Source organism: Lactobacillus crispatus (genome assembly GCF_018987235.1).
Lineage (GTDB): Bacteria > Bacillota > Bacilli > Lactobacillales > Lactobacillaceae > Lactobacillus > Lactobacillus crispatus.
On record NZ_CP072197.1, the window covers coordinates 2075167 to 2132837 of the forward strand.

60 protein-coding genes and 2 pseudogenes (2 of these 62 only partly in view) are annotated in these 57671 nt (G+C 37.3%); 18 read left to right on the top strand and 44 right to left on the bottom strand.

The window, feature by feature from the left end; all coding sequences use genetic code 11:
• From J6L97_RS10175 to J6L97_RS10190, 4 genes are all read right to left on the bottom strand, one after another.
• Window positions 1-474, bottom strand: the 5' portion of a protein-coding gene (locus J6L97_RS10175) for an ABC transporter ATP-binding protein (protein WP_005721793.1). It extends 201 nt beyond the left edge of the window; 474 of the gene's 675 nt are visible here — the first part of the coding sequence; the start codon lies at window positions 472-474; its stop codon lies beyond the left edge, outside the window.
• Between the two features lies 1 nt (window position 475).
• Window positions 476-1537, bottom strand: a complete 1062-nt coding sequence (locus tag J6L97_RS10180; protein ID WP_057726788.1) for an ABC transporter permease — start codon at window positions 1535-1537, stop codon at window positions 476-478.
• Between the two features lie 2 nt (window positions 1538-1539).
• Window positions 1540-2064 (bottom strand): TetR/AcrR family transcriptional regulator, encoded by a 525-nt coding sequence (locus tag J6L97_RS10185; protein ID WP_013086972.1) that lies wholly within the window; start codon window positions 2062-2064, stop codon window positions 1540-1542.
• Between the two features lie 119 nt (window positions 2065-2183).
• The gene (locus tag J6L97_RS10190; protein WP_013086973.1) at window positions 2184-2783 is read right to left on the bottom strand and encodes a histidine phosphatase family protein; all 600 of its coding nucleotides are present in this window, start codon (window positions 2781-2783) and stop codon (window positions 2184-2186) included.
• A gap of 129 nt (window positions 2784-2912) precedes the next feature.
• Here J6L97_RS10190 and J6L97_RS10195 point away from each other — a divergent pair, with 129 nt between their 5' ends.
• Window positions 2913-3668 (top strand): alpha/beta hydrolase, encoded by a 756-nt coding sequence (locus J6L97_RS10195; RefSeq protein WP_013086974.1) that lies wholly within the window; start codon window positions 2913-2915, stop codon window positions 3666-3668.
• On the opposite strand, the gene yaaA is transcribed toward J6L97_RS10195, so the two are convergent.
• Window positions 3665-4426 (bottom strand): peroxide stress protein YaaA, encoded by a 762-nt coding sequence (gene yaaA, locus J6L97_RS10200; protein ID WP_057726787.1) that lies wholly within the window; start codon window positions 4424-4426, stop codon window positions 3665-3667. The genes J6L97_RS10195 and yaaA overlap by 4 nt on opposite strands.
• Before the next feature lie 58 nt (window positions 4427-4484).
• On the opposite strand from yaaA, the gene J6L97_RS10205 reads away from it, so the two are divergent.
• Complete coding sequence (locus tag J6L97_RS10205; protein ID WP_005721800.1) at window positions 4485-5129, top strand: hypothetical protein; 645 nt, start codon at window positions 4485-4487, stop codon at window positions 5127-5129.
• An 83-nt stretch (window positions 5130-5212) separates the two neighbouring features.
• Here J6L97_RS10205 and J6L97_RS10210 read toward each other — a convergent pair whose 3' ends face one another.
• Window positions 5213-6010, bottom strand: a complete 798-nt coding sequence (locus tag J6L97_RS10210; protein ID WP_057726786.1) for a DUF4931 domain-containing protein — start codon at window positions 6008-6010, stop codon at window positions 5213-5215.
• Window positions 6011-6166: 156 nt separating this feature from the next.
• Between J6L97_RS10210 and J6L97_RS10215 the strand changes: the two genes are divergently transcribed.
• A complete protein-coding gene (locus J6L97_RS10215) occupies window positions 6167-7369 on the top strand; it encodes a L,D-transpeptidase family protein (protein WP_057726785.1) in 1203 nt (400 codons plus the stop codon).
• Window positions 7370-7461: 92 nt separating this feature from the next.
• Window positions 7462-7653, top strand: a complete 192-nt coding sequence (locus tag J6L97_RS10220; protein WP_005720094.1) for a hypothetical protein — start codon at window positions 7462-7464, stop codon at window positions 7651-7653.
• Between the two features lie 26 nt (window positions 7654-7679).
• Here J6L97_RS10220 and J6L97_RS10225 read toward each other — a convergent pair whose 3' ends face one another.
• From J6L97_RS10225 to J6L97_RS10245, 5 genes are all read right to left on the bottom strand, one after another.
• On the bottom strand, window positions 7680-8435 hold the full coding sequence (locus J6L97_RS10225; protein ID WP_005720093.1) for a LiaF transmembrane domain-containing protein: 756 nt from the start codon (window positions 8433-8435) through the stop codon (window positions 7680-7682).
• Window positions 8435-8887, bottom strand: coding sequence for a LytTR family DNA-binding domain-containing protein (locus J6L97_RS10230; protein WP_005720091.1), 453 nt, complete (start codon window positions 8885-8887; stop codon window positions 8435-8437). The genes J6L97_RS10225 and J6L97_RS10230 overlap by 1 nt, the downstream gene beginning before the upstream one ends.
• Window positions 8888-9027: 140 nt before the next feature.
• The gene (locus J6L97_RS10235) at window positions 9028-9270 is read right to left on the bottom strand and encodes a hypothetical protein (protein WP_143436824.1); all 243 of its coding nucleotides are present in this window, start codon (window positions 9268-9270) and stop codon (window positions 9028-9030) included.
• 95 nt (window positions 9271-9365) lie between these two features.
• Window positions 9366-10859 (bottom strand): peptide MFS transporter, encoded by a 1494-nt coding sequence (locus tag J6L97_RS10240; RefSeq protein WP_057726784.1) that lies wholly within the window; start codon window positions 10857-10859, stop codon window positions 9366-9368.
• 114 nt (window positions 10860-10973) lie between these two features.
• The gene (locus J6L97_RS10245; RefSeq protein ID WP_054832869.1) at window positions 10974-13511 is read right to left on the bottom strand and encodes a M1 family metallopeptidase; all 2538 of its coding nucleotides are present in this window, start codon (window positions 13509-13511) and stop codon (window positions 10974-10976) included.
• Window positions 13512-13724: 213 nt separating this feature from the next.
• Between J6L97_RS10245 and J6L97_RS10250 the strand changes: the two genes are divergently transcribed.
• Window positions 13725-14087, top strand: a complete 363-nt coding sequence (locus J6L97_RS10250) for an aggregation-promoting factor C-terminal-like domain-containing protein (RefSeq protein ID WP_005726721.1) — start codon at window positions 13725-13727, stop codon at window positions 14085-14087.
• Between the two features lie 71 nt (window positions 14088-14158).
• On the opposite strand, the gene J6L97_RS10255 is transcribed toward J6L97_RS10250, so the two are convergent.
• Window positions 14159-15142 (bottom strand): hypothetical protein, encoded by a 984-nt coding sequence (locus tag J6L97_RS10255; protein ID WP_013086986.1) that lies wholly within the window; start codon window positions 15140-15142, stop codon window positions 14159-14161.
• Between the two features lie 152 nt (window positions 15143-15294).
• Between J6L97_RS10255 and J6L97_RS10260 the strand changes: the two genes are divergently transcribed.
• Entirely contained in the window at window positions 15295-16542 is a 1248-nt protein-coding gene (locus J6L97_RS10260; protein WP_054832868.1) for an MFS transporter, read from the top strand.
• Between the two features lie 98 nt (window positions 16543-16640).
• Here J6L97_RS10260 and J6L97_RS10265 read toward each other — a convergent pair whose 3' ends face one another.
• Entirely contained in the window at window positions 16641-17144 is a 504-nt protein-coding gene (locus J6L97_RS10265) for an O-acetyl-ADP-ribose deacetylase (protein WP_035443773.1), read from the bottom strand.
• A 509-nt stretch (window positions 17145-17653) separates the two neighbouring features.
• Here J6L97_RS10265 and J6L97_RS10270 point away from each other — a divergent pair.
• The gene (locus J6L97_RS10270; RefSeq protein WP_057726782.1) at window positions 17654-18010 is read left to right on the top strand and encodes a hypothetical protein; all 357 of its coding nucleotides are present in this window, start codon (window positions 17654-17656) and stop codon (window positions 18008-18010) included.
• Window positions 18011-18233: 223 nt separating this feature from the next.
• On the opposite strand, the gene J6L97_RS10275 is transcribed toward J6L97_RS10270, so the two are convergent.
• The 14 genes from J6L97_RS10275 to glpK form a co-directional block, all read right to left on the bottom strand.
• Window positions 18234-19268, bottom strand: a complete 1035-nt coding sequence (locus J6L97_RS10275) for an IS30 family transposase (protein WP_123811765.1) — start codon at window positions 19266-19268, stop codon at window positions 18234-18236.
• 292 nt (window positions 19269-19560) lie between these two features.
• Window positions 19561-20418, bottom strand: coding sequence for a sugar ABC transporter permease (locus J6L97_RS10280; RefSeq protein ID WP_005720055.1), 858 nt, complete (start codon window positions 20416-20418; stop codon window positions 19561-19563).
• A gap of 2 nt (window positions 20419-20420) precedes the next feature.
• A complete protein-coding gene (locus J6L97_RS10285; RefSeq protein ID WP_023487722.1) occupies window positions 20421-21779 on the bottom strand; it encodes a carbohydrate ABC transporter permease in 1359 nt (452 codons plus the stop codon).
• Window positions 21780-21853: 74 nt separating this feature from the next.
• A complete protein-coding gene (locus J6L97_RS10290) occupies window positions 21854-23080 on the bottom strand; it encodes an extracellular solute-binding protein (protein ID WP_057726963.1) in 1227 nt (408 codons plus the stop codon).
• Window positions 23081-23194: 114 nt separating this feature from the next.
• The gene (locus J6L97_RS10295) at window positions 23195-24301 is read right to left on the bottom strand and encodes an ABC transporter ATP-binding protein (RefSeq protein ID WP_013086992.1); all 1107 of its coding nucleotides are present in this window, start codon (window positions 24299-24301) and stop codon (window positions 23195-23197) included.
• 21 nt (window positions 24302-24322) lie between these two features.
• Window positions 24323-24985 (bottom strand): beta-phosphoglucomutase, encoded by a 663-nt coding sequence (pgmB, locus tag J6L97_RS10300; protein WP_054832993.1) that lies wholly within the window; start codon window positions 24983-24985, stop codon window positions 24323-24325.
• Window positions 24978-27242, bottom strand: coding sequence for a glycoside hydrolase family 65 protein (locus J6L97_RS10305; RefSeq protein ID WP_057726964.1), 2265 nt, complete (start codon window positions 27240-27242; stop codon window positions 24978-24980). Before J6L97_RS10305 ends, pgmB begins: the two co-directional genes overlap by 8 nt.
• Before the next feature lie 171 nt (window positions 27243-27413).
• Window positions 27414-29135 carry a glycoside hydrolase family 13 protein gene (locus J6L97_RS10310; RefSeq protein ID WP_013086994.1) on the bottom strand — a complete coding sequence of 574 codons (1722 nt, stop codon included), beginning with the start codon at window positions 29133-29135 and terminating at the stop codon, window positions 27414-27416.
• 3 nt (window positions 29136-29138) lie between these two features.
• Complete coding sequence (locus J6L97_RS10315) at window positions 29139-30800, bottom strand: alpha-glucosidase (protein WP_150399411.1); 1662 nt, start codon at window positions 30798-30800, stop codon at window positions 29139-29141.
• Window positions 30801-30912: 112 nt separating this feature from the next.
• A complete protein-coding gene (locus tag J6L97_RS10320; protein WP_013086996.1) occupies window positions 30913-31341 on the bottom strand; it encodes a PAS domain-containing protein in 429 nt (142 codons plus the stop codon).
• Complete coding sequence (locus tag J6L97_RS10325; RefSeq protein WP_013086997.1) at window positions 31342-32520, bottom strand: acetate/propionate family kinase; 1179 nt, start codon at window positions 32518-32520, stop codon at window positions 31342-31344.
• 143 nt (window positions 32521-32663) lie between these two features.
• Entirely contained in the window at window positions 32664-33614 is a 951-nt protein-coding gene (locus tag J6L97_RS10330; RefSeq protein WP_005728205.1) for a LacI family DNA-binding transcriptional regulator, read from the bottom strand.
• A gap of 7 nt (window positions 33615-33621) precedes the next feature.
• Window positions 33622-34395 carry a tyrosine-protein phosphatase gene (locus J6L97_RS10335; protein ID WP_005723724.1) on the bottom strand — a complete coding sequence of 258 codons (774 nt, stop codon included), beginning with the start codon at window positions 34393-34395 and terminating at the stop codon, window positions 33622-33624.
• 55 nt (window positions 34396-34450) lie between these two features.
• Complete coding sequence (gene glpK, locus J6L97_RS10340; protein WP_057727002.1) at window positions 34451-35950, bottom strand: glycerol kinase GlpK; 1500 nt, start codon at window positions 35948-35950, stop codon at window positions 34451-34453.
• 124 nt (window positions 35951-36074) lie between these two features.
• Between glpK and thiD the strand changes: the two genes are divergently transcribed.
• Window positions 36075-36890, top strand: coding sequence for a bifunctional hydroxymethylpyrimidine kinase/phosphomethylpyrimidine kinase (thiD, locus tag J6L97_RS10345; RefSeq protein ID WP_057727003.1), 816 nt, complete (start codon window positions 36075-36077; stop codon window positions 36888-36890).
• A 328-nt stretch (window positions 36891-37218) separates the two neighbouring features.
• On the opposite strand, the gene J6L97_RS10350 is transcribed toward thiD, so the two are convergent.
• Both J6L97_RS10350 and J6L97_RS10355 read right to left on the bottom strand, forming a co-directional pair.
• A complete protein-coding gene (locus J6L97_RS10350; protein ID WP_057727004.1) occupies window positions 37219-37761 on the bottom strand; it encodes a hypothetical protein in 543 nt (180 codons plus the stop codon).
• Between the two features lie 363 nt (window positions 37762-38124).
• Window positions 38125-38958, bottom strand: a complete 834-nt coding sequence (locus J6L97_RS10355) for a helix-turn-helix domain-containing protein (RefSeq protein WP_057727006.1) — start codon at window positions 38956-38958, stop codon at window positions 38125-38127.
• A gap of 206 nt (window positions 38959-39164) precedes the next feature.
• Between J6L97_RS10355 and J6L97_RS10360 the strand changes: the two genes are divergently transcribed.
• Together J6L97_RS10360 and J6L97_RS10365 are read left to right on the top strand one after the other, a co-directional pair.
• Window positions 39165-40022, top strand: coding sequence for an IS982 family transposase (locus J6L97_RS10360; protein WP_118992340.1), 858 nt, complete (start codon window positions 39165-39167; stop codon window positions 40020-40022).
• Between the two features lie 42 nt (window positions 40023-40064).
• Window positions 40065-40684, top strand: a pseudogene (locus J6L97_RS10365) (transposase family protein).
• Here J6L97_RS10365 and J6L97_RS10370 read toward each other — a convergent pair.
• From J6L97_RS10370 to J6L97_RS10380, 3 genes are all read right to left on the bottom strand, one after another.
• A complete protein-coding gene (locus J6L97_RS10370) occupies window positions 40667-40927 on the bottom strand; it encodes a Txe/YoeB family addiction module toxin (RefSeq protein WP_057727062.1) in 261 nt (86 codons plus the stop codon). The pseudogene J6L97_RS10365 and the gene J6L97_RS10370 overlap by 18 nt on opposite strands.
• Complete coding sequence (locus J6L97_RS10375; protein WP_013087009.1) at window positions 40924-41199, bottom strand: type II toxin-antitoxin system Phd/YefM family antitoxin; 276 nt, start codon at window positions 41197-41199, stop codon at window positions 40924-40926. The genes J6L97_RS10370 and J6L97_RS10375 overlap by 4 nt, the downstream gene beginning before the upstream one ends.
• Before the next feature lie 195 nt (window positions 41200-41394).
• Complete coding sequence (locus tag J6L97_RS10380) at window positions 41395-41526, bottom strand: hypothetical protein (RefSeq protein ID WP_041811095.1); 132 nt, start codon at window positions 41524-41526, stop codon at window positions 41395-41397.
• Between the two features lie 111 nt (window positions 41527-41637).
• Here J6L97_RS10380 and J6L97_RS10385 point away from each other — a divergent pair, with 111 nt between their 5' ends.
• The 3 genes from J6L97_RS10385 to J6L97_RS10395 all read left to right on the top strand — a co-directional run bounded on the left by J6L97_RS10385 (window position 41638) and on the right by J6L97_RS10395 (window position 43104).
• Window positions 41638-42048: a type II toxin-antitoxin system RelB/DinJ family antitoxin gene (locus J6L97_RS10385; RefSeq protein ID WP_054833074.1), complete on the top strand. Its 411-nt coding sequence runs from the start codon at window positions 41638-41640 to the stop codon at window positions 42046-42048.
• 5 nt (window positions 42049-42053) lie between these two features.
• Complete coding sequence (locus J6L97_RS10390) at window positions 42054-42308, top strand: type II toxin-antitoxin system RelE/ParE family toxin (RefSeq protein ID WP_223876398.1); 255 nt, start codon at window positions 42054-42056, stop codon at window positions 42306-42308.
• 109 nt (window positions 42309-42417) lie between these two features.
• Complete coding sequence (locus tag J6L97_RS10395) at window positions 42418-43104, top strand: type 1 glutamine amidotransferase (RefSeq protein WP_054833073.1); 687 nt, start codon at window positions 42418-42420, stop codon at window positions 43102-43104.
• Window positions 43105-43148: 44 nt separating this feature from the next.
• On the opposite strand, the gene J6L97_RS10400 is transcribed toward J6L97_RS10395, so the two are convergent.
• Together J6L97_RS10400 and J6L97_RS10405 are read right to left on the bottom strand one after the other, a co-directional pair.
• Window positions 43149-43634 carry a C40 family peptidase gene (locus tag J6L97_RS10400; protein ID WP_013087013.1) on the bottom strand — a complete coding sequence of 162 codons (486 nt, stop codon included), beginning with the start codon at window positions 43632-43634 and terminating at the stop codon, window positions 43149-43151.
• 180 nt (window positions 43635-43814) lie between these two features.
• Window positions 43815-44672 carry an IS982 family transposase gene (locus tag J6L97_RS10405; RefSeq protein WP_118992340.1) on the bottom strand — a complete coding sequence of 286 codons (858 nt, stop codon included), beginning with the start codon at window positions 44670-44672 and terminating at the stop codon, window positions 43815-43817.
• A 130-nt stretch (window positions 44673-44802) separates the two neighbouring features.
• Between J6L97_RS10405 and J6L97_RS10410 the strand changes: the two genes are divergently transcribed.
• The 3 genes from J6L97_RS10410 to J6L97_RS10420 all read left to right on the top strand — a co-directional run bounded on the left by J6L97_RS10410 (window position 44803) and on the right by J6L97_RS10420 (window position 47047).
• A complete protein-coding gene (locus J6L97_RS10410; RefSeq protein ID WP_054832808.1) occupies window positions 44803-45153 on the top strand; it encodes a hypothetical protein in 351 nt (116 codons plus the stop codon).
• 120 nt (window positions 45154-45273) lie between these two features.
• On the top strand, window positions 45274-46152 hold the full coding sequence (locus J6L97_RS10415; RefSeq protein WP_013087015.1) for a helix-turn-helix domain-containing protein: 879 nt from the start codon (window positions 45274-45276) through the stop codon (window positions 46150-46152).
• Between the two features lie 613 nt (window positions 46153-46765).
• Window positions 46766-47047 carry a hypothetical protein gene (locus J6L97_RS10420; protein WP_057726668.1) on the top strand — a complete coding sequence of 94 codons (282 nt, stop codon included), beginning with the start codon at window positions 46766-46768 and terminating at the stop codon, window positions 47045-47047.
• 18 nt (window positions 47048-47065) lie between these two features.
• Here the strand turns inward: J6L97_RS10420 and J6L97_RS10425 are convergent, their stop codons facing one another.
• The 5 genes from J6L97_RS10425 to J6L97_RS10445 all read right to left on the bottom strand — a co-directional run bounded on the left by J6L97_RS10425 (window position 47066) and on the right by J6L97_RS10445 (window position 51098).
• Window positions 47066-47995, bottom strand: a complete 930-nt coding sequence (locus J6L97_RS10425; protein ID WP_057726669.1) for an EamA family transporter — start codon at window positions 47993-47995, stop codon at window positions 47066-47068.
• A 77-nt stretch (window positions 47996-48072) separates the two neighbouring features.
• Complete coding sequence (locus J6L97_RS10430) at window positions 48073-48993, bottom strand: EamA family transporter (protein WP_023487737.1); 921 nt, start codon at window positions 48991-48993, stop codon at window positions 48073-48075.
• 82 nt (window positions 48994-49075) lie between these two features.
• Window positions 49076-49582 (bottom strand): DMT family transporter, encoded by a 507-nt coding sequence (locus tag J6L97_RS10435; protein ID WP_223876356.1) that lies wholly within the window; start codon window positions 49580-49582, stop codon window positions 49076-49078.
• Between the two features lie 224 nt (window positions 49583-49806).
• Window positions 49807-50451: a hypothetical protein gene (locus tag J6L97_RS10440; RefSeq protein ID WP_023487739.1), complete on the bottom strand. Its 645-nt coding sequence runs from the start codon at window positions 50449-50451 to the stop codon at window positions 49807-49809.
• A gap of 14 nt (window positions 50452-50465) precedes the next feature.
• The gene (locus J6L97_RS10445) at window positions 50466-51098 is read right to left on the bottom strand and encodes a hypothetical protein (RefSeq protein ID WP_005721854.1); all 633 of its coding nucleotides are present in this window, start codon (window positions 51096-51098) and stop codon (window positions 50466-50468) included.
• A 111-nt stretch (window positions 51099-51209) separates the two neighbouring features.
• Between J6L97_RS10445 and J6L97_RS10450 the strand changes: the two are divergent.
• Together J6L97_RS10450 and J6L97_RS10455 are read left to right on the top strand one after the other, a co-directional pair.
• A pseudogene (locus tag J6L97_RS10450) lies at window positions 51210-52242 on the top strand (YdcF family protein).
• A gap of 179 nt (window positions 52243-52421) precedes the next feature.
• Complete coding sequence (locus J6L97_RS10455) at window positions 52422-53819, top strand: ATP-binding cassette domain-containing protein (RefSeq protein ID WP_057726670.1); 1398 nt, start codon at window positions 52422-52424, stop codon at window positions 53817-53819.
• 25 nt (window positions 53820-53844) lie between these two features.
• Here the strand turns inward: J6L97_RS10455 and J6L97_RS10460 are convergent, their stop codons facing one another.
• The 5 genes from J6L97_RS10460 to J6L97_RS10480 form a co-directional block, all read right to left on the bottom strand.
• On the bottom strand, window positions 53845-54339 hold the full coding sequence (locus tag J6L97_RS10460; protein WP_023487742.1) for a hypothetical protein: 495 nt from the start codon (window positions 54337-54339) through the stop codon (window positions 53845-53847).
• A 104-nt stretch (window positions 54340-54443) separates the two neighbouring features.
• The gene (locus J6L97_RS10465; RefSeq protein ID WP_005720016.1) at window positions 54444-54803 is read right to left on the bottom strand and encodes a hypothetical protein; all 360 of its coding nucleotides are present in this window, start codon (window positions 54801-54803) and stop codon (window positions 54444-54446) included.
• Window positions 54804-54892: 89 nt separating this feature from the next.
• Window positions 54893-55219: a YxeA family protein gene (locus J6L97_RS10470; protein ID WP_223875832.1), complete on the bottom strand. Its 327-nt coding sequence runs from the start codon at window positions 55217-55219 to the stop codon at window positions 54893-54895.
• Window positions 55220-55332: 113 nt separating this feature from the next.
• Complete coding sequence (gene purB / locus J6L97_RS10475) at window positions 55333-56631, bottom strand: adenylosuccinate lyase (protein WP_023487744.1); 1299 nt, start codon at window positions 56629-56631, stop codon at window positions 55333-55335.
• Between the two features lie 3 nt (window positions 56632-56634).
• Window positions 56635-57671, bottom strand: partial view of an adenylosuccinate synthase gene (locus J6L97_RS10480; protein ID WP_023487745.1) — the 3' portion only. Its footprint extends 253 nt past the window's final position; 1037 of the gene's 1290 nt are visible here — the last part of the coding sequence; its start codon lies off the right edge, out of view; its stop codon occupies window positions 56635-56637.

The following is a 57671-nucleotide window of genomic DNA, read 5'->3' on the forward strand; positions in this document are numbered from 1 at the left end:
ATATAAGGCCGTCGCGATTGCTACTCGCTGCTGTTGCCCACCAGATAATTCATTTGGATACTTATTAACCAGCTTTTCAATCCCTAGCTGCTTGAGTAAGCCTTGCAATTTATCTTGCGACAAATTATTTTGCTTTTTTACTTTATCAATCAAAGTAAATTGCTCTTTAACTGTCAAAAATGGAACTAAATTATAAGCTTGTAAAACAAAGCCAATTTTATTCAAGCGTAGTTCTCCACTTTGCTTAGCAGAAAAATTACTAATGTCTCGACCATTAATCAAAATTTCACCTGAAGTTGGTTTTTGCAAGGACCCGGCGATCGTCAAAAATGTACTTTTACCAGCGCCTGAAGGCCCCATAATTAAAACCACTTCACCCTTATTAGCCTGAAAATTGATATCTTTCAAAGCTGCAACTTTAGCTTCGCCTTTACCATAAACTTTATTAACATCTTTTAATTCAATTACTGCCATTTTACTCACCAATTGCCTTTGCTGGATCAACCTTCAAAATTGATCTAATCGGAATCAAACTACCAATAATACCCATGACTAGCATCCCTAACGTACCACTAATCATAATTGCTGGCGTAAAGGTCATTGGCACAGCTGCTGGTAAAGTTAAATCAGTTAACCACATCAAGATAATCGCAATTACAACACCAATAGCTACTAAAATTATGGATTGACTGATCGTTGCACCAACTAAAGTTTTACTTGGAATTCCTTGAGCCCGCATAACGGCAAAATTATGCATTTTTTGCATAGTTAAAATATATAGGAAAACAGCAATCACGATCAAAGAAATAACAAATAAGAATCCAATCATCAATTCAAAAGTTAAGTTTTGAGCCGTATATCCTGGAAGCTTATTAATAAAGGCTTGAATTGGGTATGTCTTGGCATCCTTATAATTGAATTTATAATTACTATTCTTTGAAACAACTGCAGAAGCGGCTACATTAGGAGCGACCATCCGCAGTTTTTTCCAAGTTTTCATTGAGCCATAAACAATTGGCGCAATATTAATCTTGGCGTTATTTACAAAACCAACAATTTTATATTTTTTCTTAGAGCCATTCAGAGAAATTTGATCCCCAAGCTTGTAGCCTTTGTCTTTGAAACTACTGTCTACTGTAATCTGATTACCATTCTTTGCTTTTTTCCCAGCAATTACATCTTGATCTTGATAAATAAACTGGTCTTTTTTGATGCCTAAGAATTGAGCTGAAATTGAGTTTTTTCCCTTTTTCTTAACTACAATTCCTAATTGACCAATAATTGCTTCATTCTTGCCAATTTTTGCGTTTTTTAGATCGTCTTTTGTCAGAATTGACTGACTCATGCTGATATTGGCATTTTTATTTAAAACAATCTTTTGCGCATTCCAATTTTCAATTGCTTGTGTATTCTGACTTGCTAACCCAACAGCCAAAGATGACAACATAAAAATTAAGTAGCTGATCAAAAAGATCATCAAAATAATCAAGCCATAGCGCAATTTTTCATGCTTAATTTCTTTCAGTGCTAGAAACATAACTACATCCCCTTTGCTAGTATGTCCAGGCTCTTCTTATAGCGCGCCAAGTTCTTTTCCTGATTTTCGGGATCTGATAAGCATAAGTTGATAACTTCATGACTAAGTACCATGGCACTCCACAATTGTGGCCCCATATTCAACAATTGTCTTGAATAAATTTTGAAATTATCTGGTATCAAGTACTCATTTTGCAACATATGCAATTTCATCATTGGTTCATATTTACTGTATTGAACTTTATCAATAAACTTAACTACTCTTGCATAAAAATGATTAGGATCAAATTTTTCATCAGGACTCATCCCAGCATGAATGTCTTTAATAGCGATGTGATACATATAAACATATGCATCAATTAAATCATCAAAATATTTATAAAATGCTCCTCGAGCAATGTTGGCATTCTCAACAATATGTGACACCTTAGCATCTGCTAACGGATAAGTGCTGAATTCTTCTAACAACACCGCTTCAATACGTCTACGTTTAGCAGACGGTAAATTTTTAAAAGTTTGCTTAACCATTTTGTTTTTCCCCTTTTCCAACACAAATGACGACTTGTCATCAATTACTTATATCATAGCTGATTGTGACGAGTTGTCAATACATATACACAAAAAAAGAAGGCCTCTGCCTTCCTTCTCTAAACTAAAACTCGATTATAGTAGTACAACCTAGCAACACCATCACGGACGCTAAATTTACTTAATGCACAATTATTTGGCGTATCTATCTTGTCCATGTCGCCATTACTCAAATAATGAGCTGCCATCATTCGAATCAAACGACCATGTGCCACTACTAATACCTTACCTTCTGGATATTTTTGATATATTTCGTCTAAAAAGTTAGCGCAACGTGCTTCAAACTCTTCGTAGCCCTCACCATTTTTGGCATATTTTACATAGTCGCGAGTAACTTTTCCCCATGGATCAACAACATCCGGATATTCCTTAGCAATATCATCCATCTTCTTGCCGTCCCAATCACCAAAATCAAATTCCAGCAAACGTTTGTCTAAATTTAATTTCTTTTTACCTTTAGTAAAAATTTTCGCAGTCTCTACTGCTCTCTTCATTGGACTGGAATAAACAACATCAAATTTATTTTCATCAAACTTAGCGGCGGATTTTTTAGCATATTCACGACCAAATTCATTCAAGTCTGCGTCAACTTGTGCGCCCTGAATTCGATTATCTTTATTCACGTCTGTTTGTCCATGACGAATAAAAACTATTTCCATTTTTTACATCACCTTTTCTTAAAATCATACCCTTATTTAACTAATCTTTCCATTTCTTTACTGTTTTTTTAGCGTTTTGAAATTTAAAAAGCTTAAAATATAAATAGATAATTAGAAAGGGGAAACATTATGTCCCGCGTTACAATTGAAAGAGATGGTCTCACCTTAGTAGGAGACCGCGAAGAACCATTCGGCGAAATCTATGACATGGCTATCCTCATGCATGGTTTTACCGCTAACCGCAACACTGAATTATTAAGACAAATTGCCGATGATCTACGCGACGAAAATGTCGCTAGCGTCCGTTTTGACTTTAATGGTCATGGCGAAAGTGACGGCAAGTTTGAAAATATGACTGTACCAAACGAAATCGCTGACGGCAAGGCAATCTTAGAATACGTTCGCACCGATCCACATGTACGTAATATTTTCTTAGTTGGTCATTCCCAAGGCGGTGTAATTGCATCAATGCTCGCCGGTCTTTATCCTGATGTGATTAAAAAAGTTGTCCTTTTAGCACCAGCTGCTCAATTAAAAGACGATGCACTTAAAGGTAACACACAAGGCGCAGTCTATGATCCTAACCATATTCCTGATACTGTTCCACTAGTCGGCAATAAATTAGGAATGAAACTAGGCGGATTTTATCTCCGAACCGCTCAAGTTTTACCGATTTACGAGGTCTCTGCCCGCTTTAGTGGCCCAGTATCAGTCATTTATGGTACTAATGACCAAGTAGTTAACCCTAAATATGCTAAAAAATACCATGATATTTATGAAAATAGCGAACTTCATGCCATTACGGATGCAGATCACAGATTCACTGGTCAATACAAAAAGTCAGCATCAGATTTAACTGCTCAATTTTTAAAACCATTATTTTAGCGCCGAGTAAAGTCGAACTCAGTACGAAAGACGTAATGATCCTTAGTACTTACGTCAGGTTCAAATTGAAATTCAAAATCATTAAAGTCCTGCAAATCTGTGGGATTTTTTATTTGCTTCTCGGCAATGTAGCGCACCATTTCACCACGAGCCATCTTAGCGTGAACCCCAACGGTCTTCCACTTATCATTTTTTAGTTCCTGAAAGTCAACCGTAATTAATTGTCGTCCTTGACTCAAATAAGGTTTAACCAAACGTGTATATTGTTTGGAAGCCAAATCGATAACTATATTATCTTCTTGAAATAAATTTTCAGCGATATCACTGCCCCAGAAATGATACAAGCTATAATCACGAAAACCAACCATTTTAGTATTTAATTCTAGGCGATATGGGCAAACACCATCAAAAGGCCGGAGCATACCATAAAATCCTGATAGAATCCGCAAATTCTTTTGAATATAGTCAAGTGCAGGTTGTGTAAATAAATCCGGCGCCATATATTGGTATTGAATTCCTGAAAAAGCCAAAATTGCAGGAGTTAATCGTTCATCCAAATTCATATTTTCTAGTTGCAATATGCTTTGCTTAGTCACATTTTCACTAGCATGCCAAAGGTCTTTTAACTGCTCATTTGACCTTGACTTGAGAAATCTTTCTAGAATTCGTGTCTTATCCAAGAACTGCGGTTTTGACTGAATTGGAAATGAATCACGATCAATTTTCATAATTTTTGCAGGTGCAATAATAATTTTCATTTTTAGATTTTGTTCCTTTACGGTAAACTTAAATTGTGATTAATAAGGAGGAAAAATAATGAATCCTGATTTTGCAATTGTCTTAAATTATCAACTTAATGATAAGGCTGATGCCGACTTTTTAGTAAAAACAGCCCGTAATATCGGTGCTCGTGCAGTGATGACTGACAGGCAAACTGAAGATTTCAAAACAGCTTGCGCTAAGTATACTATTTTTTTAGCTAATCCAGAAAATAGTACTGACTTAACTAAGGATAACGTCATTGATACCATGGTCAATAACCGTAAAGCTGGTAAGACTACAATTATTAATGTGCCCGTTGAAGCAGGCAAGTTTTCTGCCGCAACTCAAGCAATGCTGGATACGATCAATGATTGGATGCACCAATTCGGTCACGCCTTCAACGAAGGAAAAACTAGTGCTTTAACCAGTAGCGATGGTTTTATTTTAGAAAATCGCCATGCAAATTACCAAAAATATGTCTTCTTACCTAGTCCTCTTCCTGACAAAATCGTGGTAGAAGGCCTAGTCGAAGAACCTAACCGGGTAGAATGGATTGAACATCGAACTGATCTTGATTTTAACTATAAGGATCAAAAATTAACTATTAACTTAGTCAAACCAGATGATGAGTTTGCTTGGCAAGTGTTGCGAATTCAAGCCCACCGACCTGAAGATGACATTTTAGAAACGAAATTTTAGTAAAAAGGCGTTCTTTGTAGCAGAACGCCTTTTTACAATCTTATGTAATTGCTATTTCTAGTTTCAAAAAAATTTATTCTTGCTTAAGCTTTAACTACTGAACCATTATCAAAAAATTCTCTAAAACGACGTGCTTCTTTATCCAGAGTAATTTCATCATTAACTTGCGATAACTTATAGCCAACAAAATAAGGTGGCGCTTCAAAACGTGTAATATATTTAGCACAAATACCGTCATCATTACGCGGATAAAAGAATAGATTATAAGAATCGCAGCGGCCATTATACATGATATTTAACAAATACTTGGCACCACTTTGAATCCAGTCAGCCCACAAGTCAATGCTATTTTTATCTAACAAGTTAATATTGAGCTCACTGTAGCCTTGAACGGGGTGTTCAGCAATGTTAACTTCTACCCCACTTTTTTCAAAAAGGGTCTCACCTTCAAAATTATTCGGGTGAATATATTTATAGCCATCTTCATGTTCAAAGCCAACTATCTGCATATGCGGGTGAATCAAGGAACCACCTGAATGTGGACCATAGTTCTTGTACCAAACAATTGACTCATATTGGTCACTAGCCTGCATTTTTTCAAAACAAGCTAGCGCAAAATGCATCAACTTGCGATTATGTTCCTGCGTATAAGTACTAATATCGCCGTTATGATCACTAGATTCAATTAGTACAGTCTGCCAGGTATCGCGCAAGGTCGGGAACTTATTCTTAAGCCAAATCATGTCATCTTCCTTGGCGTAAATATCAGTTAAATTTTCAACATCACAAAATGGGCAAACGTTTTTCTTCTTATCCTTACGATATGATTGCGGTTTGCCTTTAGCAATGCTCATTTGAAAAACAAGTGGATCATTAGTCATATTTATTCCTTTTTTTATTTAAAATAGTTTAAAGTCTAATGGGTAAAGTTTTACTATAATGTAAAATATTTTGTAGCTTTACTAGCATAAAAATACTTGTTATACTGTGTCAAAACAAACGTTTATTCGAAATTTACTAAGAGATGGGTTTTAATAATGCAATCTAGAACAGAAATGAGAAAACGAAATAATCGCAACAACCTCTATCTTATTATTATTGGCATAATTGTCGTAATTGCAATTATTTGTGGCTTTATCATTCATAATCAAAGAGTGGCTGCTGAACGTAGCCAGCGTGAATATGCTTCTACCCACTTCAACCCTAATGTAACAATTTATGGTGTGCAAGTAGGCAAGCTTACTGTTAACAAGGCGACTGCTAAGATCAATAAACAAGCTGATAATGTCGTCTTTTTAAGAAATAAAAAGATTATTGCTGAAAAAGACGACAAGGTTCAAACTATCAGCCAAGCTGAAGTTAAAAATATTTTCACTAAGCAGCATACTGATTTGCCAAGCAAACAAAAATACGTTTTCAAATCCGCCAAAATAGATGAAGCAAAAAAGAGTTTGCAAAAAATACAAAATGCTGTAGTCACCTATAAGATCAATGGCCAGGAATTCAAGCTAAAAGCTGATGACCTAATTCACGAAGTTACTTACAAAGGTGGTAAATATAAATTCACCGATGTAAAAAAACTGCATGCTAAAATGGAAGCGATCGATCAAGAAGTTAAAACTCTAAAGAAGAGTTATAAATTTACTGTTCCTACTGGTAACAAAGTCAATGGCAAAACGATTACGGTAAAAAACGAAAGCTATGGTTGGGGAATTTATGTCAAGAAGGCTGTGGCTGCAGTAGAAAATGCTTTTATTAATGGTCAAGATGTTGTTGATGGTAGTAAGTATATTTATGGCGAGGGTTATAGTACCTATGCTCATGGTTATGGCAAGAGCAATCATGGTATTGGTAAAAACTACGTCGTTGTCTCCATCAAAAATCAGGAACTATGGGTTGCCCGTAAAGGGAAAGTTGCCGTTCACTTAACTGACGTTGTCACAGGTACTGAAAATAAGAGTAACGCTACTCCTAAAGGTGTTTGGTACATCATGTACAAAGAATCACCTAGCGTATTGCGTGGTTATAACGACGATGGCTCTAAGTATGCCTCCAAAGTACAATATTGGATGCCATTTACTTTGAGCGGCTGTGGCTTACATGACGCTAGCTGGCGTAGCGATTGGAGTAAGTCAGCCTATCTTACTGGTGGCTCACATGGCTGTGTTAACATTCGTCCAGCTGAAATTAGAAGTGTTTGGAACAACGTTTTAACTAACGATGCTGTTATCGTATATTAAAAAATAAAGATTAATCGCCTACTTCAATTGAAGCGGGCGATTTTTTTGCGTAAAATTAACAGAAAAGATATAGATTTTTGAAAGGATCAAATATGTTAGTCATCGGTATTATTTGCTTGGTGGTTGCTGCCATTTCCTACTTTAAATACCTTAGTGAAAAGAACGGACAAGCTAACCAAAAACAAGCTGAAAACAAAAATGAGGCAAAATGGCAGCGCACTTTAGCCATCATTTTCCTCGTTTTCGGAATTTTATTAATTGGTTATTGGATTGCATTGCGCTAAAAAAGACGTGAATTTTCACGCCTTTTTTAAATATAATTGATTACCACATTACCCATATTAGCTCTTCCCTTTAAAACTAAGGTAGGACCGCCGCCATTGCTTTTTCCTTTAACTATTACATTACCAAGGCTAATGCTTAATTGATTATCAATCTGCCATGATAAGGGAACGTAGAGATTTACATTTCCCATTGAAGCAGTTAGATTAAGCACGACTGTATCACCTGCTGCTTTAGCATCATCAAGATAGATATTGGCATTACCGAATGAAGCTTCAAGATTAATTGACTGTAAATTTTGTGAATGAATATAACGTGAAGAATCGCCAGCCATCTTTTGATTAATTACGATATTGTCACCATCTTCAATCACATCTTGAACATGATGATGTGTTACTTTTGTCTCTGTATCAGCATCGTCACTATCATCGTCATCATTCCAATGAAAGCTCTTCTTGATAACAATTTCCGGATCTTTTTTAAAAAGCAAGCTCAATCCCATTGAAACAAGCAAAGCAATGAACAAAATCATCCAAGAGGATAAGAACTTTTTAATGCCCAGGGGACCTGCATAAGTAATTACTAAAAAAGCAATTGAGAAAACGGACACCACAATGCTCTTATCAAGCAAGCCCTTAATTAAGCAAGCCACAAAAATGACTGTCAAAATAATTGTCCAAACGCTAATTTTGAAGCTTAACAAGCCTAATTGACTGATCACCAAAAGCGCAGCTGCAGCGATTAGTCCTACTCCCCACAAAATTCTTGCAAAACTATTTTTCATTATAAAGACCTTCTTTCATCTAAGCGTGTGCGTAATTCTTTGTAGTATCGACGGGATGCATATACAGTTTTATAAGTATCATGAAACTGTATCTTGCAATCTGAAATCGACCGAGTTAAACCATAAATTTGATCTAAATTAATAATTGTCGATTTGGAAATCCGCATGAAACCTGCGCCCAAAATATTTTCTAACTCATACAATTTATGTTTAACCAAGTATGCCTTATCTTGTGTATGCAAAATTACCTGCTTGGCATCTGTTTCAAAAAACAAAATCTCGTTCAGTGGTAAGTAGTAAGAAACATTGTTTCTAAAACATTCAATCTGATCATTGTGTTCAATACCTTGTAATTTCTTATAAAGCTGCTCTATTTCCGGAGAAATATTTTTAGCTTTAATAATCAGTTCATCTTCTACGGCATCTGGATCAATCTCAAGTTTTACTTTCATGTTTCTCACTCCCTTCTGAATCTGATATTTATATTAAAAAATATTTCAGATAGCTTTTCCATAGTTTTGAACTAAGTGGTAAATTTTGGCTTCTAAGTGGCAAAAAAATAAGACGACCTCTGTCGTCTTATTGCTTATTATCAATGTAAACTAGTAAAAAATGTTATCAATCCAAAAATAATTCCTGGAAAATTAGCCGTGAATAGCGGCCAATCTTTCTTTTCACCAAGAACTGCATAAAGTACCCAGATCGTGCAATTAATTGCAGCAACCAACGGCTGAACCGGATTACCATAATTTCCGTTCAAATTATTAATAATTTGCGGAATATATGAAACATACATCAGTACAGATAATACCGACTCAATACGTCCAATAGTCAAAACAGTTTTTCGGTCTAATCCTTTGAATTTTTCAACAAATCGCTCCTTTATGCTTCATTATGAGAAAAGCTAGAGTCGATTGCAAAAATCATACTTTAGTGGACACCTTCCATTAGCACATTAATTCTCTTAACTAAAAAGAACATTATTACCGCAAAGGCTACACTGACCAAACCAACAGCCATGAAATATTGTACTTCAGTGGCAGTTGAATAGAACTTAACAATTTGTGCATTCACTGCTTGTCCAGTTGCATCAGCCATGAACCACATACTCATCATTTGCGAACGATATGCATTAGGGGCCAGCTTGGTCGTAATTGATAAACCAATTGGTGAAATCAACATTTCAGCAATTTCAACTAAGAACCATGAACCAACTAGCCAAAATGGACTAACCTTGCCTGCTGTACCATAAAGCATCCCTGGCAAAGCCATCCACATATAAGATAGACCAGCAAAAACTAGCCCTGCTGCAAACTTGCCTGGAGCTGTTGGCTGCTTTTTCCAATGTTCCCAAAGCCAAACGAAGATTGGCGTTAAAATCATAATGAATAATGGGTTAAGGGACTGAAAGTTGGCTGCTGTAAAGTGCCAATTACCAATATGAAGCACGGTTCTTTGAGCGGCAAACAGAGCTAAAACTACTGAGCCTGATTCTTCAATGCCCCAGAAGATAGCTGCAGCAAAGAACAATGGAATGTAAGCCTTAACTCGTGAACGCTCAACCTTAGTTACTTTTGAACTACGTAGCATCATCACAAAGTAATAAATTGGCAGTGCAATTGCTAAAATAGTCAATAAAGTAATGACATTGTCAACGTTCAATTGACCAAAGCCGGCCATTGCAGCTAATACAAGGGCAATCACCACGAACCCAATAACTACCCACTTAATAATATTAAGCAAGTCACCCTTATCAATAGGATCATTAGGCGTCAAACTTTCAGGAGAAAGGTATTTTTTACCACCCCAAACATATTGCACTAAGCCAAAGAACATCCCGATTGCAGCTAAAGAAAAGCCGGCATGGAAGTTCATTTCATTACCAAAAATATGAAAGCCAAAACTTTGTGCTGCCCATGGAACTAACCAAGGTGCAAGAAATGATCCTAAGTTAATCCCAAAGACAAAGATGCTAAAACCCGCATCTCTTCTGCGATCTTCAACTGAATAAAGACCACCAACCATGTCAGATACATTTGGCTTTAATAAACCAGTACCAACCACAATTAAGGCAATTGAAGCATATAACGCCGTTACACCAGCTGGAAGTGCCAAGACAATGTGACCTAACATGATCAAAACGCCGCCATAAAAGACGGTTTTTCTTGAACCCCAAACACGATCAGACAGCCAGCCGCCAACTAGGGTTGATAAATAAACAAGTGAACCATAGATTGACATGATTGATGCAGCCGTTGTTTGGTCCATTCCCAGACCACCTTTGGTGACTGCATAATACATGTAGAAAAGCAGGATGGCGCGCATTCCGTAGTAACTGAAGCGCTCCCACATTTCAGTAAAGAATAACGTGGACAAACCCTTTGGTTGTCCGAAAAATGCTGTATTTGAATCTTGTTTCCCCAAATAAAAACTCCCTTCTTATCATAGATAAGCACAATAGAAATAATTATACCACGAAAAAATAAGGATCCACTTTTTACAGTGAATCCTTATTTATTAGGTAATTATTGCTTCAAATTAATTGATTGCCTTAGCAACTGCGTTGTTAACAGCCACTTTTTCAGCTTCGATCAAGTCAACTTTACCTTCAATAACTTTAATATCCATCTTAATTTCACGACTAAGAAGTGGAATATTTACCTTTGGTTCAAAGAATTCTTTAAATTCTTTAAGTCTAGTCGGAGTATGGAAGACGCGAGTAGTTACTGTGATGAATGTTGTAAATTCCATGTCACCACCGACAGTCTTATCAAGCCAATCCCAATCTTCTCTAATCCAGTCCCAGGCTGCTTGTTGACCATGATGGTTGCTGAGCAAACCAGCATACCAGCCACGCAAGTCTTGTGGTTTAATTACGTCAGCATTTTCAAAATTATCAACAATTAACGCAACTTCGGCCGGATCAATCGTACTAGTAATTGCGCTACGAAGATCAACTTTGTATGAAGGATCAGCAGTTCTTTGGTATTCCTTGATTAGGTTTTCGATTAGGTTGTGGCTACCAAAGTTCTTTACTTCATTGATTAAAACATACGGACGAACATCAGCATTCATTGCTTCTAAATTGTCTTCATTAGCAGTGAAAATCTCATGAGCTGTTTTAATTGAGTCTTTATTTTCAGCGTAAAGACTAGCACTTAATTCATATGGACGAATTTGTGCATCTTCATCGCTTTCACCTGGCTTAACTTTCCAGCCCAAACGAGCAACTTGACCGGCGGATAACTTGTCATAAAGCTTCTTTAAGTCCTTTTCTTGAGCTGATTCAGGTTCAACAAATTGGCGCAACTTAGCAGCAGTAGCGTAAAGAGCATTAATAACTACACTTGACTTCGAGTCAGCAAATTTAGTCAAAAGTGGCACAACAGCAGCATAAGAAATTTGTTTACCTTCTGCTAAAAGACGTAAGTCTTGCAATAATTGCAATTTGGCAATTGGATCAAGTTCATCAACATGAGCCAAAATATCATCAAGCAAAGTCTTGTCATACTTAACGATAAAGTGTGAGTTGTTACCTACATTAATTCTAAGTGGGTGACCTGCTTCACTACGTAAATTCTTGTAGTAACCTAAGTCGATTTCCTTATCAGACATAATCTTAGGTGCCTTGAAGTTAGCATTCAACGGAATTTGCCATTGTCTACCAACGTCTTTACCTTCACCAATGAAGAATTGTTGTTGTGAAAGCTTTAAGTGACCATCGCTACTATCAACATATGCACTAACTACTGGATAACCTGGTTGCTTTAACCATGAGTGCATAATCTTGCCAATATCAAGGTCAGTTGCGGTTGAAAGAGCATCCCAAAGATCGTCACCAGTGGCATTACCAAACTTGTGGTGATCAAAGTAATACTTCAAGCCTTTTCTTAAGGCATCGTCACCAAGAAGTGAACGAACCATAACTAGCATTCTAGAACCCTTAGCATAAACAATGGCACTGTCAAAGGCAGAGTCAATATCTGCTGGATCATTGATTTCCATTTGAATTGGTTGAACACCGTCAGTAGCATCTCTAGTCAAAGCTGCAGGTGCTTCACTGGTTTGGAACATTTCCCAAATATGCCAATCAGGTTCTAGACCATCAACTGACAAGTATTCCATCATGTTAGCAAAACTTTCGTTAAGCCATAAATTATCCCACCATTTCATGGTTACTAAATCACCAAACCATTGGTGAGCCAATTCGTGAGTAATAACTGTAGCAACCAATTTCTTCATTTCAAGGCTAGTATTGTCTGGATCAAGCAATAAATATGCTTCACGGTAAGTTACTAACCCCCAGTTTTCCATGGCACCAGCACTGAAATCTGGCAAAGCCAATTGCAATGATTGTGGAAGTGGGTATTTAGTTTGGTAAAATTCTTCGTAAAACTCAATTGCATTCTTAGCAACATCCAAAGCAAAGTCTAATTCCTTAGGCTTGTGGGCCTTAGTTGCATAAACACCAATTAAGACGCCATCCTTAGTGTGAGTAGTCTTTGATTGCAAATCACCAAAGGCAAAGGCAACCAAGTAACTAGACATGCGAACAGTTTCTTCAAAGTGGTGGTAGCCGTCCTTGTCCACTTCAACCTCAGGCATATTGGCAAGAGCAACTTCGCCATCTTCTTCATCCCACTTAAGCGCAAGACTAAAAGTAGCCTTAGCTTCTGGTTCATCAACACATGGAAAAGCTTGACGAGCAAAAGTAGTTTCAAATTGGGTACCAATAATTTGCTTCTTCTTACCTTCTAACTCGTAGTATGAAGGATAAATACCCATCATAGTATCAGTAAGTGGTGCACTATAAGCAATTTCAATTACAGCCTTGCTGTTTACACCAGTTGAAATTTTGATAGCTTCCTCTTTTTCAAGTACTTCAAAATCTACCTTTTTACCATCAACCTTAACGCTGTCAATGGTCATATATTTTTGGTTAATAAATACTGGATTTTCAATTACTTCACCGGTAATTGTTGAAGTACCATTAATTTCTTTTTGTTTACGGTTTACGTTAATGCGCAAATCATAGTGTTCTGGATGGAAAGTTTCATAAAAACGTTTAACTGTCATTTTTTACCTCCTATTAATAGCTCATTTACTTTTAATTCTACCAAAATAAAGAAAAAAGCGCTCAAAAAAGGCTATTTCTTATTGATTGTAAGGATGACGTTTCAGTTCTGTAACATTGCTGTCATATTGAGCTTGTACTATAGAAGCATAGTCATTAAGAAATAAATAAGTTTTGAAAGAATTAATTAAATTTAATAAGGAATGAATACATCAATGAATAAACATGTTAAATCTACTTTAGTAAAAATCTTAGCTGCCTTAGCACTTGCCTTTGCTTGTGTTGCAGTTGCAAATGCTTTTTCTACCAATACTTCAACTACTCAAACTGTTCAAGCTGCAAGAAAGCTTTCAAAAGCTGAAAAAGCTGCTAAGAGATGGATCGCAATGCGCGAATCAGGTGGTAGCTACACTGCTAGAAACGGTGTTTGTTACGGCAAATACCAATTAAACATTGGCTACTTACATGGTAACCTTTCACCTAAGAACCAAGAACGTGTTGCTGATAATTACGTTTACGGTCGTTACGGTTCATGGGTTAACGCCAAGAGATTTTGGTTAGCTCACAACTGGTACTAAAATTAAATTCCTTTAATTCCCAAAAGCTAAAGAAAACCAGCTTAGTCCAATTGACTAAACTGGTTTTTGTTTTACTCAAAATTATCTTGCTTGATAAAACGATAAAGTGCAATGACTAAAACTAAGATCGAGCACGCCATCCCTACATAGGCCATTGTTCCAATGTGGACAGCATTGTTAGCAGCCTCACGGGCTACTTGATTTTCCATTGCATAGCCCACAACCCATTTACGCATTAATACCGGCGTCAAGACAAAACTAACTGTACTAATAATTGAAGTCACTAACGCTACATTACGCGAATATGGTTCTTTAAAGAACTGTGCTAATACGCAGAATGCTGGAGCAATCATCAATAGCAAGATCCACATAATAATCCAGCGCCCAGAACTTGAATTCATCATCTGCGCACTATTAGTGGCATAACGATATGAGCTCCAAAGCGATCCACCAGATAAGGTATTAAGCAAACTCAAGAAATAAGATCCACGTTGTCCATAAACACCACCATTATTGGACAGAATACCTTGAACAAGTTGGAAACTATCAGTTGATCCAGCCGATGAAAAATCGACCGACACAACTTGCTTCATATAAGTAGCTAAAAACATGGTAACTGAGCCACCTAATTCTAGTGCTCTTAACATGCTTAATTTTCTTGAAGCTTTCAGATGAAATTCCAGACTTAAAACTCGATCAGGATGGTGACTGTGACCAATGATAAAAATCCCTGCAATGACGATCAAGGCTAAGATAACCAATCCCCACCAGAATTTAATCATGGCGAAAAATAAGGCTAAAACAATAATCGCAACCGAAATATATGGTCGGTCAGAAAAAATATTCCAAAAGTTCAACTTAACATGATGGTAATTTTCCCTTGATGCATTTGCGACATTTTGATTAATAATCGGCTGAGGATTACTAATTTTTCTGCTGCGAAATTCTTCACGTGTTGTTGCTCTTGTCTTAGTATAATTGGTCCGTGAACGATCTGCGCCGGCTTGACCGTGCTCTTTTTTCATGCGATATTCACGCCGCGACATATGTGCCATAAACTGCAGCCCCCTTCTCAAAGCACTATAGTAGCACATTATCACTTTTTTGCTTGAATTAAGAATGAAATTTCAGAGAAAATTTAGCTTTGTTTTGCATGTGCTAAAATGAATATTAATAATTGTGCTTTTTTTTAGAAAGAGATGACTTTTTGACTAAAACTAAATCAGCAAAACTGCCAGCTGGTTGGCATATGGCCTTTTACACCTTATGGCTCGGTTGCTTTATCACTGGGATGGGCTATTCAATGACAATGCCCTTTATTTCACTATTTATTTCAGATTTGGGTAATTATTCTAAACTGCAAATCAATCTTTATTCAGGATTAGCTTTTGCAATGACTTTTATTGCCCAGGCAATAGTTTCACCATATTGGGGCGGCCTCGCTGATCGCAAAGGTAGAAAACTAATGTGTATGCGTGCTTCTGGTGTGATGGCTTTAACTATTACCCTAACTGGATTTGCACCCAATGCAATTTATATTATTGTAATGCGTTTTATTCAAGGTTCTTTTTCTGGTTATATTAACAACGCCACCGCTTTAATGGCAAGTGAAACGCCGCATGAACGTAGCGGCTGGGTCATGAGTCAAATGATGACGGCCGGGACTGCCGGAAATTTGATTGGACCGCTATTAGGTGGTGCTCTCTCCAGCTTCTTTGGCAATATGTTTGGTGGCGCCTGGGGGTATCGGATTCCATTCTTCATTACCGGTGTTTTAATGTTCATCGTCTTTTTAGGTACAACGTTCTTAGTTCACGAAGACTTTACTCCAATTTCTCGTGAAAAGATGAAGCCAATGGGCGAAATCATGAAAAGCTTGCCTAGCGTAAAATTGATTGTGGTGATGTTTATTACTACCATGTTGGTACAATCATCAACCATGTCAATTGATCCAATTGTTTCATTATACGTAAAATCAATGATGCCTCATGGCGGGGATGTTGCCTTTGTTGCAGGTGTTGTTGCGGCAACGCCTGGTCTTGGAACGCTAATTGCGGCATCGCGAATTGGACACAAGATGGATGAAGTTGGACCGTTACGCGTATTGCGAATCGGCTTAGTCGTCGGTGCCGTATTGTTTGTACCAATGGCTTTAACTAATTCGCCTTGGGTACTAGCAGGACTGCGCTTCTTATTAGGGATTGCTAGTGCAGGGATGTTGCCAGCCGCACAGACGGTATTAACTTTAAACACACCAAGCGAAAGTTTCGGTCGAATCTTTAGTTATAACCAGTCATTTCAAGCAGTTGGTGCCGTGTTAGGATCGTTAATGGGATCGACTATTTCCGGTTTTTCAAATTATGCAACGGTATTCTGGGTAACTGGATTTACGTTACTGGTCAACTTTGTGCTTGTTTTGATTTTTGCTTGGGGAATTTCTTATCGGAATAGATAGGTTAAGCATATTCCTAAAGTATGGAATTTAAAAATGGAATAAAAGAGCTGTAAATATCACACAAAAAATATTTACAGCTCTTTATTATTTTCAATTTTTTACGCTACCATCTTTTCATAAATGCGATACATCCGATTATCATAAGCGCACATTGAAATGTCCAACTTATAACCTGAATTTTCTTTCTGCCACTTTTCAATCGCGTCAACTGCGATCTTAGTTGCATCTTCTGCAGGATAGCCATACACCCCCGTAGAAATAGCTGAAAAAATTACGCTATGCAATCCCGCTTTCTTTGCCAAAGCCAGTGAATTATAGTAGCAAGAAGCTAGCATATGTGCATCACTAGTCTTGCCAGCATAAACTGGGCCTACTGTATGAATTACATATTTCGCAGGTAAATTATAGCCATGTGTTATCCTTGCTTCACCTGTTGGACAACCATGCAAAGTCATGCATTCCTCAAGTAACCGTGGACCAGCTGCTCTATGAATGGCACCATCAACGCCGCCACCACCAAGTAATGAATTATTAGCCGCATTAACGATCGCGTCGGCTTTCATCTTAGTAATATCGCCTTTAATAATTTTTATGTCTTTCATAATTATGTCCTTAGAAATAACCAACATTTCTTTCTACCACCATTCTAACACCAATAATATTGGTTTGATCCAAAAAAGAATACAAAGCATCCCGTTATTTTTATATTACGAACTTGAATTGATTTCTATATTTAGTATCCTAATATTAAGTTTAGCGTTATAGGAGCAACGAAATGAAAATTCTACGACGCAGTTTATGCATCATTTCGATCATCTTATTTTCTTTTGCTTTAAGCATTCTCATTCCTAGTGTTCAAGCTAGCAAAATAGTTTTAGATGATCTCATCATATTTTTATATTTAATTGGAATCGTAATTCTGGGCATTCTGTTGTTGTCTAACAAATTTGATTACCTATCGTTTAGTCTGAGTATAATTCTGCTGCTCACAACTAGCATTGCTTGGATCAGATTCCCAATGATTAGCATTATTTATACTTTTTTTATAGCTTATCTGAGTATATGCTTACTAACAATTTTTATTGCTAAAAGGATTAAGAAATAAGTCACTATGTTTTCTAAGAAAGAACTAAAAATCATCAATAACGCATTAATTATTATCTATTTGCTTTCAGTCGGCCCAACATTCATCTTCGGTTTTACTAAATCAAATGATTTCACAAGTACTTTCTTTTTAATTGCAAATATCATTTTAGTTTGTTTATTCATTATCATTGCTATCAGAATTGCTAAAATCAATTTCAGGCTAAAGACACAATATTATCTACTAGGCTTCATCACTCTTATTTCAATAATAGAACTAGCCTACCCTGGACTGACATTAAATGAGCGCATTAGCAATTATTTTACTATTGGCAATATTATTCTAAGCTTGCTGACTATTAAAATTTCAAAGAAATTAGTTTAAATATAGGACACAAAATGAAATATCTGAAAACACCAAGATTAATTAACAGCATTTTGATTACTTGGCTCAGCATCTATCCCCTCCTTACAATTTTTATAATCGAAGGTGAAGTTCATACTATTCCAGCCATAGTAGTGGCCCAACTAACATTTTGGCTATTAGTTTTGTTAATTATCAGTAGTTATTTTCTTCCTGAATTGTCAAATTAAGTGCAACAGTTAGGCTATGAGGAAATATATTGCTTGAAGAGTTCTTCTGCTGTGTGATATTGAAGGATTCGACGATGTTTGCGGTTAATGGCATCAGTTGCCTGTTGAACATAAGCAGCTGACTTATCTTTCATGCTTTTGCCTTTAGGGAAGAATTGACGCAGAAGTCCATTGCAGTTCTCATTGGTGCCTCTTTCCCATGGAGAATATGGGTGGGCGAAGTAGATCTGGCAGCCTTTGATCTTGGTCATATCCGCAAACTCAGAGCCATTGTCAAACGTGATCGATTTAAACCAGGCAGGATGTCTGTCAATCTCATTTTGAAGCAGCCTTTGGCATGTGCTTGCCCGATAGTCAGGAATCTTGATAACTACTTCAAAGCGTGTGGTTCTTTCGGTCAAAGTCATTAAAGCAGGCTGATTCTTGCGTCTGACGCCTTTAACCAGATCTCCTTCCCAGTGCAGCGGCGTTTTTCTGTCTTCAATCTCTTTAGGACGCTGTTCAATGGAATTGCCAAGATTCTTCTTGTGCAAAGCATGACCGCTCTGGCCGTGATGACGCTTGTTCCTGCGTCTTTTGAGCTTCATAGGCAGATCAATATTGCTTATGTCCAGCAAGCCCTGATCAATATAGCGATAGACAGTTGGTGTGCTGGGACAAGGGTAGCCTGGCATAGTCCTTTTGAATTCACCAACGAATTCATCGATGCTGGTGGCATCAAATTTAGCTTTGAAGCGTCTGGAGAGCATTCTCAAAAAGACAGCATAATGCTTCAATGGATTGCGCTGATAGCAGTTTTTGCGACGCTTCTCATAATAAAGCTGTGCAGTATCAGCGTAATAGTGCTCATACAATAAATAGCTGCTGTCTCTTTGCAGGACGCTTCCGCGTTTGATTTCGCGACTGATTGTCGACTTATGGCAGCCGACTTCTTGAGCGATAACAGTACGGGAAGTTATGCCGGAATCCAGCATTGCTTGAATTTGTCCACGTTGTACGCTGGTTAATTGATGATAGTGCTTAGAAATGCTAGAATTTGAATTGGTCATGAAGATCTTCCTTTCTTGATTTTTCGTCACTTCAAGTTTAGGTCTTCATGGCCTTTTTGTTTAACACTTGGTGTTGCACTTCAATTTTAAATCCGGGGTAGTTATTTTCTTACTAAAATTAATATTTACTTTGTTACTCTACTTAGCATTTTAAATATCACACTAAAATTTGGCTACCAACTATTTTTGCCATACTTTTAGGAATTGTAGAATTCTTACTGCTTTAATTTTCTCTCCATGCAAAAACGCCTTGCCCGAAAGCAAAGCGTTTTTTAGCATAAGCAATTTTTGATTAACCCTTATCTGCACCTGCAGTAATTCCGTTAACGTAGAACTTCTGCATGAAAACGAACAAGATAGTAATAGGGATAGCGATGATTACACACCCTGCAACGAATTGAGCGAAGTATGCAGTCGCGTTACCTTTAGCTGTGTGCACCATGTTATACAAACCATAAGCAACTGTATAAGTCTTAGCATTTCCTGAGGTTGAAAGAATAATACCTGAGAAAATGAAGTCTGTCCATGGAGCGATGAAGGCAGTCAAAGCAGTATAAACAATCATTGGCTTTGAAAGTGGCAAACCAATATGTAAGAATACTTGCCACTTAGTAGCACCGTCGATTTCGGCAGCTTCGTCGATTGACCGAGGAATAGTATCAAAGAATCCTTTAGCAACGTAGAAGCCCAAACCGGCACCACCAACATAAACTAGTAACAATCCGAAGAGGTTTAACATGTTAAGACCCTTCAAGATGTAATACAAAGCGATCATTGACATGAAGCCTGGGAACATTCCCAATACCAATGCGATCTGTAAGAATGGCTTTCTAAATGCAAAGCGAAGTCGTGACAGAACGTAGGCAACTGAAATAGTTAAGAAAGTTGAAATTACCATTGAAAGCAATGAAATAACTAAAGTATTAATGATCCAGTTACCAAATGGATATTGTGGATTAGTAAAAATCCCAATATAGTTCTGCAATGTGAATTTTTCCGGCCAGAAGGTCGAAACGAATCCAGTATCATTGAATGAAAAACTTGCTAAGACGATCCAGACAATCGGTAAAATCCATAGAATCGCTAAAACAATTAATAGGATATACCGAAAGATTAATGAGAGCCGTCTTTGATTTGAATATGACTTCATGTCTAGCCCTCCTTAAATGCATTAGTACGACGATATGCAATCAGTGAAACAGTTGCACTAATAATGAAGATTAAGATACCCAATACGGCACTGGCGTTATAACGCTGTTCCTGACCGAAGGTCAAGTTATATAACCACGTTACCAACAAGTCAGTCGATCCAGCACCGTTATACTTACTGTTCATTGGTGCACCACCTGTCAGCAAGAAGATAACATTGAAGTTGTTGATGTTACCAATAAATTGTTGGATAAGTGAAGGTGCCATCACAAATAAAATTTGTGGAAAAGTGATTGAACGGAAAATTTGTGCAGCATTAGCACCATCAATCTTAGCAGCTTCAATTTGATCTTGTGGCAAGTTTTGAATAATCGCTGTTGAAACCAACATAGAAACCGGAATACCGATCCACATGTTAACAAGAATAACGGTAATTCTTGCAACTAAAGGTGAAGCTTGATTATCAATAAAGTGAATTGGTGAACTAATCCAATGCAAGTTCATCAAGATATTGTTCAAAGCACCTTGGTAGTCCAAGAACTGCGCCATCATCAAAAGTGAAACGAATTGTGGTACAGCCCAAATGATAACAAAGATTGTTCTCCAGAATCCCTTGTGCTTGATTCCTTTTGATTCAATCAGAAGAGCGAGCAAAACACCAAAGAAGAAAGTCGTAGCAGTAGCTGCCACAGCCCAGATCAAAGTCCAGCCTAAGACTGGGAAGAAAGTACCAGCTAAGTCACCACTCAAAACATTGCCAAATGCTTGGAAGCCTGTCCATGAGAAAGCGATTGGGTGTTGACGATCATAGTTGGTAAAGGCCATTGAAATCATGAAGATCGTTGGCAAAATCGTAAAGAACAAGATACCCAATAATGGAATAACCATCAAGGTTGCGTGTAACCGAGTATCAAGCAAACTCTTAAGTTCTTCAACGTTAGTTGGAATATGGTCCCCATCACGCTTCAAAATATAATTATGTCTAGTTGAGCGTAAGTTGACAATGTATAGATAAATGATTGCTACACATAAGATCAAGGCCAATACACCGAATAACAAAATCAAAACTGAGTTTGATGGTTGCTTGGTTACATAAACGCCTTGTGCGGCATCATAAACAACTTTTTTGGTTTTAATAGTACCTAATGTAGCTAATGAATTTAAAGTAGGGATACCACTGAGGATAAACCAAACAATAAAGATAATTTCTGAAAGTAAGAATGAAATACCTTTTACCCATTGTTTGTTTGCCAAGGCGTTACTACCCATTAAGAAGAATGATAACTTGGTAGCAATGTCGCCTTTTGACCAAACCTCGCGATATGTTGCTTTAGGAGCTACATGCTTTTTCTTTAGAAACATAACTTCTCCCCTTCTTAGGCAAAAAGGTTGGACAATTTTTATTTAGCCCAACCCTTGCTTATGCTTTTAGCAAATTATTTCTTTTCAATATTCTTAGCGAGCTTAGCAAGTTGTGCCTTGTATTGTGATGGCTTAATCTTACCGTCGTAAGAACCACTGATAAGTGGAGCTGAACCGTTCCAGAATGCAGCCATTTGTGGAAGTTTAGGTTGCAATACTGAGTTACCTGGCTTAGCCATTTCAATTACAGCTTCAGCAACCGGGTCACTCTTAATAGCACTTGAGTTGACAGCGCTCTTCAATACTGGAATTTGACCAGCGTTCTTATGAGCAATTAATTGTGACTTCTTGTTAGTAATGTAAGCAGCTAAATCTGAAGCAGCCTTAGCATTCTTGGTGTTAGCATTAACTGCGAAGCCTTCAATACCAAGGAATGCTTCCATTTGTACGCTCTTACCACCAACTTCAATCTTAGGATACTTAGCAACTGCGAAGTTCTTACCCAAGATCTTCTTGATATTAGCAGCGTTCCAAGGACCGTCCAAAATAGCTTGTGCGTTACCCTTCTTCAATTGGTTCAAAGCGTTTGAAGTTTGCATTACGCTCTTGTTCTTCTTTTGAGCTGCGTACCACTTCAAAGCATTAACACCGTTTTGTGAGTTGAAAGTTGAGCCCTTAAGGTCTTCACCATTCTTACCGTAAAGTGTAGTACCTGCTGAGAACATTACTGGCCACATTACGTAAGCGTTAGTAAAGTCGGTAGCTACAACACCCTTTGAAGTTAAAGTCTTCCAGTCCTTAACGTCGTTAGCTGATAACTTAGACTTGTTGTAGTAAATGGTTTGAGCTTGTTGTGCGTATGGGAATGCGTAAACCTTGCCCTTCCAAGTTACACCCTTTGAAGCAACATCGACATAGTTGTCTTGGATATCCTTAGTTGCTGATGGTGAAAGTGGGTTAATGTAACCAGCTTCAGCCATTTGACCTAATTGATCGTTAGGAACTTCAAAGACATCAGCAGCCTTTGATGGGTCCTTACCAACGTCTGTCTTAGCGTTAGCTGAACCGTTAGGACTTTGAACTACACGAACCTTAATATTCTTGTTCTTCTTAGTAAAGTCCTTAGCAATTTGCTTGTAGTAAGGAACTTGTTCAGTATCCACCCAAAGAGTCAAGTTAGCCTTCTTGTTTGAATTACTGCTACTTGATGATGAATTACTTGAGCCGTTTGAACATGCTGCTAATGATAATGCAGCAAGAACAGCAGTACTACCTAAAGCCATTTTCTTCCAAATCTTCATGACTTTTTCCTCCTAAAAATCAAAACAATAAACAATTCTTAACAACAGTAGCTTCTGCTACATATGGTTGTAAGCTTAATTAATAATTATCTGTACTGCGTTTTCAGTACCAGATTAGTTAACAATCGCCTTCGTGGAATCTTTATCAAAGAAGTGAGCTTTGTTAACATCAAAGCCCATCTTAACCTTGTCACCTGGCTTGTGATAATCACGTGAATTTACAATAGCAGTAAATTCAGTACCATCAACTTCTTGGTGAAGCTGAATAGTTGCACCTAGAAGCTCTGAAACAACAACCTTTGATTCAATTACTGAATCTGGCCATGTTTCCATAAATGCTTCTTCTGAGTGAATATCTTCTGGACGAATACCGAAGACCAAGTCTTTATCGTTGTAGCCCTTTTCTTCCAGCAGTTTTGCCTTACCTTCAGGAATACCAATATTCAAGCCTTTGCCATCAGAAATTCGACCGTCCTTGTAGTGAACATTGAAGAAATTCATTTGTGGGGAACCAATAAATCCGGCAACGAACATGTTAACTGGATTGTTGTAAACTTCAAGTGGTGAGCCGATTTGTTCAACTCTACCAACAGACATTACAACAACTCTATCAGCCAAAGTCATCGCTTCAGTCTGATCGTGGGTAACATAAATAGTTGTAGTACCCAAGTCTTGGTGAAGCTTAGCAATTTCAGTACGCATTACCACACGCAATTTAGCATCCAAGTTTGATAAAGGTTCATCCATCAAGAAGATAGGTGCCGCACGAACGATTGCACGTCCTAATGCAACACGCTGTCTTTGACCACCGGACAAAGCACCTGGCTTCTTATCCAAGTACTCTTCAAGGCCTAACATCTTAGCTGCTTTTTTAACCTTTTGATCAATTTCATCTTTAGGCGTGTGACGCAACTTTAAACCGAAGGCCATGTTGTCATAAATGGTCATGTGTGGATACAAAGCGTAGTTCTGGAAAACCATCGCAATGTGTCTGTCCTTTGGAGCAACATCGTTCATTACTTTATGATCGATTTCCAAAGTACCCTTACTGATGTCTTCCAAACCAGCAACCATTCTCAAAGTAGTTGACTTACCACAGCCAGATGGACCAACGAAAACGATGAATTCCTTATCCTTGATATGTAAGTCAAAGTCGTTAACAGAATATCTGTCGTTACCTGCATATTTTTTGTAAATATGGTTTAAATCAACCTCAACCATTGTTTCCCCTACTCTCTTTAATTATTTTTCATTAAAAACTTTTTCAATTTCACTCAATTTCAACTCAGCAGTTGTTGGAACGATGTAATCAGCTTCTTTCAAAAGCTCCTTATCACCAATTCCTACGGCAAATTGACCTGCGGCCTTGATTGCTTCGACCCCAGCTTTGGCATCTTCAAAACTGATTACTTCATCAGCCTTTAACCCTGCAATTTCTTGCGCTTTGATGTAAATTTCAGGATCTGGCTTACCATGATGAAGCGTTGCTGGATCAACAATGCCATCAAATTCATCCATAATACCTAATCTAGTTAAAATCTTAGGAGCATTCTTAGAAGCAGAAGCAATTACCATCTTTAAGTTTTGCTTCTTAGCATCTGCCAATAACTCAGAGATCCCAGGCAAAATGTCCTTTGGCGTCATTGTTTCTACTTGTTCAACAAATTTAGCGTTCTTTTCTGCAGCAAACTTTTCTTTTTCTGCTTCGGTGTATTTGTCTTCTTGACCACCGTACTTCAAGATCAGGTTAAGTGAATCCATTCTTGAAATACCACGCAAGCTATCAAGTTGAGCATCTGTTAAGGTAATGCCTAATTCCTTAGCTAAATTGTTCCAAGCTGTAAGGTGAAACTTAGCTGAGTTAGTTAAAACACCATCTAAATCGAATAACAATCCTTTAAGCATTTGTAGTTTCACCTTCTTTAAGAGTAACTTTCTTATCGTGAACTAATACATCAATATCTTCACCCTTAAGCAAAGTAAGCTTAGTTCCTTCATGATCAACATAAACTTCGATCAAGCGACCACGGTAGTTGATCTTGAAGCTGTAGTGATCCCAACCTTCAGGAACAAATGGGTTAAACTTCAATTGGTTGTGATCGTAACGCATGCCTGCGAAACCTTGAACAATTGTAAGCCATGAACCACTCATTGAAGTGATGTGCAAACCATCAACGGTGTCGTTGTTGTAGTTATCAAGGTCAAGACGAGCAGTTCTTTGGTAAAGCTCAACAGCCTTCTTTTGCTTGCCAAGTTCAGCAGCTAAGATTGAGTGAATACATGGTGAAAGTGAACTTTCGTGAACTGTTAATGGTTCGTAGAAGTCGAAGTTCTTTTCCTTTTGTTCCACAGTGTATTCATCGTTCAAGAAGTAGATACCTTGTAAAACATCGGCTTGCTTGATGAATGGTGATCTCAAGATCTTGTCCCATGACCAGTGTTGGTTAATTGGACGTTGATCTTCGATTTCGCTAACTGGACGAATATCCTTGTCTAGGAAGTCATCTTGTTGTAAGAAGATGCCTCGTTCCTTGTCTTCTGGTAAGTACATGTTATCTACGATGTCTTGCCATTTAGCCTTTTCTTCGTCAGTTACGCGAACTCTTTCTTGAGCTTCCTTAGTAGCAAGTGGCAAACGTTCCAAAGTGTATTTGAGAAGCCATCTTGCCATGGTGTTGGTGAACCAGTTGTTGTTTACGTTGTTTTCGTATTCATTAGGACCCGTTACACCGTGCATTACGTACTTGTTACGCCACTTTGACCAGTGAACTCTAGCTGCCCAGAATCTTGCGGTACCAACTAAAACGTCCATACCTTCGTTCTTAACGTAGCTGTCGTCGCCAGTGTAATCAGTGTACATAGCGATTGCGTGAGGAATGTCCGCATTTCTGTGAATTTCTTCAAAGGTGATTTCCCATTCATTGTGACATTCAATCCCGTTGAAGGTAACCATTGGGAACAATGCACCTGGTAAGCCTTGTTCTTTAGCGTTATGGTATGCGCCTGGCAATTGATCGTGACGGTATTGTAAAAGTGCCCGAGTAACACTAGGATCAGTAACACATAAGTACATTGGAACAATGTAGGCTTCAGTATCCCAGTAAGTAGCACCACCGTATTTTTCACCGGTAAAACCTTTAGGACCAACGTTAAGACGTTCATCTTCACCGTAATAAGTCATGAATAATTGACAAATGTTAAAGCGGATACCTTGTTGAGCGGCATCATCACCAGCAATTACAACATCTGATTTGTCCCAGCGCTTTTGCCAAACGGCTTCATGATCAGCTAAGTTTTCTTCAAAACTCTTAGCTTGAAGCTTGGTCATCAATTCAGCTGCCTTAGCATCTTGATCATCTGGTTTGACGTCACGACTAGTAACAACAATGACATCTTTTTCAAGATCGTAGCTTTCGCCTTCATTTAACTCAACTGAAAGCTTTTCATGAAGTTGGGCTGCTTCAGTTGAAACATCACCCTTAACTACTTCACCATTATGACGAAGACTTTGCTTAAGGAGGACTGTAAATTGTGGAACCTTGTATGGGTTAGCCTTAGTTTCAACCTTAATAGTTCTTGCTTCAGCATTTTCACCTAAAGGCATCCAGAATTTTGCATCGTAGTTACTGTCTTCGTTAACAACAGTTCCATCAAGTGCTGCATCAAAGTCGATCTTAGCTTTACCACTTAAAACGATAGCCTTAACTTTAATTAAAGCTGCTTCTTTTAAGGTAATATGTAAAAACCTTTCGAATTCGAATTTAACCTTAGTATCCTTACCTTCATAAGTAAAACTTCTAGTCAGAAGACCTTGGTGCATATCAAGTGCTAAGTAGAAATCACTAAACTTAACTTTAGCTAAGTCAAGTTTTTCACCATTAATCGTAATTCCCATGTTGATGAAACTTGGTGAGTTAGGAACCTTACCAAAGTACTTTGGATATCCGTTCTTCCACCAACCAACACGCGTCTTATCAGGGAACCAAACACCAGCAAGGTAAGTACCTTGTAAGCTGTCACCTGAATAGCCTTCTTCAAAGTTTCCTCTCATACCCATGTAATCGTTGCCGATTGCAGTCATACTTTCTTGCAATCTTTTATCTTTTGGTTCGAACTTATGGGTAACGACCTTCCAAGGATCAATTTCAAAAATTCGTTTCATATATTCTATCTCCCGTAATATTCGAGGTGCTCTCTTGTCTACGCTTTCATTGTCCTTTAGTTGAAAGCGGTTTACAATATTAAATCTACTGTTACCGTTATCAGGATTAGTTAATAGAAAAAGAAGGTAGATCTTAATCTGCCTTCTTTTTTTGCTTATTAAAAGTAACTTTTAATGAACACTCACTACAAAGCCTTTTGGTGCCAATTGATTATTCTCATAATCTTGACTAAACGTGTTCTCACAATTGATCTCTACTGGATGATCGGTCGTGTTAAAGTATGCTTTAATGCTTTCATTCCCCTCACGATCGACCTCAATTAACCCATTCTCTGTTACGTGTAACTTAATTCGACCTTTACCGAAAGTTTCATCATGTTGCAAACGAAAGTCAATCAATTGATGAACTCGTTGCCAAACCGGGCCGTCTTCTTTTGCCCAATCCATTGGTTTACGACAATCAGGATCGTTGCCACCAGTCATACCCATTTCAGTTCCATAATAAATGCATGGACTACCCTTTTGCATAAATTCAAAAGCTAAGGCTTGCAAAGCCAAATCTTGGTCTCCATTAGCTACTGTCAAAATTCGGGCTGTATCGTGTGAATCAAGCATGTTCATCATGGCTGCATTGGTAGCATCCCGGTATTTCATCAACTGGTCGGTCAGACGACTAGTTAATTCTTGTGCTGACAGCTTATGCTTGAAAAAGTGATCTTCAATCTGCAATGTATATGGGTAATTCATTACGCCAGTAAATTCATCACCATTAAGCCATGGCTGAGCTGAGTGCCAAACTTCACCTACAATATAAAAATCAGACTTGATATCAGTAACGGCCTTGTGGAATTTCTTCCAGAAGTGGTGATCAACTTCGTTAGCCACATCTAGCCGCCAAGCATCAATATCAAAGTATTTTACCCAGTAAGTAGCAATCTCTAACAAGAAATCCTGTACTTCTGGATTAGCTGTGTTCAGCTTTGGCATATGCTTTTCAAAGGCAAAAGTATCGAACTTAGGACTACCCTCACCCTTTAATGGATCGCGGTAAGGTTCAACTGGATATTCATTAATGTGGAACCAACTAGCAAAACGAGAACTTGGACCATTTTTAACAACATCTTGCCATTGCATTGATTGATCACCCAGGTGGTTGAAAACCGCGTCCAGCATGACCTTCATTCCGCGGGCATGAGCTTCATTAACAACTTTCGCAAATAAATCCTTGTCGCCGAATGCCGGATCAACTTGCAAATAGTCAATCGTATCATATTTATGGTTAGAACTGGCTTTAAAAATAGGACAGAAATAAAGGCCATTAACACCCAGTTTCTTCAAGTAATCTAGATGGTCAAGCACGCCTTGCAGGTCACCACCATAGAAGTCTTCGCGGCCAGGATGATCCTCCGGATTCCACGCTTTAACCCCTTGGGGATCATTAGACTTATCACCGTTTGCAAAACGTTCTGGAAAGATTTGGTACCAAACAGTATGTTTAACCCATTCTGGCGTTTTCACCATATCAATTTCATGGCAATATGGCACTTTGAAATAAGAACCATCTTCCATAATGGCCTTGTCTACATCACCGCTAATTGCACGATCACCGACAACTACACTAGTGCCATCACTGCCAATTACTTCAAAGGTATACTTCAAGCGATGATATGGTGCTTCAAGCGTAATGCCCCAATGATCTTCACATTGCCCTACGCCAATTTTTTCCATCTCACATGTTTTAGCCTGTTCAAGTGGCAAATAATTATCGCAGTAGTGAACAATTACTTTTTTAACGTCATTTTTAGCACTGTGAAAACGCACGCGAACATGACTTGGATCAACTACAAAACTATCTTCACTTTCAGTTCGGTGTCTTAAAGCTGCTAATTGCATATATTAATTCTCCTTTTTCAACACAACACCTGCATAAGGCATCAAAGTTAATTTTTCATTAGTTAATTGATATTCTCCCGCTTTTAGTGTTGCAACAGTATAACCGGCTGGTATTTCAACAGTTGTCTTTTGATCACTCAATGAAACAGCTACAATGGCACTTTCATCATGTAAATCACGTTGATAAACATAGCTATTCTTATCCGTTGAAATCATATAATACGTTCCAGTCTGGAATAAGGCTTCTTTTTTGAGTTCCAGCAGTTCTTTGTAAAAATTAAACATGCTGGTGGTATCGTTAATCTCGTTAGCTACGCAAGCATCATCCTGTTTAATACCTGTTATCCATGGTTTAACTTCACTAAAACCATGGTTCTCAGTTGCATCCCACGGCATTGGACCACGGGCCGGCAATTTATGTGTTTCACTAACCATAGCTAAGGCCGCATCTTTGCTCAAAACTTTTTCTGCATCCTTTAACCATGGCGCTACAGTTTGATCTTCGAATTGATCTGCACTAGTGAAATGTAGATTCTTTAACCCTAATTCTTCACCGTAATAAATTACTGGAATTCCGCGTTGCAAATACATCAACATCGCCAAGCTCTTAGCCTGAGTCTGTGTTCTAGCTACGCGTGTAGCCAAACGGGCCATATCATGATTATTCCAATAAAGAGTAGGCTGCGATACGCCTGCTAATGTTTGTTGCCAAACCACTTGATTTTGTTTAAAGGCCGTCAAGTCTAACTTTTTAGGCTGATATTGCTTTGAAAAACGCTGATCACAATTAGAATCATCATCGGTAAAGTACCGGAAGGTAATTACACTATCCATTAGGTGATTACGCTTAGTCGTGTAATCAACAGCTAGATTGACACTAGCACTTGCAGCTTCACCTAATAAAAGCGTATCTGGATAATCCTGCTTAATCTGCTCACAGAAAGGCCGCATCCATTCCTGCACCTGTGGTAAGTTAGCGAAAAATGGTTCCGCAACAATTGGCTTGTTCACGTCCCCATCTCCAGTTGGATAATTTTGTCGCAAATCTGCCTTGCCAATATGGATAAAAGCGTCTAAACGCAAACCATCAATCCCTTTTTTCAGCCAATACTCTGCCACTTCCAACATAGCATGTCGAACTTCGGGATTTTTCCAATTCAAATCAGGCATCCGTTTATCAAACAAGTGAAAGTAAGATTGACCTGTGCCTGCTGGATCTGGCTCCCATACACTGCCACCAAAGAATGAACCCCAGTTATTAGGTCGCTTGCCATCATGACCAGCGAAAATATAGTAGTCTCGATAAAGGCTATCGGGGTTCTTGATGGCATCTTGGAACCAAGGATGTTGATCAGATGTATGATTCAAGACAAAATCCATGATGAGGTGAATTCCTGCTCGATGTAGATCCTTGATTAAGTTCTCCATATCTTCCATTGTTCCCATGTGTGGATCGATTGCGAAGTAGTTTGAAACGTCGTAGCCATTGTCCACCTGTGGTGAAACAAACACCGGATTTAGCCAAACAGCGTTAACTCCTAGATTTTTCAAATAAGGGATGCGTTTGCGAATACCATTAAGGTCACCAACGCCATCGCCATTGCTATCTTGAAAAGACTTAGGATAAATTTGATATATAATTGCGTGATCGTACCAATGTGCCATAATTAATTTCCTCCACGCATAGTTTAAGGGAAATGAGAAACCGTTTTCAACATCATATTTATTGTTAGCGGTATCAAAAAAGCACAACTCAAATTTGAATTGTGCTCTTTGCTTACTTCTTTTTAAATATCATGTTCCAAACATTCCGCCACTTGCTGCCTTTCTCCTGCAAATCAGCCACTGGCTGCGTTACCTCAATACAGCCAAGATATTTTCCTTGATCATTATGCAAACTATAAAAGGCAATGTTCACCGGAATCCCATCTTTATGAATCATAATCGACAATTTACCACGTTTGCCTTCGTGCATCTGCTTTAAAACTGCCTTAACATGACCTTGACTGTGACCGGGATGAACTTCAAAGACAGTTTTGCCGATATCTTTTTCAGTTCGCTTAAATAAGCGATGTTTATTCATCGATGACCAAACAACCACGTCATTTTCATCTAAGACATCCATTTCTTGGGGAATAGTCTCAAAAATAGCATTTAACTGCTCAACGCTTAAACTGCCACCTACTAATTTAATATTATCTGTCATCTACTTTGCCAACCTTACAACCTCACGGGCAATCATCAATTCTTCGTTGGTTGGCACAATCATGGCCTTTACCTTAGAATCTGGCTTAGAAATAAACTTTTCACCATCAGTATCATTTGCCTTATAATCAGGCTCCAAGCCTAAGTAACGCAATGATGACATTACGCCGGCCCGAACGCCGGGATCATGTTCACCAATCCCAGCAGTAAAGACAATACCATCGATACCGTCAAGTTCTGCCGCATATGCACCAACATAACGGACAACGCGGTTAACAAAAATCTTTCTTGCCAGCCATGCATGCTTATTTTTACTTGCTAACAGATCCCGCATATCAGAGGAAACGCCTGATACACCGAGCATCCCCGACTTATGGTTTAACATATCAACGGCTTTTTCAATCGTCATGCCGGTCTTTTGCATAATATATTCAAGGGCTGATGGATCAAAGTCGCCGCTACGTGTTCCCATTGCTACCCCAGTCACAGGACTAAAGCCCATTGAAGTATCAAGTGACTTGCCATTTTTAACCGCAGTAACTGAAGAACCAGAACCTAAGTGACAAACAATCAATTTTACTGTATATGGGTTCTTGCCCATCATGCGCGCTGCTCTTGGAGCAACATAGCTAACAGAAATGCCGTGAGCACCATACTTACGAATACCATATTTTTCATAATACTTATATGGAATTGGATAAAGATAATTAACTTGATCAAGACTAGTATGATATGACGTATCAAATACTGCCACTTGTGGCACATCTGGAACAATCTTCATAAAAGCCTTAATCCCCATTGCTTCTGGCACATTATGCAAAGGGGCTAATTCACCTAAATCAAAAATTTGTTGCAGCTTTTGCTTATCAATTAAGACGGAATCTTTAAAGACTTCGCCCCCGTTAACCACTCGGTGTCCAACTCCAAATAATTCGTCTAAGTTCTTTAAAACATGAAACTTCTTTAAATTTTCAATTAACAAGCTTACAGCTGCTTCTTGGTCTGGAATTGAAGTATTTTTAATATATTCTTTGTCGTCGTTCAACTTTATTTTAAAAACAGCATTGTCCATTCCTACACGATCAGCCATCCCTGAAGCAATAACTTTTTCGTCTGGAAATGAAAAAAGCTTATATTTAAATGATGAACTACCAGAATTTATTGCCAAAACTTTTTTCATAATCGTGACCTCTATTCATATTTTATCTCTCAATAAATTGCCTCTTGTTTCCAGTATAGCGCTTTCACTCATAATAGGAAACAATTTTAAAGGCAGTTAAAAAGCACCTCTGAGTTATCAGACGTGCTCGTTATTTTTTCGATTTATCTAGTTGATTGGCGCCGAATCAGCTTCGGTTTAAGCATTACTTCACCTTGAGGTGAACCTGATTGGGCAATCTTTTGCAGTAGCATTTTAGCTAACATTTCACCCATTTCAAAAATTGGTTGTTTAATTGTCGTTAGCTTTGGATTAGAAACTTGATCTAAAAAGACACCATCAAAACCAATAACTCCAAAGTCTTCCGGAATTCGAGCGCCTTCATCTTGCAATTGCCGTACAACACCCACTGCAATTCGATCACTGGCACAGACGAAACAAGTATCTTTTTTAAATTCCTTAAAATGTTCATGAATAACATCTTGCGCAGCATGACTATGATTAGAAACCCGAAAAATTTGTGGTATCAACTGGTGTTGTTGCAAAGTGTTGATATAACCAGCTTCACGTGAATATTCAAATGGCTCTTTTAAATCAATTCCAATAAAGATAATGTGCTTATATAACCGGTCTAAAGCATATTGAGTAGCCATCTTCTCTGCTAACTGATTATCAGAATCAACAAAGTCATAGCCGCGGTGATTTTCACCAAATAAAACAAAAGGCTTATCGAGTTTATCAAATAATTCATAATCTTTGTTTCGCGCCCCGGTAATTAAATAGCCATCTGCATGTTCCTTTTCAATTTGATTAGGATCCGTAACTAATTGCATCGCATACTGCTTAGTATTTAAACCACGAGCAAAACCAAAAAGCAAGTTCATATAGTATGGCTCAGTGGTATCAATATCTTCTAAAGTGACGAATTTTACCACGTTAGTCCGATTATTAACTAAAGCCTGTGCAATTGAATTGGGATGGTAGTTTAGTTTCTCCATTGCTTTTTCTACCATTGCTCTTAATTCTGGCGTTACTTGCTCAGGATGATTAATCACTCGTGATACCGTCATTTTTGATACATTTGCTTCTTTAGCAACATCTGATAAAGTAGTCATATTATTCCTATTCTAAGTACATCTTTCTGAATCGGTTTAAATCTTTTTGGCTAAAGCCAAGCTCTTTTTTGAAAAATCCATCAAAACTGCCCCAGCCTTGGCGAATAGTTTCCGTAATTCCACGAATAGCCGGTCCCTCTCCCTTGGTAATATTCATTTTAGAAACTAGGCTAGCAATTTCATTATCATCGGGGAACTGTTTAGCCAAAGCAAAGTCATACAATTCATTGGTCAATAAATAATCACGCGAAATGGTGTCATCATCAACACCTAATGCAGTTAAGATCAGTGCTGAAGTCATTCCAGTTCTATCTTTGCCTGCACTACAATGATAAACTAGCGCATCTTCTTCAGGTAATTCAATCAATTCCGCAAAAATTTTAGCAAATTCATGTTGGCTATGTGAATTAAGCAAAACCTGTTGGTAAATTTGACCAAGCCAATTGTCACCCATATCAGGAATATGATGGACAAAGCGATATAACTTGTTATCGCCTTTATTTTGCTTGCGGTTTTCAGAATAAATATGTGCATCAACAAAACGGACATTTGACCAAAGCTTGTCAGGCGCTGAATTTTGTTCATACTTAGAGCGTAAATCAACATCTACGGTAATTCGGCGTTCAACTAACTTTTCTTGATCTTCCTTCGACAAGGAGCTAAGTGAATCAGAACGATATATTTTGTTCCACTTTACATGTTGACCCTTGTCATTTTGGTAGCCGCCGATGTCTCTGAAATTCAGCGGTCCATCCAAAGCTAATATTCGATCATGCTTCATTTTTCCTTGCCTTTCCTCATTAAAGTGTTAATACCGTACTTTTATTATATCATTATCAGTCATGTGCAAATAACCGAGCAGCACGAATTGCACGTTGCCAACCTGAATAAAGTTTTTCACGTTCAACTGCACTCATTTTCGGCTCAAAGGCCTGTCCAATCGTAAAGGTATGCTTTAACTCGTCAATATTTTTCCAATAGCCAACGGCAAGGCCAGCTAAAAAGGCTGCACCCATGCTGGTTGTTTCCAGCGTTTTAGCGCGTTCAATTTCAATCCCTAAAATGTCAGCCTGAAACTGCATCAGGTAATTGTTGTTGCTAGCACCGCCATCAACACGTAAAGCAGGAATTTCAATGCCTGAATCTTGTTGCATCGTATCAACAACGTCACGGGTTTGATAAGCTAATGACTGCAAAGTTGCTTTAATTATATCCTTGTCAGTAGTTCCACGTGTAACACCGAAGATTGAGCCACGAGTCTCCGCATCCCAATATGGTGCGCCTAACCCAGTGAAGGCAGGGACAACGTAAACCTCGTTCTCTGATGTCGACTCAAGCGCTGCTTGTTCAGAGTCTGGCGCATGCTTAATCAACTTCATCGAATCGCGTAGCCATTGAATTGCACTACCAGCCACAAAGATTGATCCTTCTAAAGCATAAGTAATCTTACCATTAATGCTATAACCAATGGTCGTTAACAGATTATTGTTAGAGTCTGTTGGCTTGTCCCCTGTGTTCATCACAATAAAGGCACCGGTGCCATATGTGTTTTTCACCATTCCTGGTTTCAAAGCTAGTTGACCAAATAAGGCTGCCTGTTGGTCACCGGCCATCCCAGCAATTGGCACTTGTCCACCAAAGAACATATATGACGCTGTTTCACCATAAATCTCTGAATTCGAGCGCACCTCAGGCAACATTTGCTTAGGAATATTGAGCAAATGCAAAATATCGTCATCCCACTTGAGCGTGTGAATATTAAACAGCATGGTCCGTGAAGCATTAGTGTAATCAGTCACGTGTTTAGCACCATCAGTTAACTTCCAAACTAGCCAACTATCAATCGTGCCAAAAAGCAACTTTCCCTGTTCAGCTTTTTCTTGCGCGCCAGGTACATGATCAAGAATCCAGCGAATCTTAGTTGCACTGAAGTATGGGTCAATAATTAAGCCTGTTTTTTGACGAATTTCATCACTATAGCCTTCTTTTTTTAATTTTTCAGCTAATTCTGTTGTCTGCCGTGACTGCCAAACGATTGCATGATAAATTGGCTCACCTGTATCCTTGTCCCAAACAACGGTCGTTTCACGTTGGTTGGTAATGCCAATTGCGGCAATTTGATTAGGCCAAATGCCCGAATTAATAAAAGCATTGGCAATTGTTGTTTGGACCGCCATCCAGATTTTATTAGCGTCATGTTCAACCCAGCCAGGCTCTGGAAAATATTGGTGAAATTCTTTTTGGGCAGAAGCAACTTCACGTCCATCATGGTCAAAAATAATTGCTCTAGTAGAGGTGGTTCCTTCATCGATTGCTAAAATATATTTTTCTGTCATAGTTATTCTCTTTTCTGCAAAAGCGCTTTCTTATAATATTACTGTTTTTCTAATGCAGATTCTAGCAGTTAATATAATAGATACGGTATAATTTTTATAAGGATTTTTCAAGGAGGGCATTTTAATGGAAAAAAATCAAAAAATTGCGGTAACAATTGCGGGTAACGATAGTGATGGTAGTGCAGGAATGCCAGCAGATTTGCATTCATTCTATGCACGGGGCGTTTATGGCATGGGGCTGATGACCGCGGCTGTAGCTGGTAATACAAAAGGAATTTTTGCCCAACAAATTATGCCGCTTGATTTTATCCAAAAGCAATTCGATGTGTTAAACGACGACTTCAAGATTAATGCGACTAAGACAGGGATGCTGGCTAACAAGGAAATTATCGATTGCGTTGCCGATAATCTTGAAAAATACGACATGGGTAAAATCGTGCTTGATCCCGTCATCATCACTAAGCACGGTGCCACCCTACTTGACGATGATGCCTACCAGACCTTCTTAGACAGATTATTGCCGCTAGCCGATGTAATTACGCCTAACTTTTATGAACAACAAAAGCTAACTGGCTTGAAGCTAAATAATAAGAAAGAAATTCACGCAGGCGCTAAAAAACTACAAGAAATGGGTGCTAAAAATGTCTTGATGAAGGGACGTCATGACTCAGATAATCAGACTGAAGTAACTGATATTTTGTTGACTGAAGATGGCGCATTTCACGAATTTACCAAGCCTTTCTTTAAGACTGATCGCGTGAATGGCACAGGTGATACTCTCTCCGCAGTTATTGCGGCAGAATTAGCTAAGGGAAAGTCTGTAATTGATGCTATAAAAATTGGTAAGGACTTTACTTACGCTGCAATTTCTCACCCAATTGATGTTGGTTCAAAATGGGGTCCGATCAATCACTTGGCTGCACAGGAAGAAAATAGATAGAAAAAACACCGAAGCTCAGATTTTGAACTTCGGTGTTTTTATGTCTGTTTTCAATTAAATCATTGCTGTGTAGAGATACAGTATTACACAAATAATGAACGCTATTACGTATCCCATGATTATGCTAATAACCCAATGAATATGATGATGTTGCATCCAAGTAGCTAGCCAGTCGCCCAGGACTAGACAATATGATCCTACCAGCCAGTAATTGATCTTTTTCTGATTAATTGCTGGTAATGGCAAGATTAAGATTATTATCAGTGTTACAGCTAAAATGTATTTTAGAGCTTGATAAAGTTTGGGACTCAGTAATGATTCACGCAATTTATTTTACCTTCTTAAGACCTACTATTTTACCTGAATCTAGTGTGCAAACTTTTGTTAGCTTATCACTGCTGTACTTGTATAACGTACCTTCATCTGAAAGACCAGCATTATACTTGATAAAAGCATAATACTCATTGTCTAATTTAAACAAATTCAATATTCCTATTAAATATTTACTTTGCTTAACTAGATTACTAATTAACTTAACAAAAGTAGGATCAGAGCTTATTCGTTGATCTTTATTTAGTTCCGCTTTATCTAGTGCTAGATAGGTAGAATTATTCTCTTTATCAGCATGATCGTGATAAATTTGAGAATCAACTTCTATAGCTTTGACAAATTGTCCTTTTGTAGATGAATCTTTTCGAATTTTTCCATTATTATAAATTTTAAAAAATGAAAGATTATCACCATTATCCGACGTTACTTTTGCTTCTAATATTGGGCTTGAATTGCTAGAATATTGGTTATGCAAACATACTAATCCCATTATCACAATAATTATAAAAACAGTGATAATTACCGTATTTCTTTTAGTCATAAGTTTCGATTTCCATTAATTTTTGGATTTACTTATTTCTTATAGCTCTGAATGATCCAAAATATACCAAGCATAATAAAAAAGATCGATAATACTACTAGTTGCATAACTGGTTTATATCTAAGAAAGCATGAATCTATTAGAAATACCACACCAACAGTAATAATTGCTATTCCAGATATTTTACTTTCTTTTTTCATAATAATTATTGTAACAGCAATTAGGATTACTACTGTAGTTACAATGGAAGCAACGTCGACTTGCATTAACTTAAGTTTTTCCTTCCATCTAAGTCTTCAACTATTATTTTAAATCATGTAAGTTCTCCTGCGATTGACTTTGTATCATATTTGTTACAAAGTCTTACTCAAGCCAATTGGCAATCATATTTCCATATCCTATTTTCCTAAGCTCTTGTTTAATCTCTTTTGCTTTGTCCATTTGATCTAAAAATAATGCTTTCATATAAAACACTTCAATTCTATAAATCATCAAGTGAAACGACTCAGTAGCATCAATAATATATTCCATCGCGTCATCAATATGATCAAAATGTGTAGTTTTCTTATGAACCTTTCTGTCGTAACAAACCACCAGATAATTTTCTAGCAATCTTAAATATCTTTCAGTCGTTAACTCTGAAAGCTCAGATTTTTTTGCAAAATCAAGCAAGCGCCCAATTAAAAAGTCCAATTCATCTTGTGGCCACATCGGCATCGTATTAGCCAATAATCGCAGTAGGTCTGGTCGCTCAAGCCAATTATTCCCTCCATCAAACTCAGCTTTTATCTTCGTCCTGATTTCTACATCAATCTTGTCAGTTTCACCCTTAAAATCTGCCGAAGTAATTAATGCTCGCAACTTCAAAACCTCATTATTAGATGAATTCATTATCTGCTGACAATACTTATCCAAAGCTTCAGTATCTTTTGCACTAACTGCTAGATTCATTTTAAATTCAAATTGCTTCTCAACTTTTCGTTCTTCTGACGTATAATCATCTTGAATAAGATCACAAAACTCTACTAGATCAACTTGATGCTCAAGCAATATTTTAAATAAGCTCTCCGCATTTATGCGATTTTTGCCACTTTCAATCCTTGCGTAAAAAGGACGACTAAGGATCCCAGCACACATTTGATCCTGTGTTAGTCCTAATTTTATTCTTTCTTTGCGTAGTGCTTCTCCAATTTTAATAAAAATAGCACTTTATATTTTTTAGTCAATGAAAAAAGCAGCAATGAAATTAATCATTGCTGCAAAACTCCAATTATCAATAGTGATCCTTACATGAATATATAGTTATACGCGTGGTGCTAGTTAAATCGTTTTAGTTAATAAAAAAGTCCAATCTTGTTAGACTCGACTTGTAAATAGTAATAATAGAAAAGAGTCTGATCTGATTGAACTGCCTTAAGCTTAAGCGTTTTAGCCACCATTTACAAGTTAGTTTTAAAGATTTAGTGATAATTTGTCGGCACTGGTATCGTTTGTATGCACCGGCTGAGTTTACTCATCGGCGAAATATTGATCAAATTAAAACTACGGACAGTCTGATTTTGGCTTTACTTATCTGGCAAGCTAAGACAGGAATTGAATCACAAAGAAGATTCTGTGAATGTTTCAATTGTTTATCACACTCACGTTTTAATCGGCGTTCACGTCAGCTATTGCAATTGATTTATCAGATACGGCAAGAAATGAATAAAAAGGTTGACCTGAATGGACATTTCTTGATCATTGACAGCTTTCCGGTACCTGTTTGCCAACCAATTCGCAACTATCGTGCTAAAATTTTTCGCGGTTATGCCAACATTGGTTATAAGGCCACCAAGAAAATTTACTTCTATGGTTTCAAAGTTCATGCCATTGTTAGCGATGACGGTTACATTCTTGATTATGTCGTAACAAAAGCATCAGTTCATGATGCCAAGGAGACAGTTGAACTGATGGAAAATGCACATCCATCTAATTACTATCTTCTTGGCGACGAAGGCTATTTAGGCAAAGAACTGCATCAACAGCTAAAACAAATGGGTTATGAACTTTGGACACCATATCGTAAAAATATGACAGGAGCTAAAAAGCACAATGATCATCAATTGATGGCTATTCGCAGAACAATTGAAAGCGACTTTTCGCTTCTGACCTATTACAATGCCGAGAACAATCGAGCACGTAGTCTGATAGGCTTTCAAAGCCGGTTGGAAATTGCAATTTTAGCTTATAATTTGGCTTATTGTCTAGAACGATTTAACTAGCACCACGCGTAAGTAATTTAAATAGAAAAGAGTCTGATCTAATTGAACTATCTCAAGCTTAAGCGTTTTTCTCACCATTTACAAGTTAGTTTTAATCGGTTAAATGTGATTTGTCGCTCGCTGTATAAGCTTTATGCGCCTGATGGACTTAAACATCGTAAAAATGTTGATCAGACCAAGCTTCCTGATAGTTCTATCTTAGCGATGCTCATTTGGCAAACTGAAATTGGAATTGAATCTCAACGAAGATTCTGTAAATTCTTCGTTGGCTTATCTCATTCTCGCTTTAACCGTCGAGCTCGAATGCTCTTGCCTCTAATTCGTTGTATCCGTCAGGCTTGGAATCAAGAAGTAAAGACAGCTGGAGAATTTTTGATTATTGATAGTTTCCCAGCCTGTTCGCAATTATCGTGTCAAGATCTTTCGGGGCGTAGCTGATATTGGTTATAAAGCAACCGAGAAAGTCTATTATTATGGCTTCAAGGTCCACGCAATAGTAAGCGATGATGGCAATTAGAAGAAGCATTGAAAGCGACTTTTCTTTGCTTAGTTATTACAACGCTGAGAATAATCGAGCAAGAAGTCCAGTAGGCTTTCAACAGCGGCTAGAAATAGCTATTTTAGCTTATAATATGGCATATTGTCTAGAACGATTTAACTAGCACCACGCGTATAGTTATCATTGATTTATGACAATCATAGACGATCCGATTTTTCGAATCGATTCGTCTTGACCATAACCCTGATAGATTTCTCTTTAAGGGCTCAGGCTTACCAATACCTGTAAATGGATGTCTTTTCATATCTTTCACAAGATCGTTTATTCTTGATACCTTTTTATAATCACCATCGTCATACCAATACACATAGTCGTTCCAACCATCATCCGTCCATGCTACGATCATGATTTTGTTACCTGCTCAGGATCAATTAGTTCATGTTGCTTTATCGTGCCTTCACTAACTTGTTTACGCCCTCTTTCAATCTTGTCCATTAGGTATTGATTAGATTGAATTTCTAATGTTTCAACCAAGGCATCATAATCTTCTTTACCTAATACAACCACATTATCCTCTGGTTCTTTATTAGTTACGATCAAAGGTTCACTATCATCATTGACTTGCTTAAAATAATGCTTTAAATTTTTACGAAAATTACTGTAATTAACCGCATCCATAGACTAACCCCTCCTTATATTGTACAACTTATTGTACTATATTTTTACTTATATTACTACCAAAAGCAATAATCGTAAATGGTTGAAAAAATGATTAACCATGGGACAGTTCAATTAGAGACACATTGTGGTGATCATTTGACCGCTCTTCTTTACAAAAAAAAAGCAATGATCTAGTCGACCACTGCTATTTATTTACTTCTTTTTCTCAATCACAAAATAATATCCTGCTGTCAAAATTTGAGCAACTCCCTCAAGTGCAATCGCCCAATCTGCACCAAAACGCGCTACAATCAGCCCGCCTAAAAATGAGCCAATCGGAATCATCGATGACAGAATCGAATCATTGATCGTCTCTATAGCATGAATAATCCCTATATGATATTATGTAGCTATTAACTATCTATTAACTATCATACAACTACAAAGGAGAAAACTATGACTGAAAAAGCAGCAATTAACATCCGTGTCAATAAAGAAACTAAGCAAAACGCAGAGAAAGTATTAAACAAACTTGGCATCCCTATGTCAGTTGCAATTGATATGTACTTACGTCAAATTGCATTAACTGATAGTATTCCTTTTGATCTCTCCTCAAAGAAAAGAGAAAATAGAAACGATCACGATACTGCAATGATGGTCGCAGAAGCTACAGCTCAATATGAAGTCGCTAAGTCTAGCTGGGAGGACAAATTAGCTGAAATCACTCCTGATTGGATGAATATGAACAAGATGAACAAGGAACAACTTGAAGCAAGATTAGCTAAACATGCTCAAGATGCAAGAAATGGTAAAGGTATTGAGATTAGCAAAGCGTTTGATAAGTTAAATAAGGAGTTAGGAATATAAGCATTATGCCAAAATACATAATCAAAGTAACACCTAACGTAACTATAGCACTTAAAGAAATATACCAGTCTATTTTAAAAGTATCTCAATCTCACCAAACAGCTCAAAATTATGTAGAAGATCTTGAGCAAACTATGCAAGCGTTAAATTATTTTCCAGAAAGATATAGAAAAACTCCTTCAGGAAAATACCGACGAGTTAATTTCAAAAAAATATGCTATATTCTACTTTATCGAAAACGATACTGTACACATTATTGATGTCATACTAGCTTCATCAAGTACAGTATTCAAATATTAATCCTTTGCCCCATTCTAGCTATTAAGCTATACTAGACAGAAGAAATTAAACGAACTAAGGAACAATAAAATGAGCGATAAATTAATTAAAATTGCATATCTCTACGAAGATTTAATGAATACTTACGGTGACTCAGGCGATGTTAAAATCTTGAGCTTTTTACTAAAGCGTGAAGGCTACGACACTCAAGTTGATAATATTTCACTTGGTGACGAATTCAACGCCTTTGACTACGATTTCGTTTTCTTCGGCGGCGGCCAGGACTTTGAACAAACTGTTGTCGCTAAAGACTTGCCACGTCACAAAGAAACATTGAGAAAATACATCAACGATGACAAGCCGATGCTTTGCATTTGTGGTGGTTACCAACTAATGGGTAGTTACTACAAGACTAATTCTGGCGTAACTATTCCAGGTTTGGATATTTTGCCACTACACACAGTCTTCAAGAGCGACAAGCGAATGATCGGTGACACCCGTTACATGACCGAATGGGGTGAGGTTAAGGCTTTTGAAAACCACTCTGGTCAAACTTACTTCGATAACAAGGACAAGTTGCATCCCCTCGGCGACATGATCGAAGGCTACGGCAACAACCCACAAGACCACGTTGAAGGCTTGCGCTACCGCAACTTTATCGGCTCATATTCACATGGTCCATTACTCAAGAACACTAACGTAGCTAATGCCATTATGAAAATGATTCTTGATTGGCACAAAGAGCGAGTTAGCGAAGCAGAAAAAGTTACAGAATAAAAAATAACCCAGTCAGAATTTTCTGACTGGGCTTTTTCGTCAAATTAATTTAAAACACGTTTAGCTGCTGATGGATAAAAGTAAGCACTTATAGATTGCTTTCTTACCCCTTGACTAGGAGTTGCAGCATGCACATATTGTCCATCGCCAACATAAATACCAACATGGTAAGGAGCTGAGGCAGAACCCCAGAACAACAAGTCGCCTTTCTTAAGATGACTTAACGAAACCTTTTTACCCTTAGTAACTTGACCATAAGTAGTTCTAGGTAGTGTCTTTTTAGCAGCCTTTTTATAAACATATTGAGCTAAGCCAGAGCAGTCAAAGGCTGAAGGACCAGTAGCCCCATAAACGTAACTCTTACCAACTTGTTCTTTAGCAAGCTTAACTACGGCGTTACGTTTTTCTGTTTTGCTTTGACTAGCTGCTTGGACAGTTTGCGTTTGAAGTGGAACATTAATGAATGAAATTCCTGTAAAAAATACTGACAAAACTGTGGCAAACTTAACTAAACTACGTTTAAAACTCAATTTATTTCCCCTTAACACTTCTTATCTTTCAACGTTTTCTATATTACCGGAGAAATATTACAGTCTTGTTTTAAAATGACTACTATAAAATTAAGCAATGTAACAAAATCTGCTATTTCTTGTAAATTTTGCTTAACTTGAAAAACACTATAATTTTCTATATGTTTAATACGCGTGGTGCTAGTTAAATCTTTCTAGACAATAAGCCAAATTATAAGCTAAAATTGCAATTTCCAACCGGCTTTGAAAGCCTATCAGACTACGTGCTCGATTGTTCTCGGCATTGTAATAGGTCAGAAGCGAAAAGTCGCTTTCAATTGTTCTGCGAATAGCCATCAATTGATGATCATTGTGCTTTTTAGCTCCTGTCATATTTTTACGATATGGTGTCCAAAGTTCATAACCCATTTGTTTTAGCTGTTGATGCAGTTCTTTGCCTAAATAGCCTTCGTCGCCAAGAAGATAGTAATTAGATGGATGTGCATTTTCCATCAGTTCAACTGTCTCCTTGGCATCATGAACTGATGCTTTTGTTACGACATAATCAAGAATGTAACCGTCATCGCTAACAATGGCATGAACTTTGAAACCATAGAAGTAAATTTTCTTGGTGGCCTTATAACCAATGTTGGCATAACCGCGAAAAATTTTAGCACGATAGTTGCGAATTGGTTGGCAAACAGGTACCGGAAAGCTGTCAATGATCAAGAAATGTCCATTCAGGTCAACCTTTTTATTCATTTCTTGCCGTATCTGATAAATCAATTGCAATAGCTGACGTGAACGCCGATTAAAACGTGAGTGTGATAAACAATTGAAACATTCACAGAATCTTCTTTGTGATTCAATTCCTGTCTTAGCTTGCCAGATAAGTAAAGCCAAAATCAGACTGTCCGTAGTTTTAATTTGATCAATATTTCGCCGATGAGTAAACTCAGCCGGTGCATACAAACGATACCAGTGCCGACAAATTATCACTAAATCTTTAAAACTAACTTGTAAATGGTGGCTAAAACGCTTAAGCTTAAGGCAGTTCAATCAGATCAGACTCTTTTCTATTATTACTATTTACAAGTCGAGTCTAACAAGATTGGACTTTTTTATTAACTAAAACGATTTAACTAGCACCACGCGTATGCTTAATACATTAATTTAGGAGTTTTTTATTATGGATAAGATAGATAGTTATGTACGCCACTTTTTAATATTAATCGCGCTAATTTTAGGACTTTCACTCGTTTCAGAACTGCGCGAAATTATTGCCTATGACTCATCTACCATTGGCATTATCTCTTTAACTACTGCCATTATCTGCACTTTTGCCTCAGGTATTACATTGCAATTTCACAAGCTTAACTGGCTTACGATCAGTCTAATCTTAATTCTTTCTGCAATCGTAATTCTATTCTGGTTCAAGACCTATACTTTTGGTCTCGTTGTCAGCATTTTTCTGATTTATAACATCATTGTATTTTTGGTTTGTGTTATTAATCTAATTTTTCAAAAGGATGCTGAATGATTAAATCATATGCTTAAGCATAGGTAATACAATCCCAATTACCACTAATCCACCATTAAACAAAAAACTTATTAATTTCTTTTCAAAAAAGTATTTCTTCATAAAAAAGACCTTTCTATTATGAATAATCAAATCTTCGGGCTAAAATTCCGACAATTACGAAAACAACAACATATCACTTTAGCCAAAGCAGCAGCTGGTATAACTTCAAGACAGTCTCTAGGTAACTGGGAGATTGGCAAAGGCGAATTAGCATTTGAGAAAGTTTTACTGCTACTTAAAAAAATCAACGTCCAGCCAATAGACTTTTTAGAGAGTAGTATAAGTAGTTACCTTAAACAGACTACTTCACAAATCTCTGCAGTTTATGTTAGCAACCAAGTTGATAAATTATTGCATTATGCTACTAAGTATCTTGACATAAGCCATCGTAATCTTACAGACAGAGTTAGCTTTTTACGAGCCGCTGTGGCATGCAATTATTACATGGACTTAACAAATATAGATCTAACAACTAGTTCTGATAAACTACGGATCATCTCCCATTTTAATAAAATCATGAATGGAGAAGAAATCTGGAATTTTGAGGATATTTATTTTTTCGGAAATACACAAAATCTGATGAGTCCACGTGACGTTTATAATTTAGCCTATTCCTTAAATTATTATCGCCAAAAGCACAAAAACGATAATAGAGAATGGATCAATGCCGTTTATAATACCTTGATAAATGCTGAATTTGTACTTATAAAAACAAATATTAAATTGGCTACTGATTTAGACTTACTTTTAAGACAAAAGTGGGATTTACCAGATAATTATGCTTTCGAAAAAATTCGACAAAATTTTATGCATGAACTGCTAAAATATATTTCAACCCAAGATGAAAGTGCAATAACTCAACAACTGCACATTCTTGAATTAGAACACATATCCGATTTAAAAGCTGGTTTTGAAACAGCATATGAACAAGTAAAACAAATTTATTTTTCTCATTAAAAAATGCCAATATATTAGCATTTTAATTTTTATAATTATTATCCGTGCTAGTTTATGTTTATACAACAACTTAGATACTATCAGGCGGTGATCCATATGAAAAAGTTTTGGCATAGACAGCTCAAAGTCATTATTGCTGAGGGAATGTTATTAGTTTTTGACTACTACAACAATTTGATGTCAACATGAATGTTATGGTTTACAGTTGCTGTAGTAATTATTCAATTTCCGATTGCTTATCTTTATGAAAAGCACAAAATTAATAAATTCTAATTTTATCTAAACAAGGTATTAGAGATGTATGGCATGACTAGCATCATTGTGTTTATCGCTGTTACAATTATGGCGATATTCACCGCGATTAGCATCTATAAAATTATCAACTCATGCGTAACCTATAAAAAATATTATCCTTATCGTAAATTGGTAATGGTCACTCTAATTAGTCTCCCATGGATATTTTTAGTCTTCGCTTTTACTCTAGATTGGAGTACCTATATCACTTTAGTAATAGTCAGAATCCCATATACAATCATCTGGAGTTTATTAACTGCAGTTGGAATATATATTGATATCAAGATGCAAAACAATTATCGACATCACAGGAACAACAATGGACACTAAAATTTTAACAGCAATCATCTTAATTATCGTAGTAATTGTACTAACCTACTCACCATTTTATAAAAAATATCAACTATTTTATTTGAATAAAGTAGGCTATTGGGATATCCTAATCCAATTCCTAGTAATTGCAGGTATCAACTTCTTCATCGGTTTAAAATATGGTCTAGGAGCTCTTTTTCTATTAATTGTTCCTGTTCCATTAGATATTATTTTTCTAATCTCAATGATTTATTCCTACTTTAGAATTAGAAAATTGAAACGCAAATAACTCAAAAAACGCAGCCAACTAAAGCTCCGTTTTTTGATTGATCTTATTTTTCTTCTGTTTCGGCGTCAAATTCAAAGCCATCGCTGCCACAACCACAAGGATTGAACCAACCCAATCCATTGGCATCATTACTAAGTTAAAGAATATTACAGAACCTATCGTTGCAGAAAATGGCTCAAAAGCATCTAATAAACTTACAGTTGATGGGATTACATACCGCAGCGCGTTTGCCATAATTTGAAACGGAATAATCGTCCCAATTACAATAACTGCCGCAGTATACAGCCAAACTTCAGGCTTATTGGGAACTGCATGAAATTGCGGATCAATTATCAACAAACTGATTCCAGCAAAAATCATCCCCCAACCTGTTACAACCATACTAGAAACTTTTTTAACAATGTTAACTGGAATCAAAGTATAAGCAGCCTCACCAAAAGCGGATAAAATGCCCCAAAATAGTGCAACTGGCGTAATGGCCAAACGATTAAATTGACCATGAGTTGACAATAAAAACACGCCTAAAAAAGCACATAACGCCGCTATAATATCCAAGCGTCGCATCACTTGCTTATGCGTCAGTGTTAAATAACCTAACACAAAAAATGGACCGATAAACTGCAATATTGTTGCAATTGAAGCATTGGCAACCTGAATACACATGAAATAGAATAATTGCACTGGTAACAAGCCGAAAATTCCATATGCCAAAATAACTAGTGCGTCATGCTTATTTTTTAGCGTCCCCAGTGGCTTTTGCGTTAATGCTCCTGCTAAAAACAACAACACAATTCCTGAAACAATCAACCGAATTTGTGTTAACCACATTGGTGTAATCTTCGGACTAATATCAAACAATCCTTTAGCGAATAATCCTGACACACCCCACATTACAGCTGCCATTGCTGCTAGAAATGTCCACAATCTTCGTGTTTTTGCTGGTACCATCTCGTTCACCTTTTTCTTTCTCATTCACCTAATAATTAAACCACAAAAATAAGGATACCTACTGGGCATCCTCAACTTTATTGATGAGTTTTTTTAACTTTCTTTTTCTTAGGTGAAATATTCAAGGCCATAGCTGCCAGCACAACTAAAATCGAACCAATCCAGTCCATTGGGGTCATCACCAAACCAAAGCAAATAACTGAACCAACGGTTGCAGAAAAAGGCTCAAAAGCATCTAGCAAACTTGCCGTTGATGCCTTGATAAAGCGCAGCGAATTAGTCATTAATTGGAATGGAATCAGGGTTCCAATCACAATCACTGCCACCACATCTAGCCATACATGTGGCGTATTCGGAATATGCGGCATCTGTGGGTGCACAATCATTAGGCAAATTCCCGCTGACAGCAATCCCCAACCTGTAACGACTAAACTAGAAACTCGCTTCAACACACTGATTGGAATTAATGTATTGGTCGCAACTCCAACAGCTGAAAGCAAACCCCAGAATAGAACGCTAGGCGTTAAAGCAAAGTGATTAAAACGCCCATGTGTCGCCAGCAATACTACGCCAATAAAGGCACAGATGGCAGCAAGCACATCTATTCGCCGCATTACTTGCTTATGCGTTACAGCTAGGTAGCCCATTACAAAAAAGGGACCAACAAATTGTAAAATCGTGGCAATCGAAGCATTAGCTTGTTGTACTACAATAAAGTAAAACAATTGGACTGGTAATAAACCAAAAATCCCATATGCGATAATCGTCCACGCGTCATGCTTATTTTTCATTGTAGCGATTGGCTTTTGCTTTAATACGCCAGCTACAATTAACAAAATAATGCCTGAAGTTACCATTCTAATCTGTGATAGCCACATTGGTGTAATGTCAGGACTAGTATTAAATAGACTCTTAGCAAATAGACCTGATATTCCCCACATTACGCAAGCTAATCCAGCTAAAAAGGCCCACAGGCGCCGTTGTTTTTGTGTAACCATTCTTTTTAATCCCCAACTTTTCTAAAACTAACATACTCTATCATAACAAAAACGAGCTAGCTTGAACTAGTCCGTTAATTTTTTATTCATCGTTTTTCTTAATTGGGTTTCTGCTAGGCATTAGCTGCATGAATGTAGCAACAATAATTAAAAAGCCACCAAACATGTCCATTGGGCCAAAGTCCGCATGAAGCAGTGAAACTGACAGGATCGTTGCAATCAGTGGCTCGAAGGCTCCAAGCATCCCTACCGTACTTGGTTCAATATACTGCACACTAGATAAGTACATTGTATAAGCTAACAATGTTCCACCAATAATAATATAAACAATTACCCAAACATCAACTGGTGCAAGTTTTGGCATTGGTTGAGTGAAGTAAATTGGTAAAAAGGCAATGCCTGCAACCAACATTGCTGCGCCGATTACTGGAATCGGCCCATACTTTTTGAATAATTTCCCAGGTAATACTGTATTAATCGCTTCAGAAAAAGCCGCAATTAAGCCCCAGAAACAAGCAAGCGGTGATAAAGCAAGTTGATCGAATCTGCCACCTGTAGCCAAGATGAAGGTTCCTACAACTGCTACCACAATTGAAATCGCATCAATTCTTCATGGCCACATCTTACTTCTCAATGAAGAATATATAATTATGAAAACTGGCGCTAAAAATTGAATCATCGTACCCGATGCACCCCAAAAACAGGCACCGACAACAGCTAAAGTCAATCCTTTATAACGCTGATTCACATTCACACATCCTTTAGATTAATGTTTTTCATTGTAACATGGGCTAAAGGAAAAGTTCAATGCTTCTAAAGTTGATTTAATCTATATAACGTATAACCTGACACGCTAGCCAATAAGCCGATTGTAAAAAGCAACCAAGATTCTGGATGAAAGGCAATTAAAACAAGTGAAAGAAAGCCTGCTGCTAAACTAGAATTGCGTTCCATTCGCTTTTTGCCAAAAAGCAGACCACACATAATGCCAAACATAGTTAGCACATAAAATGAGTCAACTAACAGTAACAAATTCTCAATAATTGCTAGATCACTTGGCTTTACTTTTACACTCAAATCAGTAAAAATCTGAGCACAGCCAAAAAATACCATCACAAATGCAGCTAAGATCGTGATAAAGCTAATCGTACGAAAAACTGACTTCACCTTTTGAGTTGGCGTTTCATCGATAAAGGTTTTCAAGAAAAACTCGTGATCTTTTTTTGCTACTACAGCTCTGCCCGTCTTCTTGTCATACCAGTTCAATAGACCAGAACCAATTAGCATAATAGCAATCACAGCAAACTGGATGACAATTAAACGCATGAAAATTGGAAAGGCATAGATTACCGTCAATAACAAAATTACTACATAGATCAGCTCTGCATAAAGAAAGAAATGCAGACGCTGTTTATTTTTGAAAATAGTTTGGAATGTTTTTGAATTAGGATCTTGCATAAGACTTCTCCCCACTAAATCTTATTACGAAAACTCAACCAGAAATTTGCCCCACTGAGAATCAAGCCAATAACAGTAGCTACTTGCATGCTTGGCTGCATGAAAAGCAAGATCAGTGATAAAACAACAGTTAAAACGCTAGACGCACGAATTAATTTACGATTTCCACCTAAAATACCGACCTCCACACAAAAGAGTAGAACAACATATAGGCCATCACCAATCAGCCAAACATTTTCAAAGAGATTGGCAAAATTACCTGTAAGCGGCTTAGCCAAAATGTCAGTCCAAAGCTGACGTGCAAAAGCAATACTTAAACCGATATTTGCCCAAAAGAGCAAGAATTCAAATAAGCGAAGAAATACGTTTTTAGTAAATCTAATACTAGTCAGTGTTTCCCAGAATGTATCGTGTTTTTTAATCACTATCCTTCGATCAAGAAAGGCACCAATTGAATAATAAATCAGAATTGCAATCCCTTGAAATGCAATCAAATGCATAAAAACTTTAAAGTCAAACATCAATGTGAATAGTAAAACTACTACATAAGCTAACTCAAAATATAATACACAGCGACTAAACTTTCGCTCGCTAAGCCAGTGCTTCAATTCTCTTTTATTCATATGATCACTAATATTGCCATTCATATTCTCACTCTCTTTTAATAATTATCTAATTATGCGAAAATTGTATAATGATTTCAAAATTTTGTCTAGTCCTTTTATAATTGATTTAGTAAATATTTTTCGAGGTAAATTATGAATTATCCCATTTTAATTACTATTTTGATCTTCTTGCTGTGCTTTGGCCGATTCATTTGGATCATTACTCACGAACGTCGTTCCTTACGCGCTGGAGTTAGCTTAGTTATCACCTTATTTAGTTTTTTATTTTTAGGTGTAGTCATTCTGGTTAATATCGCTGACCTTGATCCACATTACAAAGACTGGATTTTGCCATTATTTGTGATTGCGCTATTTGCTGTGATGGCTGGAACGATTATCTTTGCATTAACTTTGATCATTATGTTTTTCTACGATGGCATTAAAATCATTATCAAAGAAGGAAACCGCTGGACAAATTATCTTTCTCTGGGCATGGGGATTTCCATTATCTTCTTCCTATTTTTATATCCTCTTGTGGGACGAATTAGTCATGATAGCTGGTTAAAAGTATCCCTATATTTTTCTATGGCTAGTCATCATCTACTTAGTCACTATCATGATGATGTATACTTTAACTTCTTGGATTAATTTAATTAATTGGCACATGCCGCACTTAGACTACATCGTAGTGTTAGGCGCTGGCATTATGGTAACAAAGGTAACACCACTTCTGGCAGCAAGAATTTCCCGGGGAATAGAAATTTATCACAAAAATCCTGGCTCTAAGTTAATCATGTCTGGTGGCCAAGGACCTAGTGAAAACATTCCTGAAGCAGTTGCTATGGCTGAATATGCTGAAAAACTGGGTATTAATAAAAACGATATTATTATCGAAAATAAATCCAAAACTACCCAGCAGAACTTGCAATTCTCACATGCACTGATGAAACCAAATAGTTGCTTTTGTATTGTAACCAGCTCCTACCATGTGTATCGCGCTCTGGTTTTAGCTAAACGTCAAGGACTCAAGTGTACTGGTTATGGTGCCAAAACTAAGTGGTATTTTACTTTAAATGCTTTTGTGCGTGAATTCATTGCATATCTGGTAATTACTAAGAAAATGCAATTGACTATCATCGGTTTTCTAGCAGCTATCATGATTGCTGCTGCCGCATTTCATTTTTAATTTATTGCGTTAAGTTGAGAAACTTAGCGTTTTTTATTGATTTATCTTTTAATTTTTTTATAATTATAGTCAAATCTATAGAAAGCAAGGTGTAACTATGAGGATTCGTAAAAACAACTTGTCAAACTGTCATTAGTCAGGATGACGAGTCCTGACTTTTTCAAAAAAGCAGGTTACTTATGTCAGAAACAAAATTCAATAAAACTCTTCTTAGTGTCAGTCATGTGGATTTTTCCTACCCTAAGCGCAATTTATTCACCGATCTAAATTTTTCTATTGCTAATGGTGAACGTGTTGCTCTAGTTGGGCCTAATGGAATTGGTAAATCTACACTAATTGACCTAATTCGTAAGCAAATCCAACCAGATGATGGACAGATTATTTGTCACGGTGAAATTAATTATGTACCTCAAGTCAATGATCAAACTGTAATTAATGACTCAAAGAGCGCTGGTGAAAAGCGATTAGATTTAATTGAAAATACTATTTGGCTTCCTGGTTCTCTTCTCTTATTGGACGAGCCGACAGTTTACTTAGATGACACAAATATCCAGAATTTACTCTACTTACTCAAGAATTATGATGGAGCAATTCTAGTAGCTAGCCATGATCTGGATTTTATCAACCAACTATGTGAGAGAACTATTATTCTGCAGCCAAATAATGCAGTTTATTACCCAGGAAATTACGCACAGTATCTCGAACAAAAACAATTAGATAAACAAGCCGTACACAATTTTAACGAAAAGCGAGATATATTAAAGCAACAAATTACTGAAAAAGTCTCTACTTTAAAGCAAAAAAGTACTGACTATAATCATTTTGCTAAAACACAAGACAATACTGGTCGCTATCCTTCGCGAAGCCATGATCATGTCCAAAAAGGATTAAATAGTCGGCTTAAGCGAGCTGAACGTGAACTGGCTAAACTTCCAGAGAAACAGCACCTATATCAACATCAACTTAAACTTCCTGAATTTAAAAAGTGGCCGACTAAAATACATAATTACTCTATCAAAATAGATCAATTACTCAGTCCCCAAAATAAGACTTTATTATCTAATACACAGTTAAACTTGCAAACAGCCGATATTATTGGATTAATCGGCCCCAACGGCTGCGGTAAAACAACATTGCTCAAATATTTAGAACACTACATTAATCAGCAGCAATCTTTGCCACCAGCCAGCTATATTGGTTTAAATACGACTAAACAAAAGAAACCTGCCACAGTAGCAGATTTCTTTCACGAGACTATTTTGAGCAAAACTGAAGTTAAGCGTCTTTTAGTTAAAATGGATATGTTTGTCGATTTGACTACAAGACTCACGGATTTGAGTGGTGGCGAATTTGCTAAATTAGCATTAATCAAGCAGCTATACCTTGAACAAGAATCTATTCTATTACTTGATGAGCCAACTAACTATCTTGATCCAGAAAGTGTGACGGCCTTGGCCCAAATGCTAAAACAGTCGCATCTCACTTGTATTATTGCATCCCACAATTGCAAATTTTTAACCCAATTTTGCCAACAAATCTATAAAATTAAGCAGCAAAGACTAATTGAATTGCATTAAAGCATTTCTCTTAAACATATATTTGCTAAGCATATCCTTTACTATCCCCATCTATATTAATGAAGATCACATTTGGTGCTGCAGAAGTTTGGTGCGTTTCTTTATTATATTTACCACCATAATACTCATAACGAGGTTTTCCCTTGCCAAAAGGATCTATTCGGCAAAGAAAGATCACATATGTCGCTTTGAATTCTTTTTCTGGACAGCCACCTAGCCCGCCATAGATTATTTCTTCCTGATAAGCGTTGGCAACTTCCAGAATGTTTTCTCCTGGTTCTTGCGACCCTACTTGAATGATTAACCCGTATTTATTGCGCCTATTGTCTCGCGCAATTACATGTACGATTGCTTTTTCATCTAAGACATTTCTATTTGGATCATCAAGTGATTTTGCTTCCTGAATATTGAGTTCAGGAAGCATTCTTTGTACTGCTGAAAGAAGCTGATCATTATACTTCTTCATAATTCCTGCGGCCAAGTGATCCACCATTGCCGGTGACATTTCATTTTCTAACATAAAAAAATCCTCATTTCTAAAAATCTGAGAGTTTTATCCCCCTATTACTTATTACGCAAAAAAACGCAAAAATTTTTTTCAGAAAATGAAGATTTTTCAATTTTTTAGTTTTCTTTTCTAAAAAATGGACTGAGTAGCGATACAAGCAGGCCGTAAATAAAATACCAGCGATAAATATCTGCCAAGTCTTGATTTTGAATCCACAAAATTATTGCAATTACTGTCAGTAAGCCACCTAAAAAGATTGTTGAACCCATATTTTTATCAGTAAAGAAGCTGATAGCAGCACCTAAGGTAATTAACGCTACCAAACTATAAATTACGATAATCACTGGTCCTTTAGTCTGAACGTTAACATCAAGCATTGGTGCGTTAGTAAACAGCTGCCACACGATAAAACCAGCTAATGCAATGCCACATAGCAATACTAGTAATCTAAAAACAAAAGTTAAAGTCTTTTTCATTATTTTTCTCCTGTATGCATAATAATACTAGTATAACAGCATTACTGTTGCATATGAAAAGCGCTTGGATTTTTCCAAACGCTTTTTTACTATTCTTTTGCTTGCATAAATTGTTTTCTAGTGATGTATTTGATTGATTTAACGTATTGCCCCTTGTGTTGAATTGAAATATATTGGCCTGATGGATCGTAGCCACCGACTTTCTTTAACGATATATTCTTTTTAGTCTTAAGATTGTATGCTTTTACGTTGTAATACTGTTGTGTACCTTTATTTACCTTAGCATAACTTATTTCCTGAGAAATAAATGGATTTAATCTATCAGTAAAAGAGTTATGAAATGAAAAAATGCAGATTACTCCCACTACTAGCACTAGTGCCGTTACAAATGCGGTTTTAATAGTACTTTTATTCATAATATTCACCTTCATCGTTCAACTATTGTTATACTAAAATAGTACACCCATTCAGTTACTTTAACAATTGTTTCTAGCAAAAAAACGCTTGGAAAATTCCAAGCGTCTTTCACTTAATCATCTAAACCAAGTTTTTCGAAAATTTCATCAACATGACGCAAATGATAGTGATAATCAAATGCATCATCAATATCTTCCTTGGATAGGTAATTCATAATTTCACTGTTTTCAACCAACGGCTTAAACTGCTTTTGCTCATTCCATGATTTAGCAGTTAGCTTCTGTACCATATCATAAGCTTTTTCACGAGATAGACCTGCTTCATCGATCAACTTAAGCAACACTCGTTGAGAGTAAATTAATCCGTATGTACGATCCATATTCTTAAGCATCGTTTCAGGGAATACATCTAAGTTAGTCAAAATTCGATTGAAGCGGTGCAACATGTAGTCAATTCCGATCGTCGTATCAGGCAAGATAACCCGCTCTGCACTAGAGTGTGAAATATCACGTTCATGCCATAACGCTACATCCTCGTATGCTGTAACGACATGTCCACGCATTACTCGAGCCATTCCACAGAGGTTTTCTGAGCCAATTGGGTTACGCTTGTGTGGCATTGCAGATGATCCCTTTTGGCCAGCACGGAAATGTTCCTCAACTTCATGAATTTCACTGCGCTGCAAGCCACGAATTTCTGTCGCCCAATTTTCAATACTAGTAGCAATCAATGCTAATGTCGCAATGTATTCTGCATGCAAATCACGAGGCAATACTTGACTAGTAATTGGCTGTTGTGTCAAACCTAATTGCTTCATTACGCTAGTTTCAACTGCAGGTGGAACATTAGCAAAAGTACCAACAGCACCCGAAATTTTGCCAGATTCAACGCCTTTTGCGGCGTGTTCAAATCGTTCAATATCACGATTGATTTCTGCGTACCAGCGAGCAATCTTGAGACCAAATGTAGTTGGTTCAGCCTGAACGCCATGTGTACGTCCCATTTCTACTGTGTACTTATACTTTTTAGCCTTTTCTGCAATAGTTGCTTTTAATTCGTGCAGATCTTTTCTGATAATCTCATCAGCTTGTTTAAGTAAGTAGCCTTGAGCAGTATCAACCACATCAGTTGAAGTCAAACCAAAGTGCACCCATTTTTTCTCAGAGCCAAGGCTTTCAGACACAGTTCTAGTAAAAGCAACCACGTCATGGTGGGTTACTTGCTCAAGCTCAGCCACACGCTTTGCAGTAAAGCTTGCATTCTTAGCAATCTTCTCCGCATCTGCTTCTGGCACTTCACCGAGTTCTGCCCAAGCCTTTGTTGCGGCAATTTCTACTTCAAGCCAAGCTGCATATTTATTTTCGTCTGTCCAAATTTCCCCCATTTCTGGGCGAGTATAACGTTCAAGCATAAATTACATTTCCCATGGATTCTTCAAAACAATAGTTTGTTCACGATCTGGACCAACTGAAACAGTTACCAAAGGAACGCCAACCAACTCTGAAACGCGGTTCAAGAATTTCTTAGCATTTTCTGGAAGAGCGTCCCAAGTCTTAACTTGAGTAATATTTTCATCCCAAGCTGGAAGTTCTTCATATACAGGCTTACATCTGTATAATTCCTTCAAACTTGCTGGATAATAATCAATCTTTTCACCATCAAGTTCATATGCAGTACAAATCTTGATCTTGTCAAAGCCTGAAAATACATCAAGCAAGTTCAAGCTAAGGCCATTGATACCAGCAACACGCTTTGAGTGACGCAATGCAACGGAGTCAAACCAACCAACACGACGTGGACGACCAGTAACAGTACCGTATTCATGAGCAGTTTCACGAATACGGTCACCAACTTCATCAAGCAATTCAGTTGGGAAAGGACCGGCACCAACACGAGTAGTGTAAGCCTTGCAGACACCAATTACAGTATCAAGACGATTAGCACCTATACCAATACCTGAACAAATACCACCAGAAATAGTATTAGATGAGGTTACAAATGGATAAGTACCTTCATCAATATCAAGCATCACACCTTGCGCACCTTCAAATAAAACTTTCTTATTTTGGTCAAGTGCATCATTCACTAAGACAGAAGTATCAGTTACATACTTCTTCATTCTTTGACCATATTCATAGTATTTATCAAAAATGTCTTCAAATTTAAGTGCTGGCTTACCATAAACCTTAGTAAATAATTCATTCTTTACTTCAAGGTTAGCACGCAATTTTTCTTCAAAGGTGTCTTTTTCAAGCAAATCACAAACGCGGATTCCAATTCTTGAAGCCTTGTCCATGTAAGTTGGTCCAATACCATTCTTAGTAGTACCAATCTTGTTAGCCCCCTTAGCTTCTTCTTGATATTCATCTTGCTTAATATCATAAGGCATAATGATGTGGGCACGATTAGAAATTCTCAAGCCACTAGTATCAATGCCACTCTTTTCAAGAT

Bases quoted from the DNA above. Each gene is read 5' to 3' on its own strand.
- J6L97_RS10455 (WP_057726670.1), top strand. From the start codon at position 52,422: ATGTCAGAAACAAAATTCAATAAAACTCTTCTTAGTGTCAGTCATGTG.
- J6L97_RS10320 (WP_013086996.1), bottom strand. From the start codon at position 31,341: ATGACAGATAATATTAAATTAGTAGGTGGCAGTTTAAGCGTTGAGCAG.
- J6L97_RS10205 (WP_005721800.1), top strand. From the start codon at position 4,485: ATGAATCCTGATTTTGCAATTGTCTTAAATTATCAACTTAATGATAAG.
- J6L97_RS10315 (WP_150399411.1), bottom strand. From the start codon at position 30,800: ATGGCACATTGGTACGATCACGCAATTATATATCAAATTTATCCTAAG.
- J6L97_RS10440 (WP_023487739.1), bottom strand. From the start codon at position 50,451: ATGCAAGATCCTAATTCAAAAACATTCCAAACTATTTTCAAAAATAAA.
- J6L97_RS10470 (WP_223875832.1), bottom strand. From the start codon at position 55,219: ATGAATAAAAGTACTATTAAAACCGCATTTGTAACGGCACTAGTGCTA.
- J6L97_RS10395 (WP_054833073.1), top strand. From the start codon at position 42,418: ATGAGCGATAAATTAATTAAAATTGCATATCTCTACGAAGATTTAATG.
- J6L97_RS10415 (WP_013087015.1), top strand. From the start codon at position 45,274: ATGAATAATCAAATCTTCGGGCTAAAATTCCGACAATTACGAAAACAA.
- J6L97_RS10285 (WP_023487722.1), bottom strand. From the start codon at position 21,779: ATGTTTCTAAAGAAAAAGCATGTAGCTCCTAAAGCAACATATCGCGAG.
- J6L97_RS10230 (WP_005720091.1), bottom strand. From the start codon at position 8,887: ATGAAAGTAAAACTTGAGATTGATCCAGATGCCGTAGAAGATGAACTG.
- J6L97_RS10460 (WP_023487742.1), bottom strand. From the start codon at position 54,339: ATGTTAGAAAATGAAATGTCACCGGCAATGGTGGATCACTTGGCCGCA.
- J6L97_RS10215 (WP_057726785.1), top strand. From the start codon at position 6,167: ATGCAATCTAGAACAGAAATGAGAAAACGAAATAATCGCAACAACCTC.
- J6L97_RS10220 (WP_005720094.1), top strand. From the start codon at position 7,462: ATGTTAGTCATCGGTATTATTTGCTTGGTGGTTGCTGCCATTTCCTAC.
- J6L97_RS10305 (WP_057726964.1), bottom strand. From the start codon at position 27,242: ATGAAACGAATTTTTGAAATTGATCCTTGGAAGGTCGTTACCCATAAG.
- J6L97_RS10295 (WP_013086992.1), bottom strand. From the start codon at position 24,301: ATGGTTGAGGTTGATTTAAACCATATTTACAAAAAATATGCAGGTAAC.
- J6L97_RS10430 (WP_023487737.1), bottom strand. From the start codon at position 48,993: ATGGTTACACAAAAACAACGGCGCCTGTGGGCCTTTTTAGCTGGATTA.
- J6L97_RS10380 (WP_041811095.1), bottom strand. From the start codon at position 41,526: ATGATTCCGATTGGCTCATTTTTAGGCGGGCTGATTGTAGCGCGTTTT.
- J6L97_RS10255 (WP_013086986.1), bottom strand. From the start codon at position 15,142: ATGGCACATATGTCGCGGCGTGAATATCGCATGAAAAAAGAGCACGGT.
- J6L97_RS10375 (WP_013087009.1), bottom strand. From the start codon at position 41,199: ATGGATGCGGTTAATTACAGTAATTTTCGTAAAAATTTAAAGCATTAT.
- J6L97_RS10330 (WP_005728205.1), bottom strand. From the start codon at position 33,614: ATGACTACTTTATCAGATGTTGCTAAAGAAGCAAATGTATCAAAAATG.
- J6L97_RS10310 (WP_013086994.1), bottom strand. From the start codon at position 29,135: ATGCAATTAGCAGCTTTAAGACACCGAACTGAAAGTGAAGATAGTTTT.
- J6L97_RS10350 (WP_057727004.1), bottom strand. From the start codon at position 37,761: ATGACTAAAAGAAATACGGTAATTATCACTGTTTTTATAATTATTGTG.
- J6L97_RS10445 (WP_005721854.1), bottom strand. From the start codon at position 51,098: ATGAATGGCAATATTAGTGATCATATGAATAAAAGAGAATTGAAGCAC.
- J6L97_RS10225 (WP_005720093.1), bottom strand. From the start codon at position 8,435: ATGAAAAATAGTTTTGCAAGAATTTTGTGGGGAGTAGGACTAATCGCT.
- J6L97_RS10280 (WP_005720055.1), bottom strand. From the start codon at position 20,418: ATGAAGTCATATTCAAATCAAAGACGGCTCTCATTAATCTTTCGGTAT.
- J6L97_RS10410 (WP_054832808.1), top strand. From the start codon at position 44,803: ATGGATAAGATAGATAGTTATGTACGCCACTTTTTAATATTAATCGCG.
- purB (WP_023487744.1), bottom strand. From the start codon at position 56,631: ATGCTTGAACGTTATACTCGCCCAGAAATGGGGGAAATTTGGACAGAC.
- J6L97_RS10370 (WP_057727062.1), bottom strand. From the start codon at position 40,927: ATGATCGTAGCATGGACGGATGATGGTTGGAACGACTATGTGTATTGG.
- J6L97_RS10390 (WP_223876398.1), top strand. From the start codon at position 42,054: ATGCCAAAATACATAATCAAAGTAACACCTAACGTAACTATAGCACTT.
- J6L97_RS10195 (WP_013086974.1), top strand. From the start codon at position 2,913: ATGTCCCGCGTTACAATTGAAAGAGATGGTCTCACCTTAGTAGGAGAC.
- J6L97_RS10335 (WP_005723724.1), bottom strand. From the start codon at position 34,395: ATGAAGCATGATCGAATATTAGCTTTGGATGGACCGCTGAATTTCAGA.
- J6L97_RS10245 (WP_054832869.1), bottom strand. From the start codon at position 13,511: ATGACAGTTAAACGTTTTTATGAAACTTTCCATCCAGAACACTATGAT.
- J6L97_RS10465 (WP_005720016.1), bottom strand. From the start codon at position 54,803: ATGAAAAAGACTTTAACTTTTGTTTTTAGATTACTAGTATTGCTATGT.
- J6L97_RS10190 (WP_013086973.1), bottom strand. From the start codon at position 2,783: ATGGAAATAGTTTTTATTCGTCATGGACAAACAGACGTGAATAAAGAT.
- J6L97_RS10385 (WP_054833074.1), top strand. From the start codon at position 41,638: ATGACTGAAAAAGCAGCAATTAACATCCGTGTCAATAAAGAAACTAAG.
- J6L97_RS10185 (WP_013086972.1), bottom strand. From the start codon at position 2,064: ATGGTTAAGCAAACTTTTAAAAATTTACCGTCTGCTAAACGTAGACGT.
- J6L97_RS10180 (WP_057726788.1), bottom strand. From the start codon at position 1,537: ATGTTTCTAGCACTGAAAGAAATTAAGCATGAAAAATTGCGCTATGGC.
- J6L97_RS10325 (WP_013086997.1), bottom strand. From the start codon at position 32,520: ATGAAAAAAGTTTTGGCAATAAATTCTGGTAGTTCATCATTTAAATAT.
- thiD (WP_057727003.1), top strand. From the start codon at position 36,075: ATGGAAAAAAATCAAAAAATTGCGGTAACAATTGCGGGTAACGATAGT.
- J6L97_RS10250 (WP_005726721.1), top strand. From the start codon at position 13,725: ATGAATAAACATGTTAAATCTACTTTAGTAAAAATCTTAGCTGCCTTA.
- J6L97_RS10420 (WP_057726668.1), top strand. From the start codon at position 46,766: ATGGACACTAAAATTTTAACAGCAATCATCTTAATTATCGTAGTAATT.
- yaaA (WP_057726787.1), bottom strand. From the start codon at position 4,426: ATGAAAATTATTATTGCACCTGCAAAAATTATGAAAATTGATCGTGAT.
- pgmB (WP_054832993.1), bottom strand. From the start codon at position 24,985: ATGCTTAAAGGATTGTTATTCGATTTAGATGGTGTTTTAACTAACTCA.
- J6L97_RS10270 (WP_057726782.1), top strand. From the start codon at position 17,654: ATGTTTTCTAAGAAAGAACTAAAAATCATCAATAACGCATTAATTATT.
- J6L97_RS10265 (WP_035443773.1), bottom strand. From the start codon at position 17,144: ATGAAAGACATAAAAATTATTAAAGGCGATATTACTAAGATGAAAGCC.
- J6L97_RS10425 (WP_057726669.1), bottom strand. From the start codon at position 47,995: ATGGTACCAGCAAAAACACGAAGATTGTGGACATTTCTAGCAGCAATG.
- glpK (WP_057727002.1), bottom strand. From the start codon at position 35,950: ATGACAGAAAAATATATTTTAGCAATCGATGAAGGAACCACCTCTACT.
- J6L97_RS10290 (WP_057726963.1), bottom strand. From the start codon at position 23,080: ATGAAGATTTGGAAGAAAATGGCTTTAGGTAGTACTGCTGTTCTTGCT.
- J6L97_RS10210 (WP_057726786.1), bottom strand. From the start codon at position 6,010: ATGACTAATGATCCACTTGTTTTTCAAATGAGCATTGCTAAAGGCAAA.
- J6L97_RS10275 (WP_123811765.1), bottom strand. From the start codon at position 19,268: ATGACCAATTCAAATTCTAGCATTTCTAAGCACTATCATCAATTAACC.